This is a genomic window from Paenibacillus sp. MAHUQ-63, assembly GCF_028765165.1.
In the GTDB taxonomy this organism is placed as follows: domain Bacteria; phylum Bacillota; class Bacilli; order Paenibacillales; family NBRC-103111; genus Paenibacillus_E.
The window spans coordinates 1055924-1113594 of the sequence record NZ_JARADB010000003.1; the positions used below are offsets into that span (position 1 = coordinate 1055924).

Annotated in this window: 45 protein-coding genes (2 of these 45 running past the window's edge); 4 read left to right on the top strand and 41 right to left on the bottom strand. The window is 47.0% G+C overall.

What is annotated here, in order from left to right:
* The 6 genes from PUT07_RS20625 to PUT07_RS20650 form a co-directional block, all read right to left on the bottom strand.
* On the bottom strand, positions 1 to 752 hold the 5' portion of the coding sequence (locus tag PUT07_RS20625; protein WP_274470283.1) for an ABC transporter permease. 151 nt of this gene lie to the left of the window's left edge; the window shows 752 of its 903 coding nt (coding positions 1-752); its start codon is at positions 750 to 752; its stop codon lies beyond the left edge, outside the window.
* 66 nt (positions 753 to 818) lie between these two features.
* Entirely contained in the window at positions 819 to 2549 is a 1731-nt protein-coding gene (locus tag PUT07_RS20630) for an extracellular solute-binding protein (RefSeq protein ID WP_274470284.1), read from the bottom strand.
* A gap of 281 nt (positions 2550 to 2830) precedes the next feature.
* Entirely contained in the window at positions 2831 to 3046 is a 216-nt protein-coding gene (locus tag PUT07_RS20635; protein ID WP_274470285.1) for a hypothetical protein, read from the bottom strand.
* Positions 3047 to 3100: 54 nt separating this feature from the next.
* Complete coding sequence (locus PUT07_RS20640; protein WP_274470286.1) at positions 3101 to 3499, bottom strand: sugar phosphate isomerase/epimerase family protein; 399 nt, start codon at positions 3497 to 3499, stop codon at positions 3101 to 3103.
* A gap of 27 nt (positions 3500 to 3526) precedes the next feature.
* Positions 3527 to 3778 carry a hypothetical protein gene (locus tag PUT07_RS20645; RefSeq protein WP_274470909.1) on the bottom strand — a complete coding sequence of 84 codons (252 nt, stop codon included), beginning with the start codon at positions 3776 to 3778 and terminating at the stop codon, positions 3527 to 3529.
* Between the two features lie 112 nt (positions 3779 to 3890).
* Positions 3891 to 4436, bottom strand: a complete 546-nt coding sequence (locus tag PUT07_RS20650; protein ID WP_274470910.1) for a TetR/AcrR family transcriptional regulator — start codon at positions 4434 to 4436, stop codon at positions 3891 to 3893.
* Between the two features lie 216 nt (positions 4437 to 4652).
* On the opposite strand from PUT07_RS20650, the gene PUT07_RS20655 reads away from it, so the two are divergent.
* Positions 4653 to 5639, top strand: coding sequence for an alpha/beta hydrolase (locus tag PUT07_RS20655; RefSeq protein WP_274470287.1), 987 nt, complete (start codon positions 4653 to 4655; stop codon positions 5637 to 5639).
* A gap of 440 nt (positions 5640 to 6079) precedes the next feature.
* On the opposite strand, the gene PUT07_RS20660 is transcribed toward PUT07_RS20655, so the two are convergent.
* The 11 genes from PUT07_RS20660 to PUT07_RS20710 all read right to left on the bottom strand — a co-directional run bounded on the left by PUT07_RS20660 (position 6080) and on the right by PUT07_RS20710 (position 19085).
* Positions 6080 to 7042 carry a carbohydrate kinase family protein gene (locus PUT07_RS20660; RefSeq protein ID WP_274470288.1) on the bottom strand — a complete coding sequence of 321 codons (963 nt, stop codon included), beginning with the start codon at positions 7040 to 7042 and terminating at the stop codon, positions 6080 to 6082.
* Between the two features lie 65 nt (positions 7043 to 7107).
* A complete protein-coding gene (locus PUT07_RS20665; RefSeq protein ID WP_274470290.1) occupies positions 7108 to 8730 on the bottom strand; it encodes a response regulator in 1623 nt (540 codons plus the stop codon).
* A gap of 22 nt (positions 8731 to 8752) precedes the next feature.
* Positions 8753 to 10213 carry a glycoside hydrolase family 32 protein gene (locus tag PUT07_RS20670; RefSeq protein ID WP_274470291.1) on the bottom strand — a complete coding sequence of 487 codons (1461 nt, stop codon included), beginning with the start codon at positions 10211 to 10213 and terminating at the stop codon, positions 8753 to 8755.
* Positions 10214 to 10378: 165 nt separating this feature from the next.
* Complete coding sequence (locus tag PUT07_RS20675; protein ID WP_274470292.1) at positions 10379 to 11209, bottom strand: carbohydrate ABC transporter permease; 831 nt, start codon at positions 11207 to 11209, stop codon at positions 10379 to 10381.
* 21 nt (positions 11210 to 11230) lie between these two features.
* Positions 11231 to 12157, bottom strand: coding sequence for a carbohydrate ABC transporter permease (locus PUT07_RS20680; RefSeq protein WP_274470293.1), 927 nt, complete (start codon positions 12155 to 12157; stop codon positions 11231 to 11233).
* Positions 12158 to 12285: 128 nt separating this feature from the next.
* Positions 12286 to 13602, bottom strand: a complete 1317-nt coding sequence (locus PUT07_RS20685) for an ABC transporter substrate-binding protein (RefSeq protein WP_274470294.1) — start codon at positions 13600 to 13602, stop codon at positions 12286 to 12288.
* A 176-nt stretch (positions 13603 to 13778) separates the two neighbouring features.
* Positions 13779 to 15602: a cache domain-containing sensor histidine kinase gene (locus PUT07_RS20690; protein ID WP_274470295.1), complete on the bottom strand. Its 1824-nt coding sequence runs from the start codon at positions 15600 to 15602 to the stop codon at positions 13779 to 13781.
* A gap of 613 nt (positions 15603 to 16215) precedes the next feature.
* A complete protein-coding gene (locus tag PUT07_RS20695; RefSeq protein ID WP_274470296.1) occupies positions 16216 to 16767 on the bottom strand; it encodes a D-glycero-alpha-D-manno-heptose-1,7-bisphosphate 7-phosphatase in 552 nt (183 codons plus the stop codon).
* A complete protein-coding gene (locus PUT07_RS20700; RefSeq protein WP_274470298.1) occupies positions 16764 to 17468 on the bottom strand; it encodes a nucleotidyltransferase family protein in 705 nt (234 codons plus the stop codon). The genes PUT07_RS20695 and PUT07_RS20700 overlap by 4 nt, the downstream gene beginning before the upstream one ends.
* Before the next feature lie 4 nt (positions 17469 to 17472).
* Positions 17473 to 18057 (bottom strand): D-sedoheptulose-7-phosphate isomerase, encoded by a 585-nt coding sequence (locus PUT07_RS20705; protein ID WP_274470299.1) that lies wholly within the window; start codon positions 18055 to 18057, stop codon positions 17473 to 17475.
* Positions 18058 to 18059: 2 nt separating this feature from the next.
* Positions 18060 to 19085 (bottom strand): GHMP family kinase ATP-binding protein, encoded by a 1026-nt coding sequence (locus PUT07_RS20710; protein ID WP_274470300.1) that lies wholly within the window; start codon positions 19083 to 19085, stop codon positions 18060 to 18062.
* A gap of 205 nt (positions 19086 to 19290) precedes the next feature.
* On the opposite strand from PUT07_RS20710, the gene PUT07_RS20715 reads away from it, so the two are divergent.
* Positions 19291 to 21441, top strand: coding sequence for a glycosyltransferase (locus tag PUT07_RS20715; protein WP_274470301.1), 2151 nt, complete (start codon positions 19291 to 19293; stop codon positions 21439 to 21441).
* 99 nt (positions 21442 to 21540) lie between these two features.
* Here PUT07_RS20715 and PUT07_RS20720 read toward each other — a convergent pair whose 3' ends face one another.
* From PUT07_RS20720 to garD, 5 genes are all read right to left on the bottom strand, one after another.
* On the bottom strand, positions 21541 to 22581 hold the full coding sequence (locus tag PUT07_RS20720; RefSeq protein ID WP_274470302.1) for a glycosyltransferase: 1041 nt from the start codon (positions 22579 to 22581) through the stop codon (positions 21541 to 21543).
* A gap of 242 nt (positions 22582 to 22823) precedes the next feature.
* Positions 22824 to 24140, bottom strand: coding sequence for a MerR family transcriptional regulator (locus PUT07_RS20725; RefSeq protein WP_274470304.1), 1317 nt, complete (start codon positions 24138 to 24140; stop codon positions 22824 to 22826).
* A 362-nt stretch (positions 24141 to 24502) separates the two neighbouring features.
* Positions 24503 to 25384, bottom strand: a complete 882-nt coding sequence (gene garR / locus PUT07_RS20730; protein ID WP_274470305.1) for a 2-hydroxy-3-oxopropionate reductase — start codon at positions 25382 to 25384, stop codon at positions 24503 to 24505.
* Positions 25385 to 25407: 23 nt separating this feature from the next.
* Positions 25408 to 26298 carry a 4-hydroxy-tetrahydrodipicolinate synthase gene (dapA, locus tag PUT07_RS20735; RefSeq protein WP_274470306.1) on the bottom strand — a complete coding sequence of 297 codons (891 nt, stop codon included), beginning with the start codon at positions 26296 to 26298 and terminating at the stop codon, positions 25408 to 25410.
* Between the two features lie 28 nt (positions 26299 to 26326).
* Entirely contained in the window at positions 26327 to 27862 is a 1536-nt protein-coding gene (garD, locus tag PUT07_RS20740; protein ID WP_274470307.1) for a galactarate dehydratase, read from the bottom strand.
* A gap of 128 nt (positions 27863 to 27990) precedes the next feature.
* Here garD and PUT07_RS20745 point away from each other — a divergent pair, with 128 nt between their 5' ends.
* Positions 27991 to 28911: a LysR family transcriptional regulator gene (locus PUT07_RS20745; protein ID WP_274470308.1), complete on the top strand. Its 921-nt coding sequence runs from the start codon at positions 27991 to 27993 to the stop codon at positions 28909 to 28911.
* 60 nt (positions 28912 to 28971) lie between these two features.
* Here PUT07_RS20745 and PUT07_RS20750 read toward each other — a convergent pair whose 3' ends face one another.
* From PUT07_RS20750 to PUT07_RS20805, 12 genes are all read right to left on the bottom strand, one after another.
* Complete coding sequence (locus tag PUT07_RS20750; protein ID WP_274470310.1) at positions 28972 to 30078, bottom strand: glycoside hydrolase family 88/105 protein; 1107 nt, start codon at positions 30076 to 30078, stop codon at positions 28972 to 28974.
* 34 nt (positions 30079 to 30112) lie between these two features.
* Positions 30113 to 32326 (bottom strand): helix-turn-helix domain-containing protein, encoded by a 2214-nt coding sequence (locus PUT07_RS20755; protein WP_274470311.1) that lies wholly within the window; start codon positions 32324 to 32326, stop codon positions 30113 to 30115.
* Between the two features lie 115 nt (positions 32327 to 32441).
* A complete protein-coding gene (locus PUT07_RS20760) occupies positions 32442 to 33962 on the bottom strand; it encodes an extracellular solute-binding protein (RefSeq protein WP_274470313.1) in 1521 nt (506 codons plus the stop codon).
* A gap of 60 nt (positions 33963 to 34022) precedes the next feature.
* A complete protein-coding gene (locus PUT07_RS20765) occupies positions 34023 to 34904 on the bottom strand; it encodes a carbohydrate ABC transporter permease (RefSeq protein WP_274470315.1) in 882 nt (293 codons plus the stop codon).
* Between the two features lie 39 nt (positions 34905 to 34943).
* Positions 34944 to 35891: an ABC transporter permease gene (locus PUT07_RS20770; protein ID WP_274470912.1), complete on the bottom strand. Its 948-nt coding sequence runs from the start codon at positions 35889 to 35891 to the stop codon at positions 34944 to 34946.
* 409 nt (positions 35892 to 36300) lie between these two features.
* Entirely contained in the window at positions 36301 to 37770 is a 1470-nt protein-coding gene (locus PUT07_RS20775) for a DUF5605 domain-containing protein (protein WP_274470316.1), read from the bottom strand.
* Between the two features lie 27 nt (positions 37771 to 37797).
* Positions 37798 to 38640, bottom strand: a complete 843-nt coding sequence (locus PUT07_RS20780) for a carbohydrate ABC transporter permease (protein WP_274470318.1) — start codon at positions 38638 to 38640, stop codon at positions 37798 to 37800.
* A gap of 1 nt (position 38641) precedes the next feature.
* A complete protein-coding gene (locus PUT07_RS20785) occupies positions 38642 to 39568 on the bottom strand; it encodes a carbohydrate ABC transporter permease (protein WP_379240383.1) in 927 nt (308 codons plus the stop codon).
* 109 nt (positions 39569 to 39677) lie between these two features.
* Positions 39678 to 40994: an ABC transporter substrate-binding protein gene (locus PUT07_RS20790; RefSeq protein WP_274470320.1), complete on the bottom strand. Its 1317-nt coding sequence runs from the start codon at positions 40992 to 40994 to the stop codon at positions 39678 to 39680.
* Between the two features lie 550 nt (positions 40995 to 41544).
* Positions 41545 to 43065, bottom strand: coding sequence for an extracellular solute-binding protein (locus PUT07_RS20795; RefSeq protein ID WP_274470322.1), 1521 nt, complete (start codon positions 43063 to 43065; stop codon positions 41545 to 41547).
* Positions 43066 to 43134: 69 nt separating this feature from the next.
* The gene (locus tag PUT07_RS20800) at positions 43135 to 45435 is read right to left on the bottom strand and encodes a helix-turn-helix domain-containing protein (protein WP_274470323.1); all 2301 of its coding nucleotides are present in this window, start codon (positions 45433 to 45435) and stop codon (positions 43135 to 43137) included.
* Between the two features lie 310 nt (positions 45436 to 45745).
* A complete protein-coding gene (locus PUT07_RS20805) occupies positions 45746 to 46567 on the bottom strand; it encodes an alpha/beta fold hydrolase (protein WP_274470324.1) in 822 nt (273 codons plus the stop codon).
* 147 nt (positions 46568 to 46714) lie between these two features.
* Here PUT07_RS20805 and PUT07_RS20810 point away from each other — a divergent pair, with 147 nt between their 5' ends.
* Complete coding sequence (locus PUT07_RS20810) at positions 46715 to 47194, top strand: Lrp/AsnC family transcriptional regulator (protein WP_274470325.1); 480 nt, start codon at positions 46715 to 46717, stop codon at positions 47192 to 47194.
* A gap of 522 nt (positions 47195 to 47716) precedes the next feature.
* Here the strand turns inward: PUT07_RS20810 and PUT07_RS20815 are convergent.
* The 7 genes from PUT07_RS20815 to PUT07_RS20845 all read right to left on the bottom strand — a co-directional run.
* Complete coding sequence (locus tag PUT07_RS20815; protein ID WP_274470326.1) at positions 47717 to 49252, bottom strand: response regulator transcription factor; 1536 nt, start codon at positions 49250 to 49252, stop codon at positions 47717 to 47719.
* Complete coding sequence (locus PUT07_RS20820) at positions 49242 to 51089, bottom strand: cache domain-containing sensor histidine kinase (protein ID WP_274470327.1); 1848 nt, start codon at positions 51087 to 51089, stop codon at positions 49242 to 49244. Before PUT07_RS20820 ends, PUT07_RS20815 begins: the two co-directional genes overlap by 11 nt.
* Before the next feature lie 99 nt (positions 51090 to 51188).
* Positions 51189 to 52304, bottom strand: coding sequence for a glycoside hydrolase family 88/105 protein (locus PUT07_RS20825; RefSeq protein WP_274470328.1), 1116 nt, complete (start codon positions 52302 to 52304; stop codon positions 51189 to 51191).
* A gap of 104 nt (positions 52305 to 52408) precedes the next feature.
* Complete coding sequence (locus tag PUT07_RS20830; protein ID WP_274470329.1) at positions 52409 to 54049, bottom strand: extracellular solute-binding protein; 1641 nt, start codon at positions 54047 to 54049, stop codon at positions 52409 to 52411.
* Between the two features lie 41 nt (positions 54050 to 54090).
* A complete protein-coding gene (locus PUT07_RS20835; RefSeq protein WP_274470331.1) occupies positions 54091 to 54963 on the bottom strand; it encodes a carbohydrate ABC transporter permease in 873 nt (290 codons plus the stop codon).
* Between the two features lie 19 nt (positions 54964 to 54982).
* Positions 54983 to 55939 carry an ABC transporter permease gene (locus PUT07_RS20840; protein ID WP_274470333.1) on the bottom strand — a complete coding sequence of 319 codons (957 nt, stop codon included), beginning with the start codon at positions 55937 to 55939 and terminating at the stop codon, positions 54983 to 54985.
* 271 nt (positions 55940 to 56210) lie between these two features.
* On the bottom strand, positions 56211 to 57671 hold the end of the coding sequence (locus tag PUT07_RS20845) for a family 43 glycosylhydrolase (protein ID WP_274470335.1). Its footprint extends 3162 nt past the window's final position; only the last 1461 of its 4623 coding nucleotides appear in the window; its start codon lies beyond the right edge, outside the window — the gene reads right to left on this strand; its stop codon occupies positions 56211 to 56213.

A 57671-nucleotide genomic window follows, 5' to 3' on the forward strand; every position in this document is an offset into this window, starting at 1 on the left:
ATATCGCCGCTTTGGTACACTTGCGGACTATACAAGTTAAACACTTGATCGAATCCCGCATTCAGCAGCTGCCCAAGGCTTAGAACAGATAACAGAACGATGACCATGCGCATGCCGGGAAGGGTAATATGCCAAATCTTATGCCAACGGTTAGCACCATCAATCGTAGCAGATTCGTATAAGCCAGGATCTATGCCGGTTATAGCCGCTAAATAAACGATGGTTCCATAGCCAAAGTTTTTCCAGATATCGGATGACACCAGCGTAAATGGAAACCAATGATTGTCCCCAAGGAAAAATATTCTCTTAAGTCCGAGTGCATCCAGCAGTTGGTTAACAATACCGCTGGAGGGAGATAAAATATCGATGAGTATACCGCCAAGAACGACCCACGAGAGGAAATAAGGTAAATAAATTGTCGTTTGTACACTTCTTTTGATGACTTCATTCTTCAATTCGTTGAGAAGAATGGCAAAGATAATCGGTACGATTAAGCCTAGAATAAGCTTAAGACTCGAAATAAAAAGGGTATTCCACAAAACCTGATTAAAGCTAGGCAGGTTCATGACATAGTTGAAATTATCCAAACCGATCCACCGCTGATTACCGAAAAGACCTTTGGCAGGAATGAACTTCTGAAAAGCAATAATAATTCCTGCCATGGGGACATAGGAGAATAGAATAATCAGTACCAGTCCCGGTAATATCATTAGATGCAACGGAAGCTCTCTCCATATTTTCCTGGTTCCCATAACCATCCTCCATCCGTTGAAGCAAAATAAGCAGAGGAAGGAAGATCACTCCTCCTCTGCCCAATGCTACTTCTTCGTTTTCACATACCAGTCATTTACTTCTTTCGTAATCTGATCTCCGCCTAATTTGGCCCAATCTTTCACAAATTTGTCAAATTCATCGACAGATCCGCCCATAATGATTTTGGTGTACGTTTCATTCATTAACTTTTCCAAAGTTGACTTACGTTCAACCATTGTAGGTGTAGGTGCTCCGACAAATTTATCCATCAGGAACTGATTGTTTTTATCGTACTGATCAACGATCCCCTCGGAGCCTTCCGGACCGTAAATCCGCTCCCAACCCCATAATGCGAATCCTTCCTTCGTTGCTGACTTATAGGCATCCAGTTTACTTTGAATGGTTTTGGCTTCCCCTTTCAAAGAGGAGAAATCTCCAGCTTTACGGGCTGCATCGATCGCTCTAAATGCTTCTACGTTCTTTTTAACCGGAGCTGGTGTGACCGGAGACAGCTGCCACACGCTTTCCGCTTCCGGAGGTGCGTAATATTTGTCAAACTCCGCCGTTGCGCCGAAGTTTTTCTCCAGATGAAGATTAAACAATTTGATGACTGCTTCAGGATGCTTGAACCCCTTTTTAACCGCGAAGAATTTGGTCGTACTGAATTTCAGAGGAACCTTCGGCGTATCGCCGGATTCTGAAACAATCGGAAATGCGCGCCATTGTGAATTAGGCTCATTGTTCTTGTTTAATTGCAATGGCCAGATGGAATTCCACTGTTCGCCGTATTCCATCCCAATCTTTCCGGAGGCGATTTGCTCGGATACTTTGCCTCCATCCTTGGTACCGAACTCTTGGTCCAATTCACCGTTTTTGAACATGATCTGAAGCGATTGAAGCGCTTTCTTGACTTCTGGCTGAATGCCTCCATAAACCAGCTTACCGGATGCATCCGTCAACCACATATTCGGATACGCCTTGTAGCCGGCCATGAATCCTTCCAATCCCATGGCTCCGCCCCATAAGGTTTTGGTTAAACCGAGCCCAAATGTATCTTTTTTTCCATTGCCATCCGGATCGTTTTCTGCAAATGCTTTGGATATCGCCTGCACATCAGCCATTGTTTTCGGAGGCTGTAAGCCTACTTTCTGCAGCCAATCCGTACGAATCCAAATAAACATCGCGCGTTCGAGTGAAGAATCGACCTGTGGGATCGCCATCAATTTGCCGTCAATGGTAACTGCATCGAATGGACTGCTGCCCTCCTGCGATAAAATTTGTTTGGTTAACGGAGAAGCGTACTTCTCGTACAAGGCCGTCATATCTTCAATTTGTTCAGAGTCAGCTAATTGCTTCAATTGCGTTGCATTGACAGGAATAACGTCAGGCAAATCACCGGAAGCTAACGTTACATTTAACTTTTGTACATATTGCTCCGAGGTATCGTTCCCCTTGACGACCCAACTGTTTTTAATATTGATGCCCAACTGATCCTTATATAAACGACTCCAGCGGTTATCCTCGAACGTTTCACCTTTAAGCACACCTAGTACATTATTTTCTACAACATCACTGAGATTACGCACGAAAGATACATCGATTGGCGGATCATACTTGCCAAGTGGGTCCGCATTTGTAGCTTTCACATCGCTTGTCCCCGCCGTGCTTACCGCATCTTTTGCAGCCTCTTTCTGTCCGGCCGCCGGTTCATCCTGGTTACTGCATGCAGCTAAGAAAGTAGAAATGACTAAGAACGAAATGGATAACGCTTTCACTTTATGCTTTCTTTGTTTCATGAACATCCCCCAGTTCCTGGTTTTATAATCCCTCACAGCGATGCTGCTGTGTTATGTACTCATTATAAAATCCATAAAAGAAGCCAGCAATGTGCAACTCTTTACTTTACTTACCTGTTGTTGTCATTTTGTAAGCGCAAACATAGCGTAATTTCTCTCCGAAAATACACCAACCCGCTTCGCCTGTTACGAAAATCGTTGAAAAGGAATGAAATCCTTCATAGAACAAAAAAAAGTGCCGCCGTCAGGCATGCTCTTCCAGTCTTGTTACACAATCAAAACTAAGTGTTGAAACCGTTACATAGTCCCTTCGCATATGCCAAGCCTAAATCATGCTCGATCGAAGGCACATACTCCAGACCGACGTAGTCCGTATATCCTGCAGAGCGCAGCTCTGCAAACACGTCTTCATACGCTATATCACCGATTTGCAGTTCATGGCGACCAGGGTATCCGGCAGCATGAATATGTCCGATATCCGGGAGCCGCTCCAGCATCGTCGGAATGTGATAGAAAGTGACCGGGATGATCGATTCGTGTATTCAGCGGCTTCAGCACCAGGGTAATGCCTGCATCTTCCACGATAGGTGCGGCCAGCGCAAGCCAGCTACAATATGTTCAAGCTGGCTCTCACGCTCCACACCCGGCTGCTCAGCACCTGCTGTCGTGATTAGCGTGGAACATCCCAAGCGCTTTGAGATCTGGGCCGCATCCTTGATCCCTTCCACATAGGCTCGGTGAGCCTCCTTGGATACAAGCGTACCGCCATTCGTGCAGAATGCTGAGAGTGTGAGCGAGCGGCTTTTCATTTCAGCTTCAAGCCTGCCGATGTCCTTCGTTTTCCAATTCCAGAACTCAAAGGCCCCGATCCCATTGGCTTGAACTACCTGCAATGCATCCCCTAGATCCCATCCTTTGAATAGCGAATCCATACATACCGAAAGCTTCATACGTTCTCCTTTCTGAACAGATGGCCTCTAAACAACCTCAATGACCGACTGAGCCGAATACATTCCCTCAGAGGATGCCGACAACACTACACGTCCTGTTTCCCCCGTCAATCGGATGACCGTGCTGACACAGCCTCGGTACATATGCATCCAATTCGTGTCGTAAGACTCACTTGAACAAAGATCTCCATTATCTACCGCGATAATTTCCGCCGGCCCGGCAACATGGAAAATGACCTTTGAGCTATCGCGAAATACAGGTGTGCCCTCCGAGTCTATGGCTCGAACCGTGAATAGTTTCTGATAACCTGCTCTATAGGCTTAATTCATTAAGACAGAATGAAAATAATATTTCAATTTGATTACATCTTTAAACTAACGTTCTGTTAGCTTACAAATTCCTCTCAAACAATAACCCGAGATGTTCAGCTAAGACATGATGCGGGATCGGCTTATTATTAGTAAACCACCACTCCACAACCCCGACGAATGCGGATGCTACAAACCTCACAATTAACTCATCTTTTAATCCCTGGTTTTTCCCTTCGGCGACGTCTACCTCTTGCTTAAATTGTTCGATAAGAAAGTCAAGGAACCTTGTGCGAAAGAAAGGAGCTCCTTTACTCGCTAGCATGAACGAAAAGAAAGAATAATTCCGTTCGAAATATTCGGTCCATAGCGGTGAGCCGCTAAAATAGTCTAGATCTGCTCCCATTATGCAAATTTCGCGGAGCTCATTGATATGCGACTCAACAAGCTTATCTAGTAAATCATATTTGTCTAAATAATGAAGGTAAATGGTCCCCCTACTCACATTGGCCCTGTCGGATATGTCTCGAATCGTAATCTCGTCGAAATTCTTTTCAGACATCAAATCTATAACCGCGTTTTTGATTGCTTCCTGCGTTTTACCTATTCTTCGATCCACTTTAGACATCAAATTCACCTGACTTTCAAGAAATAATAAACAATGTTCAAACCTTTGTTCACTAATTAACAAATTGCGTTGATCTAACAATTGTGGTTCTTCCGTACCTGAATATAATTATATACATGTTCGAAAATGTATCAATATACATTAATGAACAAGTGTCAATTTATAAAAAAGGGGGACGCTGCCATTGGGCGCACACCACTATGGAGTTTACGCTGAGTGATAATTCGCAAGATCAAACAAAATAAATTGGAGGAATTAAAAATGCAAAATTATATGAAAATGGACGTCACCTTCGAGAGTGCTGGAGTAAAGATCGCCGGCCATCTATACACCCCAAAAGGAGTAGCTGGCGGTCCACGCCCTGCGATCGTCGTCGGCCATCCCGGGACCGCCGTAAAGGAGCAGAGCGCTGGACTCTACGCCAAACGGCTTGCCGAACAAGGCCTCATTACACTTACCTTTGATGCAGCCTATCAGGGAGAAAGCGGAGGCGTGCCAAGGGGGTTGGAGGATCCCGCCCATAGAGTGGAGGACTTCAAAGCCGCCGTCTCGTTCCTTAGTACACGCAACGAGGTCGACCCGGAGCGCATCGGCGCGCTTGGCATCTGCGCCTCCGGCGGTTACGTTATTCCGGCTACGGTTACCGATCACCGCATTAAGGCCGTTGCCACTGTTAGCGCGGCAGACATCCATCTTCAATTCCGTAAAGGAAGTGACGGCAAGCAGGACCCTGCCGTTTTCAGGAGCATGCTCGATGCTGCGGCGCAGGCTCGTACTTCGGAAGCCCGCGGAGAAGGAATCGGCGTGTTTCCGATCTTCCCTGAGACCGAAGACCAAGCTCGCGCAATAGGTGATTTGCACGCCTTCGAGGGATGGGAATACTACTGCACCGACCGTGCGCAGCACCCACGCTCGGCTAAGTTCTTTACCTGGAACAGTATAGACCGAATCGCCTATTTTGAAGCGTTCCGGTTCATTGACCAGATATCTCCTCGTCCGCTCCTCATGATCGCCGGAAATCAAGCGGTCACGTCGTGGATGACGACCGAAGCCATCGCGAACGCAAAAGAGCCAAAGGAACTGTTCTGGATAGATGGCACCACCCATGTCGATACTTACGACAAAGACCAGTACGTAACGATTTCGGTTTCGAAGCTCGCGGAGTTTTTTCGTACAAATCTCTCCCAATCCAGCTTGGTTTAAGACAGATTTGTCTCGGAACAGTGATGAAGTGTTTAATGCAGAAGGCATTACGATCATGGGGTTAGGAATGGATTGAACACGAGAATCGTGACGCTAACGGACATACCGGAATGCATGTCCTACCCTCTAGCATAACTAGCGTGAGAGGCTTCCCGGTGGAAACAGACCGAGTAATCCTATCAATTCGTAGCTGAAGGGGAGCCTCTCGATCGTTTCAATGAAACAAGGGACAGTTGCCTGTGTCGGCGATCTGTCCCTTGTTTTTGCACTATCGTTCAACGTTAGCTCAATGATTTGTGATCTGTACCATCTCATGAATTGAAAAGCCGCTCACAGCGACGGCTGTTGATCGGCTTAGCATATTTCAATACGTGTTAACCCGCTAGAATTCCTGCGAATGATCTAATTCAATCTTCCATAGGTTTCCTTCGACAGCTTTTCTATTCTCCGTTCCTAAACTGGACAACTTCATCCAAGGCGGGCAAAGAAGGAATCGCTCCACGCCTTGTCGTGGTCAAAGCTGCCGCCGCATTAGCGAAGGCAAGCATGTTCTTCATATCCACTTCCGCAAGACTGCGAATATCGCCAGAAGCTAGGCTCAGCTGGTACAGCAGCGCCCCGATGAACGAATCACCTGCTCCGGTTGTATCCACCGCTTTAACAGCATGTCCCGATACGGACACACTGCCGACTGCTGTGAACCACGATGCGCCCTTCGAACCGCGTGTAAACAGCACGCTTGTTACATCACCCCTAAATAAAGAGGCAATCGCTTGTGTTTCATCCTCAATCCCCGTAATAAATGTTAATTCCTCATCGCTGATCTTAATCAAATGACTGCGAGGGATGAACTCCAGAATTGTCCGGCGGCACTCTTCCGGGCTGTTCCATAAAGGTAGCCTAACATTAGGGTCAAAGCTAATGAACCCATCCTTGCTCTTTACTGCTTCAATGGCGCGAATGTGCGCATATTTGACCGGTGCTTCAATCAAATCCACGGAACAGTAATGAAGCATGCTACCGCTGTCGAAACTGCAGGCATCGATATCGATCTCATCCAATAGCATGTCCGCGCTCGGCTTGCGGTAGAAGGAGAAGTCACGGCTGCCGTCAGCCTGCAGGCTGACAAAGGCAAGAGCGGTATTCGCTTGAGACGTTCGCGACAAATAGCGCGTGTCTACACCCACCTGGTTCATAGTATCAACCAGAAAATCACCGAAGGCATCCTCCCCCAGCTTCCCGATAAAAAAGCTTCGCCCCCCCAGTTTGGCCACGGTGCAGGCTACATTGGCCGGAGCGCCTCCCGCCGCTTTGCCGAAGCTGCTAACCTCTTTGAGCGCTACGCCTGTTTCAGCAGGAATAAAATCGATCAGCGCTTCGCCTATCGTATACATCGTTCTCATGATATTCCTCCTCGTTCTCTTGCAATCACAAGCTACGTCCATGATAAAAAAGACTGCAAAACATATCAAAAGTTTGACATGTGCTGCAAATGATTGTTTCTGCGATATTCATCAGGCGTTATCCCGAACTTGTTTTTAAACACCCTATAAAAATATTTATCATCCTTAAATCCGGTGCGCGGGGCGATCTCGTACACTCTCAAATCACTATTTTGCAGCAGTTCTAGCGCCTTCTTCATCCGGAACTCGGATAAATATTTGCTAAAAGTTGTCCCCAAATGCTGTTTGAACATGAGCGTCAAATAGTTCGGGCTAAAGAACAAACTTGCCGCTACTGTATCTAGAGACAAATCTTCCATATAATGCGCCTCCACATATTGTAGACACGCCTCTACGACAGACTCATGCTTCCTAGATCGGCTCTTCTGAATCATATCCATCCAATTTAGCAGCAGGTTCATGAAGCCTTCTTTGCATATTTCGTAATTGCCGCTTACAAAAAGTTGGCTTTCGGCTCCCATCACAATGTCCTTGTAGTCCTGTTCAGAGACAAAATCCCTCATGACTACGGCAACACTGGATATCATCCGCTGGACGATCCTAATCCACTGCTCCGGTTGAGGAAGCCCGCCCTGGAGTATCCCGGTGAACCATTCATCCACCTGATTCATCAGCTGTCCAATTAACCCTTTTCGGATCGATTCCTTGAACAACTCTTCTTCTTTGCCAAAATTATAGTGTACGGAGCGAATAAGCCGGCTGATCTCCGAATACGGAAAAACCGTCCTATCATGCAGAAAATAACGAAAAGAAGCAGCCGTCAGCGCCTCTTCGCATGATTGCTTTGCTTCTTCGAATACATGGCTGCACATCTGACCGACACCAATGGTGAGGGAGATGCCGAATTGCTGCGAGCCTTGGAATGCGAACTCCTTCAACACGCTTTCCAATTCTGCCATGTTGCATGCCGATAGATTGGGAAAGGTTAGCACCGTGAGCAGCAGTCTCTTATCCTCTCGGGAGTAGAAGGATACGGACGCCCCACTGTTTACAACTGCGGACTCCATTTGCTCAAGCAGTGCGCTTTTCATGCAACTTCCACTGTCCCATGACGTTGCTGGAATCCCGTCTCCTTCAATTTTGGCCGTCACAACAATACCCTGAGCTTCAAGTGAAAATTGTCTGCGAATTTCCGCCCCCTTCGTTTCAGACACACCTTCCGTTATCCAATCGTTCAGAAGCTGTTCCCAATAAACCGACAACGTCTGATCCAGTTGCTGTTTAATTTGTTCTTTTTCAAGTTGATTCGTTTTCTCTCTTGTAATACTGCCCTCAGCTTTGTCCAGAATGTGGGTGATGCTCTTTTCTTTAATCGGCTTGACCAAGTAATCGAAAGCACCCAACCGAATGGCCTTCTGCGCGTATTCGAAATGCCGGTAGCCGCTAAGAATGATAACCTTAACCGGATGGGCGGACGCATTCATCTGCTCAATCATCTCCAACCCATCCAGTACCGGCATTTTAATATCCGTAAACACGATATCGATTGGATTCGTGCGAATGACTTCCAAAGCGTCTTTCCCGTTCTTGGCTTCCAGCACATGACAATGAGGTCTAGCTTCCCTGATCATCTTGGCCAGCACTCTGCGTTGTATGGCCTCATCATCTACAACCAATATGTTCTGCATACAAGCCACCTGCCCTTTGTGCCTATTTGCTCGCCACTGGTGACAGTGAAAGTGAGACGAGCTTTACCGTTCCCTGAACCGCGTACACTTCAACGCCGCTCTGACCTTCTGCCGGAAAGACCAGATCCGTAATGACAGTTGCGCCTCCACCGGCGAACACCTCAACAGAGCAAGCATCCACCCATACAATCAGCTTGATTCTACCATGCCTCGGCAATACCTGCACCACATGTCTGCCGGGGAAATCGGCATGAAAACCAGTATTTCCCGACCGGGACCGATCCACGAAGACCTCCCGTTTTGCCGGAACGTATCCCACAACGGTTTCGTACGATTCCGACGCGCGGATCTTGAATCCGAATTCCGAGGCCGTTTGCAGTTCAAATTCCGCTTCCAATTCATAAAAAGACATGGAAACCGCAGATAGCAGATTGGTTCCCGGCTCTATCTCTATGTTCTGCCACGTATAAGCTTCTTCTTTCAACCGCTGCAGCTCGGCGACCGGCTTTTGAATCAACACTACTTGATTCCCGCTGCTAGCCAGTTCGAGCGTTCGAGGCAAGGTCATCGTGCTGCGCCATCCTTCTGTCGGTGTCAGATTGGCGTACTTCCAGTTGCTCATCCAACCGATATAAATGCGGCGTCCGTCCTGTCCGGGAATGTCCGACCAGCTGACTCCAGCGTAGTTGTCCCGGCCGGCATCCAACCATTGCACCGCCCCCGGCTCAGCATCGTTCTTGAAGGCAGTACCGTCGAATTCTCCGACAAAATACTGCGTTCTGGAACCTTCGGCATATTCTGGGGAATTGCCGATGCTGACGAACATGATCCACTTCGTTATGGATGGGTCGCCATCCACCGGCAGCTCGAATAAGTCGGGACATTCCCATACGCCGCTATGATCCCCCTCTCCCTCTCCGAACTGACTGGCAAAGCTCCAATCCTTCAGGTTGGGAGAATGGTAGATGCTTACCGTCTGCCCGGAGGCGAGAACCATGATCCAGCGGCTTGTCGGCCTGTGCCAGAACACCTTCGGATCGCGAAAATCCGGGAATCGCGAATCGGCAAGCACGGGATTACCGCTGTACTTACTCCAGGTTCTCCCGGAATCCGTGCTGTATGCCAAGCTTTGACGTTCCCGTGCCAGCTCGCTGCCCGGCTCTTTATCATGATGGGTGAAAATCGCGACTAGCCCCGGCGTTCCCCCGAAGAACCCTGTCGTATCGTGCCAATCCACCACCGCGCTTCCGGAAAATATTTGACCATGCTCATCCGGTTCCAATGCGATCGGCAGATGCTCCCAAGAAACTAAGTCCTTGCTAACGGCATGCCCCCAATGCATGGGTCCCCATGTCATTCCGTGGGGATGATACTGGTAGAACAAGTGGTACTCTCCCTCAAAATAAACAAGACCGTTCGGATCGTTCATCCAGTTGTGCTGCGGAGTAAAATGAAACCTGGGTCTATATAAATCTGTAGACATATGCTTCCCTCAATTCTTTCTAAATTAAGCCGTTACCCGGCTTCGGCGGCATCACATCAACGCCCAAGCGCGTTTCTTGTTAACTCAATAGAGCTCTCTCATTTAGGGGGTGGGAAAAGGCTGGTCGTAACTTGCGAAACGATACTCTTACATCAACGCGGCAAGTTATCCTTTAATTCCGGTGCTGGTGATCCCCTGTACATAGTACTTTTGGAGAAGCAAAAAAATGAGGACAATGGGCAAGGTGGTGAACGTAAGCGTCGCCATGATTTGTCCGTAGAAAATAGGCGGGAGTGTAAAGAACGTTTGGATGCCGAGCTGTATGTTCCTCAAGGATTCGCCTGTGGTCACGAGAATAGGCCACATAAAATCCCCCCAATGGGAAATAAAGTCCAGAATGAAAACCGTAGTAAAGACGGGTCCCGAGAGCGGAACGACAATTTTCAGAAACGTCTTCAAAGGCGAGGAGCCATCCATCGCCGCCGATTCCAGCAGTTCGTTCGGGATATCCATAAAAAACTGGCGAAACATGAAAATGCTAAAGCAGTTCGCAATGAACGGAACGATGAGCGCCATCCAGGTGTTCACCCAGCTCAAGCCGTTGACAACGAAGTAGAGCGGCATCACAATACTTTCAAACGGGACGATCATCAGCGCAATAATGGCAGTAAGAACAACGCTTTTCCCTTTAAAATTGAGCTTGGCCAGCGCATATCCGCAGAGCGAATTTACCCCTAAGCCGCTTATGCCGATAACCGTGACATAGAACAAACTGTTAAATAAATATTTCATCATAGGAATCCGGTTGAAAGCTTTTATATAGTTATCAAATGTTATATTCGTAGGAAGTAAAGACTTGATCGAGCCTAGATCCGCGAAAATTTGATTTTCCGGTTTGAGTGATGAAACGACCATCCAGAGCAGGGGAATAATAAAGAGCAGCGACACGATACTATTAGCTGCGTAGATGAAAATTTTAATCTTGCGATCAGCCATGAGCTCATCTCCTTCCGAATATCATCTGTCTTTCAAAAATTTCTTCATAGAAAAAGAAATCACGACTACAATCAGGAAGAAAATCACGGATACGGCCGATGCATAACCCGCATTCCTGAATTGGAACCCTTGCTGGTAAATGAGCAGCGCAAGCGTTCTGGTCGAATTCTCCGGTCCGCCGTTCGTCATCACATAAGGTTGCGTGAACAGCTTCACCGCTTGAATCGTCGTAATCGTCAGAACGAATACAATGACATTGTACAAGCTTGGAATCGTAATGAATTTGAGCTGTTGGAACTTATTCGCGCCATCCATGGCGGAGGCTTCATACAAATCTTTCGGAATACTCTGAAGGCCCGCAAGAAAAATCATCATCTGATATCCCGCAGCTTGCCATACAGACATGATAATGATGGCATTCATCGCCTGATCCGCGCTTCGCAAGAAGGGCTGCTTCGGTATGCCGAACAGATGCAAGGTGGAATTGATCAATCCCTCATTCGGGTTATACAGGGAAATCCACAAAATAGCGATGACCGTCATGGAGGTAATAACCGGGCTGAAGTAAGCAATTCGAAATACATTTCGCAGCTTAAGTTGATTGTTGACTAACAAGGCCAGCAGCAGCGCTACCGCTGATTGGATAGGAACGACGACGACCGTGAAATACATCGTGTTATACAACGATTTATAAAAGAGCTTATCCTTAAAAAGGATCATGTAATTATCCAAACCGCTAAATTTAATCTGATCTGGCCGCAATAAGTTGAATTTGGTGAATCCGAACACCACCGCCAGCAAAAAAGGCAGCAGCAGGAACGCAATCAGCAGAACCACGGCAGGCAGAATAAAGGTTACCCCCGTGATAGACTCTCTTCGCTTCTGAAGACCGATGGATGTCACTTTAGACTTTGTGCTTGTATGAATTTGTGTACGAATGTTCTGCATGGATCACTCATCACTCCTTTCCGGTAAATCCAAGAACTTCCAATACCTTTCAAATGACCGCGTGGAACGGCAACAGGATAATAATCGAGCATATCCTGATGCCGCTTTCCGCGTTATCCTGCCTAGGATTAGTTGTTAAAGTTCCGCTTATATTCTTCATCATAAGAAGAAGCTACGTTATCCAACGATTTCTTCACATCGGCTCCCATCATAATGTCTGTTAACGCTTCAGCGAACTTTTGCGTCAGCACTGGATAGGCCGGCGTTACAGGTCTTGCATGGGATACCGTCGTCACCTGCTCCTTAATGATCCGCAGAGGAAGATCGTTATATTCCGGCAGACTGTCATAAGCCGATTTCCTGCTGGCCGGCATGCTGATAGCCTTGGCCAGCTGCGCGGAGCTGTCTTTATTCGTCATCCACTTCACCACTTCCGCCGCTTCCTTCGGATGCTTGCTGTCGGTAGATACGCCGATAGCCCAACTGCCTGATGGAGAAGTTACGATGCCGTCAGCTTTCCGAGGGAAATAGGTAATCCCCCATTCCAAATTCGGATAATTCTTGAAGCCTGGAATGTTCCACGGTCCGCCCAACTTGGTCGCTGCCTTGCCTTCTTCGAACTCGGTAGGCTTCGGATCGATGTTAAACAATTTTTCTTTGGCCAGCTTTTGCAGGAAGTTAGCAGCTGCGAGTCCCTTATCGCTGTTCACCCATCCCACCGCTGTTGTGCCTTCTTTATTCACAATGTCCGTTCCTGCTGAAATCCACATTTGCTCGAAAGCGTACGTCATCCATTCGCCTTTGTCATTAATCATGTTCGTGCCGAATACATCGTTCTGCGCTGTCTTCTTCATCACGTCGTACCACTGATCCCAAGTCCAGGCATCCTTGATATTCGTGGGAGGTTCAATGCCGTACTGCTTCATAATCTTCTTGTTGTAGAACAAAACAACAGAAGATTCGGCTAGGCCAGCGGCATAAAATTTATCTTTATAGGTCCCCTGCTGAATGATGGACGGAACGAAGTCGTTCAGATCGTCCTTGGTATAATAGTCATCCAGAGGGATGACGATCTGAGACGCTGCATAGTTCGCGACATTCGGACCGTCCATGGAAAGCACGTCCGGAAGTGTATGAGAAGCTACAGCCGCATTAATTTTATCTTCATAGGCAAATGAGTTGCCTCTTGTAATCGGCTCCATTTTCAGCTTGATTTTCCCTTGGTATGCCTTATTGAACTCATCCACTCGTCTCACGTAGAAATCGTCTTCCGGTCCGCTCGCCTGCGGTCTCCAGTAGGAAATTTCCACTTCCTTTTGGGCACCCTGGCCATTGTTCCCGGCAGTCTCGCTTGCGTTCGTCGGTCCATCTGCGGAACATCCCGCAAGCAGGGAGACAGTGAGTAAACCAGTGACGGTTAGCAGCCCTTTTTTTCCTTCTTTCATTTAAACCCCTCCATGAACGTAATCTTGTTTACGCTTTCATCATATCGTGATCATTCATTCGATCCTACTCTAAAAAACGTAAAAAGGTGGACTTTTGTACCGAAAACCCTTACATTAATGATTTTCATTTTGAAAAAATCCACCGTCGTAACGGTGGAAGGTCTATTTTCCTATCATTATGAGGTAATTGGTAGAGGTAAAGTAATGGTTATTCTAGTACCTTTATTACCTTGAGATTCGATTCTTACACCGTACTGAGTGCCATAGATGAGCTTAACCCGCTTGTTCACATTAGCAATACCGATCGATTTGCTCATGCTGACGGGATCGTCCAGGGTCGCCAGCACGTTCATAAGCGTATCCGGATCCATGCCTTTCCCGTTGTCTTCAATGGTAAACACTCTGGTTGTATCTTCAATCCGCCCGCTTACCCGGATCCACCCGCCTGTTTCCTTATCCTCCAAAGCATGGATCAGTGCATTCTCCATGAAGGGCTGCAAGAAAAATTTGGGCACCGTGTAACGGTATAAGTCCGGATCGATCTGATAATCGATTTGAAATTTATCTTCAAACCGCTGCCTCATAATATAATCGTAGTTTTGCAAATATTTCACATCTTCGCTGAAAGCCACTTCACCTGACTTTTTAGCCGTATATTCCAGCATCTCTGATAGCTCCACCAGCATATTGCTGATCACTGTCTGCTTATTTTCGATCGCTAAATAATTGATAATGTTGAGCGTATTATAAAGAAAATGCGGATTGAATTGGAAATTAAGAGCCTTCAACTCAGCCTCCATCTCCTTTAGATGAGTCTCATAATTCTCCTCGATCAATACCTGGATCTTATCATTCATTTGATTAAATTTATGGATGATGAGATTGACTTCGCTAGTGCCGTAAGTTTCAATCCTCGTATTGAAATTCCCTTCCCCAATCTGTTTAATTCCCCACATCAACTTCTTAAGCGGCATGGTAATTCGGCTTGAAAAGAATGAGGCTAGGAAAATAGATAAGCCGATAACCAATAGGGTGGAGTAAAGCGTATAACTGAACATATTGGGCATCGTTTTTAATAGATTGTCATACGGGATAAATACAGCAGACAACCAGCCTGTTGTCGCAATCACATCAAAACAGACGACCATCTTTTTCCCATCGACTTGTATAAATTCGGTACCGCTCTTTCTCGCGATGGCACTGTTGATCCATGCCTGGCTAACAAGCCCAGAATCGGCACGATTAGACGTTGAAACGACCTCTTGGTTTTTAGTCATGACGTAGTAATAAGAATCCTTCACAACGAGACTTTCCTTAAAAGCTCTGCTAATCATGGATTCCTGAAAATTAACGAGAAGAATCGGCCTTTCTGCAGCTTTATCCATAGACCGCAGCAAGTTATTAGAGACATGCGATAAGTTAATCAGCCTGGTGGCTGTAAATACATACTGGTCCTTCGTGCTGGATACCGCAGAGGAGGCGTAAAATTTTTCAAGTAAATTATACGTTGGTACCCATAAAGTGCGATCTATGGAGCTCATCCCAATCTGGTAAATATCAGAAGCGGAGAAATCTTTTTTCGGGATCCAGAAATTGGGATTCCCTCCAAATGTGTAATTTTTCGTTGCCAAATTGACCGAATATACATCTTCCGATGTTGGAAAATATTTCTGCAGGACCCTGGTTACTTTTCTATCGTTTTCATAATCGAGATATTTCTTTTGCAAATCGGTCGTGTTAAACAATTCGAATAGATCTTCATCCAGATGCATGTTGATCGCGCTCTGCTCGACGCTCGCAAACTTCGCATCCAAGGATTGATTGCTGCTTTTCACTAATCCCAAATAAGTTCCGCTTGCATTCTTTAAAATAACTTCCGAACTCTTCACATAATAACCTACGCCCAAAACAGTCATTGAAACGACGATCAGTGCGATGTAAGATGCAGTTAATCGTACTCTCAAACTTAAATTTGCGTACAACATTCTGGCTGATTTCATTTCACGCACTCCTTGCTTCGTTATCCATCTTCCTATCTTGGACTATAGTCAAAATAACTCCGCCCCGCAACCACTTATATCAATATTGGTATATAAAATTTAAAAGTAGCGACGATACTTTTTGACATTGTGGACACGAAGCAACGTAAAATTCCCTATATATAAACAAAAAAGAGCTGCCGTCAGGCAAGCACTTCCAGTCTTGTACATAAAATCCAACATTCCCCTTGAATGTTCCCCTTATTTGGATCATTGCCAATAAGCTGCAAAATAAGATAATTAAGAGCATCATGACGACGATTAGCTTATGCTTAATCTTCATATCCTTGAAGGATATCGGGCGAAATCGGTCAGTAAGCACGGTGCCAACTCCTTTAGGTTGAGTACAAAGAGACACTGACCACAATATCGTCAGTGCCTCCTCTTAGATTATCCCATTATGAAACCAAATCCTATAGAAAAATTCGGTTAATTGGATGTAATAATCAGACCTATTTCTAATGTAACCATGTTCTTGTCACCCGACAGCACAATAATAATACAAGCTGCCGAATTACTCGGCAGCCTGATGATGTAACGGTCCTTTCATGGCGTATTCATGATGAAAATGTTTTTATTTGCATTTTTCAAAAAAATGCTCAGCGACTTCTCCTATATGCCTTACAGTAAACGTAGCCTTAGTAGTCGAACTTCCATCACAGCCGCGAATCAAGATTGTGGTCCCGATTCCCGCCCGCAAACCCGCTTCGATGTCACTCTCTTTATCACCGATTAACACCGATGAGGCTAGATCCAGCTGGAACTCCCGCATTGCTTGTAAAATCATCCCCGGATTCGGCTTTCGACAGAATGCGTCTTGTTTGTATTCTCCGATGCCGTGTACCGGATGATAGGGACAAAAATATACTTTGGCCATCCGGATACCATGCGCCTCGAATTGCTTCACCATCCATGCCGTTAACTCCCAAAAGTCCTTCTCCGTGTAATATCCCCGCCCAATACCTGCTTGATTGGTCACAATGATGAGCAAAAACCCCGCTCGCTGAAAACGTAAAAGGTTCTCGAAGATACCCTCGTTAAACTCGAAATCCTCTACTTTGTAAACATACGATTTGTCAATGTTAATTACACCATCTCTATCGAGCAATAGCGCTTTCGGCCTCATGCGTTTCCACCTGCGGTGACAAGCTCGGATTTTGCTCGTTCATAGTCTTCCGGAATACCGATATCGATAAAATATCCTTCACTCGGGAAGCCATACATGTTAAGCTTCTGTACTCCGGGATTTTCTAGAAATTGTTCAAATGAGAATTTGCCAGAGAGCTTGAATGGATCCCATAAATCGGTACGAGCTACGTATACACCACCATTAATCAAGCCGGATTCACACATCCGTTTCTCTTGAAAGCTATAAACCCGATAGTCCGAACTTACGATAACGGTACCGTACCGGTCAAACCGCTTCATTGGTTTAAGTGAAAGCGTCAAGTCGGCAGCGCGGTCTTGATGATACTGTACCAGCTGCCGGATATCGACTTGGAACATCGTGTCTCCGTTTAATAACAGCACCTGCTCGCCGGAGATCTGATCCATCGCCTTCTTAAGGGCCCCTCCGGTTCCTAGCGGTTCTTCTTCCACCGAATATGCGATTCTTATTTCTCCGCAGCGGTGGCCGAAATAGGAACTTATGATTTCATGTTTGTAGCCTACCGCGAGTACCACACTGCGAACCCCTTGCATCTCCAATCGTTCAATAATGTAACGAAGAAACGGTTTGCCCCCTACGGGAGCCATCGGTTTTGGTACATCCCAGATAACCTCACGCAAACGAGTCCCGAGTCCGCCAGCTAAAATGACTGCTTCCATATGCTTAAAATCCTTTGCCAAATATGGATTCTTCGACTATTGCACATAAAATATGGCCAATCAGAATGTGCGCTTCTTGGATTCTGGGGGTTTCTAGGGATGGGATACGAATACATATATCGCATAGAGCTGCCATGCTGCCTCCAGTTTCACCGGTTAAACCAATGGTCGTGATCCCCATAGTTCGGGACATTTCTAAACCTCTCAAAACATTGGGAGAGTTGCCGGATGTGGAAATGCCAATAAATAAGTCTCCTGTTTGGCCGAGAGCTTGAATTTGTCGTGCAAACAACTGTTCATATCCGTAGTCGTTTCCGATTGCAGTAAGCACGGAGGTATCCGTTGTAAGTGCGATGCACGGCAGGCCAGGACGATCGAAATAAAAACGGCTGACAAATTCGCCAGCAATATGCTGAGCATCTGCTGCACTTCCTCCATTGCCGCCGATTATGATTTTATTTCCCTTTCGGTAAACCTCAATCATTTTTCTAGCTGCCTGTTCTATTAAACTCAATAAAGCACTATCTTTAGCAATCGCTCTTTTAATCTCAATCGACTGTAATATATGGCTCCTCATATATGCCTTCAAATTTATGCCCTCCATCCTTGCGTTCCGTTCTTTGTAAAATGGACTTGAAACACTTTACCCCCTAATTCGTTCAGTCGATGAACGACCTGTATGCGTTTGACGGGATCCACGATGAACATCATAAATCCGCCTCCTCCGGCTCCGGATACCTTGCCTGCATAGGCACCGGCTGTAATAGCCGAATTGTATATGAAGTCAATCCGATCGTTCGTTATAGAGGCGGCCATCTTTTTTTTGGCATTCCATGATTTCTCCAGGTGCTCGGCAAACTTTTTAATTTCACCTTTTAATATACATTCCTTTATGGCATAAGCCTCCGCTTTCAATTCATGGGTCGCTTCCAGGGCCGATTGGTTCTTCTCCAGTGTATTGCGCACTTGTTCGTCAATGATCACGGCAGATTCTCTTGATGCTCCTGTGTAATATAAAATCATCGAACTTTCCAATTCACTTATTATCCAGTTTTTCACCCGAAGCGGATTCACAATAACCCGATTATTCTCGTGAAACTCAATAAAGTTGAAGCCGCCGAAGGTGGCCGCATATTGATCCTGCCTTCCTCCGGCCCAACCGACATCAATACGTTCGATTTCATAGGCAAGCTGAGCAATTTCATATTCCCCGAGCGGCAGATTAAGCCATTCCACGAAGGCTTTCAGCATGGCAACCACCATCGTGGATGATGAACCTAGACCGGATCCTGCGGGAGCGTCAGAATAGGTTGTCATCCGAAAAGAGAGCGGCTTGTCTTGCATAAACTGTTTGACAATCCGGTTATACACGCCTTTATGCAAGCTTAGACAACCATCCAACTCCAGCTCCCGACGAGCGTCCGAATGGAACTCTTCTTTGAGATCCGAAGCGACGAAAGTAAGCTTACCGTCATCGTTGGCCTCAATCGTACAATAGGCGTACAAATCAATCGTCACATTCAGTACGCATCCTCCGAATAAGTCGCAATAAGGGGAGACGTCTGTTCCTCCTCCGGCTAGCCCCAATCTTAAAGGAGCTTTAGATCTAATGATCATGTGATTCCTCCGTTCATTTATTGTCCAATCTGCTTATACCAATTCAGCATATGTGCGGATAAGACAACTTGTATGGACGCATGGTAAAGGCGGGAAATTTTCCACCCTCCTTGCTATTTGGAAATAAACGTTTGTCCCATTCACACCTTTTACAGAGGGAATAGTATAGGTATGTGATAATGAAATACGTCCAGGAGGTGTTTTGGTGAAACTAGCGGCTAGGAGAAAGAAGAGAAAGACAGCTATGTCTGCACTCGTACGTAAGCTTCGCACACGCAAACAAACAGCGGCTGGCCGGGGGCTGTTGCTCAAACGTGGAAAATCCGCACGTGCCCGTTGGAAAAAACGGTCAGCTGGGAAAGTTGGGAAGCTTAATAAACGCAAACGGATCCGGCGCTTGAAACGTAGTCGGATTCGTAAAGGATTACCACACATTAATAAGCTGTTGGTACCGGTCTGGGACCAGCCATTGGTCAGCATTATTATTCCTGTTTACAACAAATGGGATTTTACCTATCCATGCTTGGTGTCCATCGTTGAGAACACCCGCGGAATCCCTTACGAGATCATCGTGGTGGATGATATTTCAGACGACTTAACAGTTCATATCAGACAATTCGTCAAACATGTCACTGTCATCCGTAATAAGGTGAAGAGGGGATTTCTTCATAACTGCAATCATGGGGCAGAGATCTCCAGAGGAAAGTATGTATTATTTTTAAATAACGATACCCAAGTGACTCCCGGTTGGTTGGAGCATCTGCTGTCTTTACCTGAAAATGACCCAAATATCGGAATCGTAGGCTCTAAGTTGATCTATCCGGACGGAAGACTTCAGGAAGCCGGAGGTATCGTCTTTAAAAACGGGTTTGCAAGGAATTACGGTCGTCTAGATAACCCGAACAAACATGAGTACAACTATGTCAAGGAAGTGGATTATATCTCCGGGGCATCGCTAATGATTCGTAAGGACTTATGGAATCAAATGGGCGGTTTTGACGTGCTTTTCGCACCTGCTTACTCAGAGGATGTGGACATTGCCTTCCAAGCAAGACAACTCGGATACAAGGTCGTTTTCCAACCCAAATCTGTTGTCGTGCACTACGAGGGAATATCCCACGGCACAGACCTCAACTCAGGAATTAAAAAATATCAGGTGATTAACCAACAGAAATTTAGAGAAAAATGGGCGGAAGTACTCGAGCGGGATCATCTTGCCGACGGTGAACACCTCTTTTGGGCAAGGGAACGCTCGAAGGATAAGAAAACCATTTTGGTCATTGACTACGGTGTTCCAAGTTTCGACCAAGATGCGGGCAGCCGAACGACGTTTATGTATCTGAAACTGCTTGTGGATATGGGCTTAAATGTAAAGTTTATTCCAGACAACTTCACCAAACTGGAACCCTATGGCTCTGAACTCGAACAGCTCGGTATCGAGATCATCTACGGAACACAGGATCGCGGATATTACGAGTATTGGATCGTTAAGCACAAGGATTACATTGATTATATCCTGTTGAACCGGCCTAATATTTCACATAAATATATCGATCTAATCAAAGCCCACACCCGCGCTAAAATCCTGTACTATGGCCATGACTTGCATTACGTCCGTGAGCTGAAGCGGTTCGGACTGGACAAAAACCGCGGGTTGCTTCAAGAGTCAGAGTACATCAGAAGACTGGAGTTCGACTTGTTCACCAAAGCAGATACCATCCTGACCTGCAGTGACTCGGAAAAACGAATTATCGATGGGAACTTTCCAAATAAAAGTACCCTATGGCTTCCGGCATATTACTTTGACCAAACGGTTCCGAAAATAAAGGCATGGAATGAACGCTCCGGTCTGCTCTTTGTTGGCGGCTTCAAACATACTCCTAACGCTGACGGTATTTTATGGTTTTGCCGTGATATCCTGCCTATCGTGCAGCAATCCATTCCTGATATCCAATTGTTCATCGTCGGGTCCCATCCTACGCAGGAGGTACTAGGATTACAATCGGATCGGATTATTGTCAAAGGATTTGTATCCGACCATGAGCTTAAAGAGCTGTATGGAAACATTAAAATTGCCGTTATTCCTCTTCGCTATGGAGCAGGCGTGAAAGGTAAAACGATAGAAGCAATGTGCCATCAGACACCGTTAGTTACTACTAGTACGGGGATCGAAGGACTGCAGAATATCAGGCAATCGATTGAACCCAAGAACACTCCTCAGGAATTCGCCGAAGAAATCATCCGGTTATACCACAATAACAGTCTATTAGAGCACAAAGCCGAACAATGTAAACAGTACGTGGAGACTTACTACTCCAGATCAAGAGCCTTGGAATGTATAAAGTTAGCTTTATAGCTCCGGGTAAAATCAAAAAAAGTGACTGAAGGTTTCGACTTTCAGTCACTTTTTTTTTTACAATTGAATGTAATTTGAATGGCCTGGAGAGAGGTTTTCTCATCGCTTCGAACCGTTCATATTTCCTTTCTCTTTCTTTTCAGCAAAATATCTTTTCATAATTGCTGGATGTTTCCCGGTAAAAGGCTTCGTCAAAATGTCATATTCGATCCGATTCGTCGGTTTCCCTAAGAATTGATCGACATCCCGACGACGGTTATCGTTTGCTTTAACCCAGGAAGCGAAAGCATAATGGTAATGGTAGACTGGAATTTGCTCGGCCTTATTGGGAATTTCCCACATGTAACGTCCGAACAGCTGCAATTTGCAGTGATTTTTCGCATCGTCGTATCGAATACCAATATGATTGCGCCACATGAGGTATTTATTGACAGACCAGTGATTGTCATTCGCTGCATTTATTCTTATTGTTTTAGGATTCATCCAGAATTGTACCCACGGAAATGAGATCGCATCCGATTCTTTCTGGGCCATCAGACGAGGCAAGGCATCACGGAAGCCGTCATCCATCATCTCATCGGCATCGATCGCCATAATCCAATCTCCAACAGCTTGGTCGACAAGGAAATTCCTTACAACTGACTCGTTCCAATCATCGGAGTAGGGCAACCCCGTCTGCTTCATATGGAACAGCCGAATATTCGCGCGCTTTTCCCAATCATTGATTATTCTTATACTGGCGTCAGTGCTACCTACATCTAAGATAAGAATTTCATCCGCGTAGGAAGCAACACTTTCTAGAAACAGCGGAAGGAACTTTTCCTCATTCAATATCGGCGTGATGACCGTAAGTCTTGGCTTCGTCTCTAATAAAGTAGCTTGCGGAACATCCACAGGTTCATAAACTAACGGCACGTCTATAGGGGCAGGTAGAGGCTGCTTCGCTGGAGGTGTGTGTCGTATAGTTGTTCTTCTTCCCCTACGTTTCCTTACTTTTCGCAGCAGACGCTTGCGGAATTTTATTGTTCTCCGCGTTCGTTTCATTTTGATCCCATTTTTCCTGCGGATTCTCTTACGCAGCTTTTGTTTCCGATTCGTTTTAACGGCCTTTTTAGCTACCTGCTGGAGAATTTTTTTCATTGAGGACCTCCTTCGTGGTATGGTTGAAACGATTCGGGAATCACGTGCTTTTTACTTTGCCATTCCTGTAATCCAAGTTAGTATATTCAACCCTCCCTGCCTATGAATGGACGAATAACTACACTTAAGTTATTGCCGGCCCAAACCAGCACTTGAGACCGAGTCAGCCTGAGACAGCAAAAGCACAAATAATAGTGCCTTCCAGTTGCTGGAAAGCACTATTAATTATGCCTGATGGAGGATTAATTCGTGACCTGAAAGCCTAAAAATTTAGCAATTCTGTCGAGTACTTGTTGCTGTGTTGTCAGTTTTAAAAGGATATCGTCATATTTTTTGTTTAGTGCTTCTTCTTTTTTAGTCATATTACTTTTGAGCTTCTGTTCTAACTCCTCATTTACGATTTGGGTGAGCAAATGGAGCGCATCACGCATTTCAGAAACTTCTTCAGCAATTCCGTCCGTGCATTTGGTTTGTAAGTCTGCTGTTTGAATTAAGCTGCGCAGCTCGGTTACTTTGTCAGATAAGGCGTCATTTCGTTGGATCAGTGATTCTGAAACAGCTTTCATCTCACTACGGAGCTTCTGTTCCAACGCTTCATTCACCTTATTACTGTGAGACTGAATCACATTACGCAGTTCCTTTACACCCTGCATAACGTTTTCAGATTGTTGGTCAAGTAATTCCTTTGTGGCGATAAGTATTTCAGCCTTAAGCTCTTGCTCCGAAACTTTTATCTTCTGTTGAATGGTTTGGATCGTGTTGTGCAATCCCTTTACTTCTAATGAGGCATCCTCCAATTGAGTGTTCAGTAAATCAATTGTTGCAATAACCTCGCTTGTTATGTCCTGTTGGAACAGCTCAGCTACCTTTCTATCGAGAACCTGGAATACGCTGCTCAATCCCGCCACTTCCTCAAAATGGGCATTATAACGTTTGCGCAGCTCCCATACATCCTTGGAAACAGCTTCGTATTGTTGACTAAGCAGCTCCTTTACTGACGTAAGTATAACACCTTTCAGATCTTCCTCTGATACCTCTGTAACCTCCCCAGGTGATAAAGCACTAACGCCTGAAACAGATGATATACTCACCTTTTGATTCCGATCGTCGATAGCATCCTTTACTTTCTCGGGCGTTTTATTCGTTTCCGTTTTTTGTCTAAGGTGCTGTACCAATTGTCGCAGGTTCATTGTTTCTTTACTTAACTCCGAGATGGAATTGTTGGCAGGAAGAGGTATTGGGGAGTCTGGAACAGATGGGTTTGTCGGCAGCAAGGATTTTGTTTCCGGTGGCGAAGATTTCCTTTCCTTATTCAGTGTGGTAACAGCCTTCTCGCGCATTTCTTGTAAGTCCTCTTTAATTAGCTTTACTGACTTATTAGCTTCCTTCATTTTAGAAATGAATTGAAACATTTCAATAGCTTCTTCCGAGTACTTTAGGGCTCCGCCCGCCGTTATGATCGGAAGAAATTCGCGAAATTGATTGGACCATTCCACTACAGTTGCCCGTGTTTTTCCAATTTTACTGGCGATCTCGTTGACTTTGTATGTTCTTTTCATGGTTATCTATTGTCATCCTTTCTTTTATGTTCATAAGGCTAGGCAATAGCTGTAACATTGTATTCAGGACATTGGATTTATGACAATGAAAAAAGGGCAGTTCCTCCCCTCATGCGATCCCACCATCAATAGTAATATAATGATTAGTGATGCCCCTTCAGCCCTCCACCATTATTCTGCAAACCAAAAACCGGAACCCCTACGGAGTCCCGGCCCTCACTACCCTACCTCGCTCAACTTCCCATCCCGACGCCGATAGCAATTCTCCTCCGGCATCGCTCACAAGCGCTTCGACCGTTCCTTCACCGGGTGCTTCAATAATCAGCAAGGCTTGTCTCCATCCTGTTCAACAACTCTGAACATCATCTGCTCACTTCTACCTTCGCAAGCTTCTCGTAATATCGAATGAGGCTTCCGTGATCACAATCGCCCAATCCGTCTACCTTGAGTGCCTGCATCATCTCCATAACGGAAGCAGTGAGCGGCAGTGGAACGCCGACCTCATGAGAGGTCTCGAGAACGTTGAGCAGGTCCTTTATATGAAGATTGATCCGGAATCCTGGGTCGAATTGGCGGTCCATCACCAGCGGAGCTTTGGCATCCAGCACCGTACTGCCGGCAAGTCCCCCTCGGATCGCCTGATAAACCAACTCCGGCTGAACACCGACTTTGCTCGCTAGGACGAATGCCTCGGACATCGCTGCGATGCCCAGAGCCACGATAATTTGATTCGCCAGCTTCGTTACGTTGCCCGCCCCAATATCGCCGGTGCGCACCACAGAGGCAGCCATCGCTTTCATAATCTCATAACATTGGTCGAAAATCTCCTGCTTGCCCCCCGCCATGACCGACAGTGTCCCTTCAATCGCCTTGGGCTCTCCGCCGCTGACGGGTGCATCCAGCATTTCTATTCCCTTCTCGCCTAGTCGCTGTGCAATCTCTTGACTCGTCAGAGGAGCAATCGAGCTCATATCAATCAGGACGGTGCCGGGCTTGGCCCCTTCGATAATACCGTTCGGGCCTAATGCCACTTCCTTCACCTGTGGAGAATTCGGCAGCATCGTGATCACCACATCCGATTGCTCCGCTACGGCCTTAGGCGAATCAGCCGACATTGCACCCAATGCGACGAGCTCCGCCGCACCCTTGTTCGTTGCCAGAACGACCAGCTCATAACCGGCTTTTACTAAATTTAGGCTCATCGGCTTCCCCATAATACCGAGTCCAATAAATCCGACCTTCATCGAAAGTTCCTCCTATCTCCCGTCTAGATGGCTCCCATTTCCGTCAAAATAGCTCTGAGTTTCTTGCGGTTCTCTTCGGTAGCAGCCGTATTCGGCAGAATCGAGCTGCCTACCTCCAGGCCAAGCAAATTCATTGCTTCCTTCGTGACGACCGGGAAGCTGGCCAGATTGAACGCCATCCGCAGCGGAGCCAGCTTGAACTGAGCTTCGCGCGCCGCCGGCAAATCGCCGGACATAAACTTATTATAAATATCCACCACAAGGTCCGGTACGATATTGGCCGTGGAAGCAACGCAGCCGACGGCACCGTACGCCAGAGAGCCAAGGATCATCACGTCACGGCCAGCCATAACCTTGAAGCCTTTCTCTCTGGTCCTGCGAATGTACTCGGCAGTTAACGTCATATCGCCGCTGCTATCCTTCACCCCGACGATATTCGGAATATCGGCCAGCCGTTCCATCAATCGAACGGTAATATTGTTACCTACCCGATCCGGGTTATTGTAGAGAAGCACAGGGAGCGAGGTTGCGTCCGCAATGGTTCGGAAATGCCGATAGAGCTCATCCTCGTTCGGCGTCAGAAACATCGGAGGCAGAATGGTGATCGCTTGTACCCCCGAATCCTCTCCCATTCGCGCCAGTTTGACGCATTCCTTGGTCGTGATGGCACCGATCCCCATGTACACAGGCACTCGGCCTCCCGCTTGATCAAGGGTTACACGAACCGCCAGCTCCTGCTGTTCATGATCAAGACCATAGAACTCCCCATTGCTGCCCAGCGATAAAATGCCATGAACTCCGCCCTTGATTACATGCTCTACAACCCGGCGCAAGCCTTGCACCTCCACGCATTCTTCCGCATCCACCGGAGTAACGATGGGCGGTATGACCCCGCGAATCCAACCTGTATCCATGACAACACTCCTCCTCTAATGATTATGATCAGGTGACGGGTCCCGGGTTAAATAAAGCGAGGTCATTGTGCAGTCCCCAATGGTCTGCCCAGGTTCGCTTCTTCCCGCTCGCGACATCCAGAATGAGATGGAACAGCTCCCAGCCCACTTCTTCGATGGTCGCCTCACCGGTCGCAATGGTTCCCGCATTCAGATCGATCAGATCATGCCATTGCTCGGCTAACGCGGTTCTCGTCGACACTTTGATGACCGGAGCGGCGGCCAATCCATAAGGAGTGCCTCTTCCCGTAGTAAACACCTGTACATTGATGCCGGAAGCAAGCTGCAATGTGCCGCATACGAAATCGCTGGCAGGCGTCGCTGCGAACAGCAGCCCCTTCTGGGTTGCTCTTTCGCCAGGAGACAGGACACCGGCAATCGGACTCGTACCCGATTTGACGATAGATCCGAGCGACTTCTCGACGATGTTGACTAAGCCGCCTCTTTTATTCCCGGGTGTCGTATTCGCGCTGCGATCCGCGCTGCCGCGCTGCAAGTAATCATCATACCAATCCATCTCACGGATTAAAGCCCGCCCGACATCCTCATTAACTGCGCGAGGTGTTAACAAGTGAATGGCGTCCCTGACCTCCGTCACTTCCGAGAACAACACCGTAGCTCCGGCACGTACAAGTAAATCAGCGGCGTATCCGACAGCCGGATTCGCTGTAACTCCCGAGAATGCATCGCTTCCCCCGCATTGCAAGCCAACCACCAGCGAGGATGCCGGACAAGTCATGCGCTCCCGGCGGTTCAATCGGTCAAGGCGCTCCTCCGCCATCGCCATGATCGATCTGACCATTGGCATAAACCCGTGGCTCTCCTGCAGGGTTACGATCTGATCGGAGGCGCCTCCTGGCGCTATCCGTTCGGGAAGCAGCTTTTCACATCCCAGCCCGACGACCATGAGTTCACCGCCGAAGTTCGGATTTTGCGCGAGATTTTGAATTGTGCGTATCGGAATGATGGCGTCAGGCGCGTTAATCGCCACTCCGCAGCCGTAGGTATGGGTCAGTGCGATCACATCTTCGACGTTCGGAAAGCGGGGAAGCAGCTCTTCTTTAATTTGCCTTACTGCGAAGTTCAACACACCGGCTACGCACTGCACACTCGTCGTGATGCCTAGAATATTTTTGGTCCCAACACTTCCATCCTCGTTCAAGTACCCCTCAAACGTATAACCATCCAACGGAGGAATAGTTTCCGGTAAGTTGCCTGCTAAAGGGAGCTCCGCCAATTGAGGAGGAGTCGGCATTCTCACCAATGACTCGTCGATCCGGCTCCCCCTCGTTATCCCTTTCATCGCATACCCGATGACCTCTCCATAACGGATGATAGCCTCATCCGGATTTAGATCAGCAAGAGCCACCTTATGCCCCTGCGGAACATCTTGCAGGAGCTCGAGGCCGCAGGGAAATACCGTTCCTTCCCGCAGTCCTCCTGCATTGGCAACAATCGCCATATTATCTTTCGGATTCACCTGGATGTACAGCGGCTTTTCGCTTTCAACACGTTGAACAGTCACATGGATAACCCCCTCGCATAAGCACTTGTTCCTGAATTGAACTTATAGTAATCTAGAACTATCGAAAAGTAAAAGTGATTAAAATTCGTTTTCTCTAAATAAATTTAAGAGTTAGGGAGGGATCGTACATGGAGTTGAAGCAGCTGGAGTACATGATCCAAATTGCCGAAGACAACAACATTACCAGGGCTGCGGAGAAACTGTTCATTACGCAATCCGCTCTAAATCAGCAGCTCCTGAAGCTTGAGAATGAGCTGGGTACGCAGCTCTTCGTACGTTCCAGAAATAATTGGCATCTGACTCAGGCCGGTGCCATCTATGTTGAGAACGCCAAGCGTATCCTACTGATCAAGAAAGAGACCTACAACAAAATCAATGACCTGCTTGCGATCAAGGAAGGAACCCTGAAGATCGGTTTAACTCCGGAAAGAGGTACCGACATGTTTGCAGCCATTTATCCGGGTTTTTATAATAAATATCCCAAAGTACGGATCGAGCCCCTTGAAATGACCGTCAAAGAGCAGCAACAGGCCATATCCCTAAGTCATTTGGACATCGGCTTTGTCACGCTTCAGCAGGCTCAAAAAACGAAAGATGCGTATATCCCGATCTGTTCTGAGGAGATCATCTTATGTATTCCCGGTACCCACCCACTCGCGCATTTGGGAGGCCGCCTCGGGGAGCCGCTTCCTGAAATCAGCCTTAAGCTCTTTATCGAGGATTCATTCGCCGTCATGCGGAGAGGTTCCACATTAAGGGAAATTTATGACGATCTCTTGGCCGAAGAGGATATTTCTCCTCCCATATTATTGGAAACCCGAAGCTGTCAAACTTTATTAGAAATGGTCGCCGAGGGCATCTGTTGTTCAGTCCTTCCAATCAGTTATGCCGGCTCCCGGCCGAATGTCTCCTACTTCTCCCTACGTCAGCATCCGGTGTGGGAAATTGCCGCAAGCTATAAAAGAGACAGCTATCTGAATCAAGCGGCGAAAGAATTAATCGCGCTTTGTAAAGATTATTGGGAGCGAAAGATGAGCGGGTTGAAATGAAAAGAGCGGACTGCAATAAATAACCGCCCTACCACGAATTGTGTAAGGCGGTTTCATGTATTACAGCTCCGAGAGCAGAACCTCGGTATAGGCCATAAGCAGTGGCGCAACGCCATGTCCATTATTACTCACAATGATTTCATTCTCTGTGTAATACTTGAAGCTTCCATCGCGCACCTTACCGGTATCAGGGTTTGTGCCAAGCCCCGCACTTCTGCAGATCCCGCCAAGCAGCACTTCACCATTCTCCTCGCGGAGATATCGCTGGGTTGTGCCATGAAATGCAGATTTGCCGCAATCGGCGTACTCTTCAGCAAGATAGCCAAGGCGTGAACCTTTCAGCATGGCATATGCAAGCATCAAAGTTCCGCTGGATTCCAAATAATTCCCCGGGCGATCCCCCATATCGACAACCTGATACCACATCCCCCCGCTATGCTGGTAAGGCAGCATACCGTCTAATGTTTCATGCAAAATCAATTTCAATGGCTCACTATCAACCTGTACATCTTCCAGAAGTTCAAGCACATCAACCAATGCCATCACAAACCAGCCTACGGCGCGACCCCACACGTTCGGAGACATCCCTGTCGTTTTGTCGCACCAAAACATCTCTCTGCTCTCGTCGTAAGCATGATAGTACAAGCGGTTCTCTTCGTTAAAAATAAACTTCCTAACGTTCATAAACTGATGCATAGTATCCGAATAATTCTTATTTTCCTCAAACTCCTTGATGTACTGTACATAAAACGGTTGCCCCATGTAAAGTCCATCCAGCCAAATTTGGTGAGGATAATTTTCTTTATGCCAGAAGCTGCCTGACTTTGTTCTTGGATATGTCTTCAGTTGATCATAAATCAAGTCAAGCACTTGCTTATATTTGGGATCTTTCTCTTTCTTGTATAAGTCAAAGAGAATGGTCGCCGGTCTAACCTGATCAATACTATAATAACGCACATCAATGGCAGGGATGCTGCCCTTCTCATCATATAGGCGATCGATGAAATTTTTGACAAACAGATAATATTCTTCTTTCCCGGTTTGCTTATAGCTGTCCATATACGATTTGAGAATGCAATTCTCTATATAATGCCACCGCAAGGAAAACCATTTCCCTTCACCCTCTAAATATTGGTCTCTTATTTGATCCAGCATTTGATAGTTCATATACGACACCTCTCCCAACATGATAATGATTCATTTAGCTGTCTCGATATTGCCCAGGTGTCATTCCGGTCAGCTTTCGAAATGTCCGGATGAAGCCAGTCGAATTGGTATAAGTAAGACGCTCTGCAATTTCCGAGATCTTCATATCCGTCTCTTTCAGCCACTTTTTTGCCATGTTAACCCGATAATTCGTTAAGTAGTCAATAAAAGTAACACCTGTTTCCTTCTTGAAAACACGGCTTACATAAACAGGATGATATTTGAGCTGCGCGGCACACGATTCAAGGGAAATGTCCTGTTCATATCCGTTATGGATCATTTCGACCATTTGATGCGCGAGATTGATATATTGCGAATCCGCGCGCCCTTTGAAGAAAGCAAGAGCGGGTGGCAGCATTTCCGTCTTAAACCATAACGTAATCTCTTCTACCGTGTTTAGTTTCATGAAAGTCTGGAGCACCGACTTGGTGTTGATTAAGCTTTCTAACATTCCGCCCTGCTGCTGGACATGACTATGAATCTCCGAGATCAGCTCAACCATCACGAATTGGAAATCGTTAAATCGGATCTCTCTTTCCATGATCGACGCAATATATTGATCAAAGTGTTCGAAGGCGGCGGTTGCATCACCTGTTTTTAATGCGTTGACCAAATAATCCTTCAAGTAATTCAGGGATGCTGCCAGATGTTTGCTGTTCTCTTGAACCGACTCGATATCATCATAATGAATGATGATATCACTCCCGAGACGGATCCTTCTCTTCAGCGCTTCTAAAGCCTCTGTATGCGCATTCGTGGCATCCGAATATCTCGTAAAGACCCGGCTAATCCCGATACTCACCTTCAGCTGAAGCAGCTCGTGAACCTTGGACTTAATTTCCTCTGCAGCCTGATGAAAACTCCGTTGAAGTTCTTGCGGGTCTTCCGAATCACCCGTAAGCAGAGATACCTGCGACTGATCCAGCAATAAGGATCCCAGCAACCGATTGGCCGGTAAAAGCTCGCTGACGATGTTTTGGATAGCAAATAGCAGCAGTTCCTTATCGCTTTCCATATATCTCGTATCCTGAAGAGAATCGATCTGCAGCGCAATCACACCCAGAGGTCTCCCTTTTTCCGCGAAGCCATAGGTATCACACTTGAAAGCAAATTCGCTCTCCGTAACCTGACCCATGAACAGCTTCAATAGGATGAACTCTTTCATCTGTCCCATTTGACCTTGAAGCTGCTGTTGAAATTGCTTCCTTGTTCGGAAAAGCGTATTAAATCTTTCTTCGATATAAGCAAATTCATCTTTCCTGCGGGATTCTGCGGTTTCACCGCCGAATTGTTCCATCGTTTGAAACAACCGGCGGATCGGAGAATACATCCGTCTGCTCCCGTAGAAGGCAGCAGCTGAAATCACGATAAAGACAATAAGGCAGACATTTATTGTAACGAATGCAATTTTCTTGGATTCCATTGTTACTTGGTCAATGGAAACAACGGAAACATAGGTCCAATTATTCGAAGATACCCGATAATTCACAGCCGTAGCTTTCCCTTCGAAGTACCCGTTTGCATCCTTCACTGTTTTCAATGGCGCCATTACCGCATCTGTATGGAAGCTCGCTCCTTCATGACTCAAGAAAGGAGTGTGCTCTTCGTTCAGGACATAGATATCTCCCAGCTGCTTCGTTTGGGCTAACCCTTTTTCCAGTTCCGTCTTCGACATCTCAATAATCAACAGAGCCTTCGGGGATGTGGAGGGTGCGATCATCGGAAGTTTTACAACCAACCGAATGCCATGTTCATCAGCAAGCCAGAATAAATTTTTGGGATTCCTTGCATAATCTTTCAATAGCTCTTTATCTGAATATTCCTCCGTGCCAGTAAAACCTAGATTACCAATCATCCAGTCATTATCCAGATTAAGGAGATGGGTGTCCGCTACTGCGGATAAAGAGTGCAAGTTATATAAACCTTTGGCAAGGTCTGTAATTGTCTGGAAATCATCCTGATTCAAATCCTTGTACAGATTGTCCGATATCAGCGGTGAATTTATATATTGCACGGCACCCATTTCCACATTCTTCAAAACTTGCTCAATTCTCATCTGGTTCTGCAGCAAAATCTGGGCGTTACTTTCTCTAACCTTCTGCTCAATGTCCTTCGAAGAAATATGATAAGAAATCATTCCGATTGTTGTGACTGGAATAGCTACCAGCACCATGGCGAATAGGATCATGCGATATAAATAGGTGGGCAAATGAATTCCTCACTTCTGTTTACTTTCGTTTCAACGACCCTAGTATACCAAACCAGCCGCCCGACTGTTAATAATCGGACGGCGACTGAATCATTACTTCTTGGTGTATGGAACCTTATTTCTTCTGTTTGGCGTATTCGGCCGTGTACTCAGCGATTACCTTCTCGCCGCCTGCTTTCAACCATTTATCAACCTCTGTCTGCCAGCCGGCGTCATCGATTTTCCCCATAATGTATTTGGTTTGGGCATCGCGAATCATGTTATCCAGCTCCACGCCTTTCTCCGTGTATGTCTTGGAATAATACGTCAAAGCTACGTTCGGCACGGCATTTTTCAGATTGTCTTGCGCTATTTTCGAACCTTTTGCCTGTAGCTCGGATTGCTTCAAAGGTATACCTTTACCTGCTGTTTCAAACGAAGGCAAGCTGTCACGGTATGGTTTAACTTCAAGGTTGAACAACGTCAAATCTTTAAATTGACCTTTGCCGTCCTCTGTCTTAGTGAAGTGTTTACCTTCAATTCCCCTCGTCAACAACGTTGACATTTCAGCATCAAGCAGCTTATCGAAGAAGCCTAACAACAGCTTCAACTCCGCTTCTGTTTTCACACTTGATTTGGGGAACAGGAAGAAGCCGTTGTTTCCAGACTCAGCGGGCACCTTAAGTCCGGATGGGCCTTCAAATGGCACGACATCGACAACTGCCGTTGGGGTAGACTTCAGTACGTTGTCCGAAGAAAGCTGTGCAGCCGTTGCTACCGTGTTAACACGGATGCCCACTTTACCCGCATTCCATTTATTATCGGAATCAGCCGATTGCACGATGGAGAAATCCTGATTAATTAATTTCTCAGCATACATACGTTTTAATAACTTCAACGAATCCATATATGGCTTTGTCATAAATTCAGCTACGATTTTACCATTCTCAACCCCCCACTTATTAGGTGCTCCATTCGGAACGGAAAGCCGAGTCATAAAGCTGGCGCTCGTGGCTGGATCGTTATAGTTTTTATCTAGAAATAAGCCGTAAGTATCCGCTTGGCCGTTCTTATCCGGATCTTTTTCTGCAACTGCTTTAGCCATATTGTACCAATCATCCAGGGTAACGGGAGGCTTTAGGCCAAGCGCACTAAACCAGTCTTTGCGATAAATGATTCCGGCACGCCCAATATCACGGTATAACGGAAGCCCATACAGTTTGCCGTCCACTTTGATGTTGTCGTAATACATCGGGCTAAGTTCCGATAAATTTTTGTAATCCTTCAATAACGGACCAATTTCCCAGAACAAGCCGGACTGGATGGCATTCAGCGTGGAAGCGTTAGCTTTCACTTTAAAAGCTTTGGGCATTTCGTTAGAAGCAATCATGATGTTCTTCTTGTCTTCAAAAGCAGCATCCGGAATCCATTGAATATCGATTTTGGCATTCGTATATTTCTCTATCGCCTGCTCAATATCGCTGCCTTTTTTAGGCGCCTCTCCGACTTGCGGCGTAGCGATGGTCACTGTTAGAGGCGTTTTATCCGCCGCCGCTTTGTCCTCTTGCTTCGGATCTGTGCTGTTACCGCATCCTGCAAGAGTTCCTGTTGTCAACGCGATGGAGCAAAGTAAAGCCATATACCCTTTTCCAATCATCCTTAACCCTCCCTAATTATGAATCATATGGTATATTCGCAAAGACAAACCTTTTATAGGTTATCCCTTTACCGAGCCTAAGAAAACGCCTTTCGCGAAATGCTTCTGCAAGAATGGATAGACGAGAACGATCGGGATTGTCGCAACCACAATCGACGCCATACGAATCGTTTGAGGCAAATAATCCGTTGGATCGGACTGCGAGGCCGAATCTCCGATTTTATCCTGAGACATGAGCACAATTTGCCTTAGCACCACCTGTACGGGCCATTTCTCAGAATCGTTGATATAAATGACCGCGTGGAAGAACGTATTCCAATGTCCTACCGCGTAAAACAGTCCGAATGTCGCCATCGCCGGCATCGATAAGGGCAGAACAATTCTGAACAACGTACCGATATCATTGCAGCCGTCAATTCTCGCAGCATCTTCCAACCCATCCGGAATCTGCTGAAAGAAGTTTTTCAGAACAACTAAGTTAAACGCACTGATGGCTGTTGGAATCATAAGAGACCAATAGGAATTGATCAGTCCAACTGATTTAACGACGAAGTAAGTCGGGATCATACCGCCGCTGAAAAGCATCGTAATGAGAATCAATAGCATGAACGCTCTACGGCCGCGCAAGGTGGCCCGAGCCAATGGATACGCTGTGAATGAAGTCAGTATCAAATTGATCAATGTTCCTAAAACGGTTACATAAATCGATACTCCAATACTTCTAATCATCGTGTCCGTTGAAAAGATGTATTTATACGCGCTAAGCGTAAATTCAGTAGGGATCAGCAGCAGCCCGCCTTTGACAACCTCGGATGGTGCTGCGAACGAAACCGAAACAATATAGACAAATGGAATAATAGTGATTAAAGAAACGAGAGTCAATAGCGCATAGTTAACCCAATCGAACATTTTATTGCTGAATGTCTTGTCATTCGTTGGCATTGTTGATCTCAACCTCCTAAGAGCTACCCATAACTATAGTTAGTACACGCCTTCTTCGCCGAATTTCTTCGCCAATCGATTCGCACCTAGCACAAGTACGAGCCCAACCAACGATTTGAACAAACCAACTGCAGCACTGTAACTATACTGAGCCTGTGTTAAACCCTTCATATACACATAGGTATCGAACACTTCGCCGACTTCCCGGTTCATAGAGTTCAACATTAGAAAGATATGCTCAAAACCTGTATCCAGGAAGCTTCCCAATCTTAGAATAAACAGGATCACAATCGTGCTGCGGATAGCAGGAATCGTGATGTGCCAGAGCTGACGCCACCGGCCGGCCCCATCCATCCGAGCGGCTTCATATAATTGCAAATCTACCCCGGATAAAGCGGCCAAAAAGATAATCGTCCCCCAGCCTGCCTCTTTCCAGATCGACTGACCGATGATCATCGGTCTGAACCATTCCTCGCTTAGCATAAACGGAATTTTCTCAAACCCAAAGTGCACAAGCAATTCATTCGCGACGCCGCCCTCTGTCGTAAATAGCACATAAAATATACCGACCGCGACGACCCACGATATGAAATGCGGCAAATAGAGCAATGTTTGGACAACTCGTTTGAACACTTCTCTTCTCGCTTCATTAATCATGAGGGCTAGTAGGATCGGAAGCGGAAAAAAGAAGACTAAATTATAAATGGCTAGCAGTAAAGTATTTCGAAAAAGCGACCAGAATTGGGGCTCCAGAAAAAACCGCTCAAAATGTTTAAAGCCGACCCAGGGACTGTTTATAAATCCGGTAAAAGGCTTGTAGTCCTGAAACGCCATGACGAGACCAAGCATGGGTACATATTTAAATACGACAAAATACAAGATCCCAGGAAACAAAAGTACATACATCCATCGATCTCTTAAGAGATCCCGTACAAGCTGTGATCGTTTCAACGAGCTAACTTGAGCTCTTTGTATCTGTGCTTCCAAAGGTTGCGTCACTCGACTTCCTCCTGACTGAAAAGTGATTGGTTTCTATCTCGATGATACGTTATCAATCTCGTTACAGGCTATCGTACTCATTTAACTTCTTTATTCGAAACATGAAAACCCTTACATGACGCGGATTTCAGCGGGAGGTAATTCCCTTTATTCGTACAACTGGGCTAATTTTCTCGCGAATAACGGGAGAAATTCCAGTTACGCTTTGCGGCTGACCAAGCAAGCTCGGCTCCCTCAACGAGAGAGCCACGCCGCCCCACGCCGCAGATCAAGAAAAAACCGTCAGGGAATATCGCCCTGACGGTCCGCTCTTATGCTTCTTCTCAAAATGTTCTTTAATCATCCGTACGGCCTCGTCCTTGCAGCCCTTCATCGCCGTTGATGGCCGTTAAATAAGTTACACTCGAGTTATCCTTACTGCTATATAGGTCTTACCAGGAAGCGCGATCTCGGTCTTTCCGGAAAAGACTCCTTCCAGCCTCGTTACGCTCATCTCCCACGTATCCATCCATTCAATCATAAACTGGCCATCTTCAGGCAAATCGATGACTCGATGGGCCGGCCGATGAATCCCAAAATAGTACAAATAATAGTGTCCATCTATACCGATTGTGGGTACATCACGCACCGGTAACGGTCTAAGGTCAACCGGCGCTTGTTCGAGGACGCTGCGCAAAAAGGCAATTCGTGACGGGCTGTCCCCATACAGCTTTCCGCCTTTAGCCCACCAGATGATCATCTCAGGGTGCACATACGTTTCCCCGTGGGTAACATAGCCCCCGCGGGCTACCCCGTCCCAGCACCTTCGCACCATCTCTTCGGCGGTCAAGTTGCCCCAACGATGCTGCACGTTGCCTTCATAACAGCATTCGTCAACAATGACGGGCTTGCGGTAGAGCTTACTCCACTCTTGGGTGAACGACAAATCCCAGTGCTGAATGCTGCAGTGCGTCACCCACGGTTTGCCGTGATCGTACATGATGATGCTGGATGGATCATACATCCGCGTTCCGTTATGTATCGACCGCAAATGCTGGTAAGGGTCTTCCTCCTGCAAAATACGGAACAGCCGGTCCCAATCATCCATCTGTTTCTCGCGCATGAAATCGTACTCGTTGGCGAGGGACCACCAGACGTTACGGAATGAAGCCAACCTCGCTACGACATAACGCAGATAATAAGCATCGGTCTCCGCATCAAGCGAATCAAAGCCCCATCGTCCCTTGTCGTAAGGGTGAAACAGAATGAGATCCGCTTCGATGCCGAGCTTTTGCAAGGAGGTCAAATGACGCTCCAGCTTGTGAAAAAAAGCGGGCTCGAAGCGCGTGTGGTCGAAGTTTTCCTTGCTGTCGCCGACAAAAGGAAACACGTCCGGCTCCGTTGCATTGTAGCTGTAATTCTTCGGAAACACACACATGCGGATTTTATTGAACGGCGATTGCGCAAGCGTCTCGAGAGTTTCCTGCTGCAATTCATTCGTCTGATGGATCCAAGCATAACTGGTCGTACCGAAAGGCAGATAACGCTCGCCGTCTTCGTAAACGAAATGAAATTCATCGCGCACCCGCACTGGACCATGATTCCCCTTTGCCGGCGGTGTGCAGACAAAACTTCCAACCTTTCCGTTCAACTCTGCAGCATCGCTTTCCGTTTCAAATGCCCACTCTCCGATCGTATCCGGCATAAAGCGGATGCGATAAACACCTTCACCGTCGTAAAATCCCTGAATTCGTACCGATCTGTTTTTGTGGCGGAAGATCGCCTGCAGCTGGTTATCCTTGAACGGATTGCCGTTCTCAGGCCCACGGAGCGATAGCTCGTATATCCCCCAACGTTCCACACTCTCTTGCAGTTGTCCTACTAACAAATGTAACCCCTCCTAGATAATGATGTTCTAACCTTTTACGCCTGAAGTCGCGATGCCATCGACGAAATATCGCTGCATCGAGAAGAAAATAATCAAACAAGGCAGCAGCGACAGGGCTGACATGGCAAACAGCGAACCGAAAGAAGATTCGCCTGTCGAATCCATGAACAATCTGAGGCCGAGCGGGACCGTGAACAGTTCGGAGGAACTGAGATAGAGCATATGACTAAAGAAGTCGTCCCACGACCCAATGAATGTGAAGAGCGCAGTGGTGATAAGCGCCGGTTTGGCTAGAGGCATAATGATGCGCCAGAAGATCTGAATTTGACCGCAGCCATCTATGGTCGCAGACTCATCAAGCTCCCGTGGTAAGCCACGCACAAACTGTACCATCAAAAAAATGAAGAAGGCCTCGGTGGCGAGAAATTTGGGCACGATCAGAGGAAGATACGTATCGACCCAATCCAGCTTTTTGAACAAAATGTATTGGGGAATAATCGTGACATGATGCGGAAGCATAATTGTGACCAGCATGAGCGCGAACCAAAGTTTTTTCAACGTGAAATTGAGCCTTCCGAAAGCATAAGCGGCAAATGCGCAAGATAGGAGATTACCTATGACAGACAGAATAGCCACGAGGAAAGAGTTGAAGAAAAATACGCTGAATTTATTGCCGCCTATGCCATTCCAGCCTTTGATGTAGTTGTCAAAAGTTACTTCGGACGGCCAAATGCGCAAATCCGTAAAAATGACGTTTTCCGGCTTGAACGAGCTGCTTATCAACCAGCCGATGGGGTAGAGCATGAGTACTGCAAACGCCACAATAAAAATATGAATGATCAGCTTTTGCAAATTAAGGCGCTGTGCCATCTCATTTCCCCCCATCCTGATAGTTGACCCAGTACTTGGACGAACCGAAAGTCAATGCGGTAAAAATAGCGATAATCACAAGGAGCAGCCACGCCATTGCAGATGCGTATCCCATTTCATAGAAAGAAAAGCCCTTCAGGTACAAATACAGTGTATAAAAAAGTGTTGAATCGATTGGACCGCCTGTGCCGGCGCTTATGATGAAAGAAGATGTAAACGCCTGGAACGCGCCGATAATCCCCATAACCAGATTGAAGAAAATAACCGGTGTAAGCAAGGGGATCGTGATTTTCAAAAACTGCTGCACGATCGGCGCTCCATCTACCTGCGCTGCTTCGTATAGTTCTGTTGGGATTTGCTTAAGGCCCGCCAGAAAAATAATCATCGATGAACCGAACTGCCAAGCAGCTAATGCGACGATCGAGTACAGCGCAAATTTCGGGTTGGCGATCCAGTCCGGCGCCTGCCAGCCGAATACGTCGAGCAGGAAGGCATTCACTATACCGTTGCCTCCGAAAATTTTGCGCCAAAGAACCGCAATTGCTACACTTCCTCCGAGAAGTGAAGGGATATAGTAGACGGTTCTGTAAAATCCAACGCCTCGCAAGCCCTTGTTCAGCAGCAGCGCGACTAACAGGGCGAATGCCAATCGGACAGGTACCGAGGTAAGTACGTAGGTGAAGGTTACCCCTAGTGATTTGACCAGCCGAGGATCGTCGATGAACATTTTCTCATAGTTATCCAAGCCAATCCACTTCGCAGGAGACAATACGTCATAGGAAGTAAAAGAAAGATATACCGAGCTGATCATCGGGCCTACGGTAAGCGCAAAAAAACCGACGAGCCACGGAAGCAAAAACAAGTACGGGACGGCGTTCTTCTCCCACATTTTTCTTAGATAAGACTTTTTAACCTGGCCGGCAACCATTGGGGTTTGTTCTAATGCAGTTTGTTTCAAAGTGCCGCCTCCATTCCATCCAAATTTGTGAATAAGCTAGCCAGCGGCAAGCAATACGCCGGCTAGTCGGATACTCAGCTTACTTCATTTTAGCAGCCGATTTGGAAGCGGAGTCCACAACTGCCTGAGCTGCTTTTTCAACCGTTGTTTGCCCGAATGCCAGCTTCTGAGATTGAATCGTTAACTCGCTTTGCCATTCCGCAATATTGGGCAGTTCTCTATCCATTTCGCGGCTGTTTTTGACAGCAAGGTCGATATAATCGTACATTCTCTTATCCGTTTCATTACTTTTTTCCTTTAACGCAGTACGCACCTTAGAAGATCCCGGAACCCCGCGCTCACTCCCCAAAATGAGGGTAGCATCCGGATCCGTTACCATGAAGTCGATAAACATAGCCGCTTCCTTCGGATGCTTCGATTTGGCGTTAATGGACATAAACTGGCTTGGCTGCAGCCATAAGCCTTTGGCCGTTCCGCCAGACGGCAGCAACGCGATGCCGATTTCGTCCTTCATTGCTTTCTGGTAGGCGGTTAACTGGTTGGACCAAATAACTTTCATTGCCGCTTTACCCTCGACGAATCGGGAGTTGTCAGGGGATTCCTTGTAGCCGGCAGTCTGCTCGCCGTTCGGCATGATGCCGCCCTTGCGGAATTGATCCCACATCGTGAAGTATTCAACCACTTGCTCTTTTGTGAAATGGATTTTCCCGTCATCCTTGTACACGGCGCCGCCTCTCTGGCGTGCATAGTAATTCACCATGTGCGTGGAATCGGAGCCGTCAACAAAACCGAAAATGCCCAGCTTATCCTTCACTTGCTTGCCGTATGCAGCGAACTCGTCCCAAGTCCAGCTGTCCTTCGGAGCTTCGATTCCCGCTCCATTCAGAAGCGTTTTATTGTATATAACACCAAGCGCGTTAGAGCCCAGACTTACCGCGTATAGCTTACTATCCATTTTGCCGGAATCAATAATGCTCTGGTCGAAGCTGTCCAGCTTCAACTCTTTGCCGTAGTAGGAACTTATATCAAGAAATGCCCCGCGCTTGACATAGTCGGGGTAGTTATTCCCTACCTGAATCAAATCGGCCGCGTTGCCGCCGGCGAGTACCGTGTTCAGCTTATCCCAATAACCGTCGCTCATGTATTCCGGCTTGATCGATATGTTGGGATACTTCTTTTGGAACAAATCAATGACTTTTAGCGTCGCATCATGGCGCACCTGCGAACCCCACCACATCATCCGAAGCTCCACTTTTTCCCCGGATACCGCAGGCACTTCTCCACCCGGCGTAGTCGATGTCGTTTCCGTTTGTTTGCTTCCACCGCTGCAAGCGGCTGTAAACATCATGAAAGCTGCCATGGTACTAACCCATACACTCTTCTTTGTCAAAATCACAATCATCTGCCTCCTCATAAACTCGTTTAGTAAACTTTAGTTAATGAAAGCGTTGTCATTTATGACTTTAGATTTCAAGATACCTCTTGTTTTTGGTCCTTGTCCAAATTGGCTCAACCACGTAAAACATGCCACCTCCCTACTGTTTACAGGTCGATATTATCATCAATAAGAAAGTGTAGTCAATAGAAAATGTTTAGAACAATTTACTAAACAAAATAATAAACACACAATACCGTAAAGTGATACACCTATAATTTGTTTATTTAGCCTTTGATTCCTGCGAATAACTCATAAATAGTTTAGAATTGTTTAGTTACCTTTTAGTTCCATGATGTGATGTTCACCGCCTCAATGCCGTTTTCAATTACAAATCTCACAATACCGCCAATGCACGATTACGTACATGCTCCTACCCGAAGCAGTTTACGATAATCATTAGCGAACATAGCGGATAATCATGAGCGAAGGTGCCTTCTGTTGGAAGATATTGCAATAAAAATAGCCAGGCATGAGCAGCTCATGCTTGGCTATTTTTATGTAACTAAATTTACTTGTGATGATATTTGTAATACTCTACTGTGAATTCTTCCATGATCCGGTCACCGCCTTGCTGCTTCCATTCTTCTTTCGCTGCCTGCCATCCTTTCTCATCGATATCACCCATGATGAACTTGACCCTGGCATCGTCTATAATTTTAGTTACTGTTTTGCCGCGCTCCGTGAAGGTATTCGAGATCAGCGGTGTCGTAGGATCCGCCACACCATAGGGCACATTGTCCTTAAGCATTTGCTCCACTGTTTTCGCTAATGGCGTTCCATTATTCGTAACAGGCAGCGACATACCGAGATGACGTACCGGGTAGACCTCTTTATTCGCCCTGGTCGGGTCGATTGTCTTCATGCCATCCCGTACGGTGTAATGACTCCCTTCTATGCCATAATTAAACATCGTGATCATCTCGTCACTGTTCAATTCATTTAGAAACGCCAGTACTCTCTTCAAATCAGCTTCTGTTTTAACCGCATTTTTGGAAATCATATACATGCCGTTAATGCCGCTGCCGGCTTGAACACGGATTCCCTTCTGTCCTTGGATGCGTGTAATGACACCGACCTTGGCGTTTGGATTAGCTTGCAACAAATCTGTGTTCAGATAGGGCAGCGTAAAGTTTTCAAGTGCCGAAGAACGGATGCCCACTCTGCCTTTAACGAATTCATCTTCGGGTTTTGTATTGGGCGACGAGGCGAAGTCCTGGTTGATGATTTTCTCATCGTATAATCTTCTCAAGAACTTAAGATTGTCCAGGTATTCCTGAGTCATAAAGGAGGGAACCATCTTACCATCGATCAACCCCCAACCGTTCGGCGCGCCTCTCATAATTTCAAACGGGTATACACCGTTAAACAGCCCGGAACCGGCCCCTGTTGTTGAAGTGGCGAAACCATAGGTGTCCTGCTTGCCGTTCCCGTCCGGGTCCCCTGTCGTGAAAGCTTTCAGCATCTCATACAGCTCGTCCATGGTCGTCGGCTCCTTAAGACCGAGCTTCTCTAACCAATCTTGACGGTAGAACAATCCGTACCGTGCCGTATAACGCGGGCGGTAAATCCCATACGTTTTGCCATCGATCGAAGAATTGTACAGCAATTTTCCATCTAGATGACTCAGATTGGAGTAATCCTGCAGATAAGGAGTCAGGTCCCAGAACAAATTAGAGCGGACAGCATTAATAATCACAGGGCTTTTCGTATCTATGACCAGAGTGACCATCGGTAATTGATCCGATGCAATGGTCACGTTAAGCTTTTCGCTATAATTTAGGCCGACCCATGTAATATCGAGCTTGGTATTCGTTCTTTTCTCTAATTCATGCACAAGCACGTTATCTTCCTTCGGCGGCTCAGCGGACTCGAACCATGTCATCATTGAAAGATGAAACGGCTTGCTTGCATCTTGCGCTGAGTCAGATGTAGTGGCAACATTCCCGCAGCCGGTCGCTACACACGTGATTATGATACAAATAAGAACCAGCGCAATTGCGGGTTTCCCTGCTTTTGGATAAAGATTCATCCTTCCTCCTCCTAGGTAACCCGTTCTTGATCGAACGCCTCCGTACCTAAAATTTCGTCGTTCACCGAATCACTTTTGAAAAGGTTTGTTTTCTCTTTGATGAAGACGATCTTCCTCCCGATATTTCCCAGGAGTCGTCCCTTCCGTCTTGCGGAATGAGCGGATAAAATTTTGCGGGTTCTTGTAGCCCAGCCTCTCGGCAACTTCGGTAATCGTCATATCCGTTTCGGTCAGCATTTGCTTGGCCATTTCAAGGCGATACGCGTTCAAATAATCACTGAAGGTGATACCGATGTGTTTGCGAAATACTTGCCTTAAATAATCCGGGCTGAAGTTCATGATTGAAGCGCATGACTCAAGTGTTAAATCCGTATGGTATTGTTCATGGATGATTTGCTTAAGGGTCTCGGAAATGCTATTAAACTGGCGCTTGCGCTTAGTTTCCAATTCCTGAATCAATGGCTCCACCAACTCTTGACAGAAAAACGCTTCAATTTCTTGAGGCGATTTCAGCTCAAAAAATTGATCGACTGCCGGCTTCTCCTGTGAAGAAGCTCTTCCGCTAATATCAAGTTCATGCTGCTGTGCGAACTTTAACAGCTCCAGCAGTACACCGACCAACGTCAATTGACACTCCCTGTAGCTGTAATCTTGCACCAGCATCACTTCCGTCACCAGTGCATGCACGAGCTCTTGCGCCTTCTGTTGGTCTGCCAAGCGGATGGCCTCTAAGAGTTGATTCTCCATATCTTTGGGAAAGATATATGTCGGTGACGCCGTTGTCCTCAAATCTTCAATATGCAGGACGACCCCGCTTCCTGCGCGGATCCGGTAATCGAGCGCTTCCAGACCTTCATGATAAGCGGTAGGCGCATCCTTTAAATCACTGAACACTCGGCTAACCCCGACGCTGGAATCCAGCTCCAGATAGAGCTTTACCGCTTCCTGAATGGATTTGGCATATTCTCGGCCTTCGTTCGCCAGGTCGAGAGAATCCCTCATGGAGGAATTGGCTAGAACAAGCACCACGGAGCGATTGAGCAGCACCGGATTCAGGCGGCGTTCTACCGGCACAACCTCGGCGATCATATTTTGAATTGCGAATAAGATCAGATCGTAATCTTTGGACTCGAATCTAGTGCCTGTCAGAGTATCAATTTGGACGGTGAGTGCAAGGAATTGATCATATTCCGCCAAACCAAATGATTGGAGCTTTTCTTCAATCTCCTGCCGGCTTAATGTGCCCTCCAACAACTGAATAATAAAATATTCGTTCAACTGCGTGGACTGCACGCGTAATTGATTTGTAATTTGCGATTGTGTCTGCACCATATTCAGAATCTGTTTGCTCATATGCTCCACCTCGTTGAGACTGCCGCTTGGCCCCCCATGCTCATCCTGCTTACTTAGCAGCTTATACATTTTGCCGATAGGTGAGTACATGCGTCTAGAGCCTATGATCGAAATGAGCAGCGTAAGAATAAACACAGCGGTGCAAGTTGCTATCGTTATTTTCGCAATGACACCTGTTCCTGCCGTAATATCGCTCGTCGGTACGACTGAAACATAGATCCACCCATTATAAGTCGACTTGGAATAGGTCACTCCGTACTTCTCATCACTGCTGTAAAAAAAACCGTTCAACTGCCCCGAAGATTCCGCCGAGGAGATCGGTGCTTTCGATGCCGCGATAACTTGAGCAATGGAATCATCAGCAGGCGTCAGAAGTTGAAACTTCTCATTCAATATGGCGATGCTGCCCAGTTCATTTTTACGTGTGATGAGTCTTGTAAGTTCATTTAATGATATATCGGCTGCAAGAAAGCCCTTGGGGTTACTGGAAAGTAACGGCAGTTTTTTGACAATACGCAAGCTTCCGACCGCCCCTGGTTCCGCTTTCAAAATAGACCAGCCGCTATTCTGAAAGGAGCTGAATTCCTGTTTTAATTGATCCCTCTTCGAGGTTTCATCTAAAGAAACGATTCCCCCTTGAGCGATATACCAGTTTTCTCGAATATTCACCATTTCAATTCTTCGAATTCTCGTTTCGTACGATTGCAGATTATTCATCTCATTCGTTATTGACTTGACCTCATTATATTTATTGATGGTAAAGGATATATCCATTGACTGAATAACCAATTCCGAGACAGCAAACTGAGTAAGAGCGCTATCGACCGATTTGATCAACTGCTCCGTCTGCATTTGCGTTTGCTCGAGAATCGTCTTGCTGCCCAGGTTCATTTTTTCTTTGACAAGCCCAGAGCTCTTATAATAAGAAACCACACCTAGAAATACGATAGGAATCGTCATGATTAACAAATTGTGCAATAAGATTTTGGTTAAATAACTGGAAAATCGAATTGGCATATGTATCTCCTACGGGAAGAATGTATACGTTTATTCATAGCATAAATATACAAACTAAGTCCACCCGCGATTGCTCTTTTGAGTTCTATAAATCGTTAGCACTATGTATGAGATTAAAGAAAAACGGCTCACTTCCAATTAAAAAATGGAAATAAGTCGTCTATATAATACACTGTTATGGGACCTTGTAAACCTCTAAAATCGATATGAAACGGCACACGAACTGCTTTATCTCCGTTAATGAAGCGATTAAACGATCCTCCCGATTATTTCAATGAAACAGGACTGCATCGGCAATCGGCTCCCTGTTTTATTTTACTTGCAGGAACTCGAGCACGGCACTGAGGAATGCGGTTTGATGCTCAACATTTGATAGATGAACTGTGGGCAATATGAGCAATCTCGCATCAGGTACGGTCTTGGCGATTAATTCACTATGTTCGGGAAGCGTCACCGTATCATTCTGCCCTGCGATAACCAAGGTCGGACTGCTGATTAGCGCGGCAGTCTGGCGCATATCCATGTCGCGGATAGCAGCCCAGCTTCCTGCAATTCCCTGTGGACGAGTAGCAAGCACCATCTCGCGAAACGAAGTTACGAGCGAGGTCTCCGACACCAGCATATGCGAAGGGAACCAGTTCTTCATGAACATATCGGCGAATTCAGGAAGTTTCCCAGGCTTCAGGACTGAGGTGATCAAGTCCTCCCATTGCTCGGCTGGCCCTAGGTAAGAGGAAGTATTGCTTAGAATGAGCCGGTCAATCCGCTCCGGAGCGTATATACCTAGCCATTGAGCAACGGCGCCGCCAAGCGAAAGCCCGAGGAAATGCACTCGTTCGATTTGCAGCGCGTCGAGCAGCTCGATTACATCTTGTCCCAATCTGTCCAACGAATACGGACCGTCAGGCGTATCCGAGTCTCCATGTCCCCGATAGTCATAACGAAGAACGCGGAAATTCTTTGAAAGCTCACGGATTTGTCCATCCCACATGTTCATTGAGGTCGCGATGGAGTTCGCAAGCACGAGTACTGGCTTGTCGACCAATCCATCAATCCGATAAGCAACCCGAACTCCATCTCCGGTCGTAAAATAGTTTAACCCCTCCGTGCTGCTCGTTTTAGTTATTGTCATTGTTCTCAGTCTCCCTTTTGGTTTATAGTGACATTTTATGGGATCTGCTCTACAATTTAAATAAGAAGATTAAGGAGTTTGGGGCTTAAAACCTCATTTCTATAGGTGTTTCGAATTCAAACTTTATAAAACTGAGGTGATCTGTTTATGGACCACATCGATTTAAAGATACTGTCCATTCTTCATGATAATGCCAGAATTACGGTTTCAGAGATGAGTCGAATGATTGCCATGTCGCAACCGGCTGTAACCGAAAGGCTTCGGAAATTGGAGGAACGGGAGGTCATAACGGGTTATCGTGCGGAGATTTCCCCTTCCAAGCTAGGTAAGTATACAACAGCATTTGTACTGTTCAAGTCAAATAACTGCAAGGAATTCGAAACCTTCAGCGAAGCGGCCCCTGAAATCGTCGATTTCTATAGAACCAGTGGAGAGTATAATTACTTGTTGAAGGTTGTAACAGAAACAGGCGAAACGTTGGAAACCTTCCTTGAAGCTTGCAACACATTTGGGTTTTCAACGACCCTTGTCGTTCTTTCAACTCGATTCGAGGATAAAAGCCTTGTGGCAAGCCCTGAAGCATCAAACGTCATTCCATTGATTCAGTCAGGAGAAAAACGAGATTAAACGATGATTTGGAGACTGAACTTGTTTGACATGTTAGATTCGTTTAATTGTACAAACTCGCATCTTTTATTTCTTCTGGCTGTATTTTCATCTTACGTCATCATTCCTCATTCTTTTTACTTCTTCAAATTCTAAGTCCTCGAATTGCTATTTTCTTTCCTTTGTGCTCTTTTAATATGGGTTTTAGAACTGAGATTGCTCTTTTCTGACAATTCGTTACTTTTTCAACGGCAATCTGTCCTTTTGCTCAATTTATCTTGAGTCTTACCAAATAAGGTGGACACCGATTCATGATTCAACCAGCTTCGAATTAGATATAGCGTTTCTATAGGAATCTTAAGTTTAATAAAAAAACAAGGAGCAGTTCAGTTGAACTGCTCCTTGTTCATTGAACTCTCGTTCCCCGATAGTTCAATCTCAATTACTCTTGACGACATTGTTATCAATTTCAAAATCAAAAACACACCGCCTATTGGGAACGAGTGTGTTTTTTGATTGGTGGTGTGAATGACTTCATTTTAGTCACTGGCCGGCCATCTGCTTGCGGTATTCCTTGGGGGAGACTCCCGCTATTTTGTTGAACATATGTGTGAAATAATTAGAATCGTTGAATCCGGTGGCCTCAGAAATTTCGAATATTCTCATTTCTGTGCTTTTCAGCAGAAGCTTCGCTTTCTGTACGCGCAAGTTCTGGACATAGACGGTTACACTTTCACCGGTTTCCTTTTTAAACAGATTGCTGAAATAGCTGGGGTTCAGATGGACATGGGCTGCAACCTCAGCCAAGCCGCATACTCCCATATATGATTCTTCAATAAACCGAATGGCCTGCTTGACCGGATTATTATTCTTGCTAGCAAGCCAGTTATTGTGGGACTGCAGGAATTCATGGATGTATCCCTTCAGCCATTCTGCAATTTCCTCCGGCGTCGCACATTTGTAGACAGAATCCCACTCTATAGGGCGAACGGCCATTTGCCATTCGGGAAACTGGACCTGCACCAGCCGGAGAATGGCAGCAGCCAGCAGCAGCGCTTCGATCTTTGCGGTTTGCGGGGGTAAACAGCTAATCCGGACGGCTTGCCCCTGCATCTCCCGGCTTAGCAGACTGTTATCCTCCGACATTAGCCAGGTTACAATTTCCTTCTCCTTCTCGTATAGCGCTGTCTGGTTGAGCAGTGAATCATTGGCAGAACCGTGATCCCTATCCCCTTCCCGGCAATACCGCCTGTAGCCCTGATGTAATTCCTCCGTACTAGCGCACAGCCCTTGACCGATGCATTCAAGAGCCAACCTCAGATAATGATGGACCGAATCGGCGAGTAACTGCAGCCATGAGGAGGATGTATCCGGCCGGGATGCACTCAGGTCCACCAATAAAGCCCACTCCGAAGCGTTCAAGGGAAACAACCGAAAGCCGCCAGGAAACCATTTATTCAAGTGCTCCCCGGCTATATTGGCGAAAGCAAACTGCAAAAGTGGCACATCCTGGTCTGAATAATGCTTATCCGGTGGGAAATAGGTAGGAATACGGAGAAAATGCAGCTCGCATTGCTTCATCCGTTTCAGCAGAGCCTCCACCTCTTCACCGTTGCAGGGCATACCCATGATCGCCGAGCGTAGCTCGCTGTCTTCATGCTGGCGCTTCCAGCCCTCCACCAAGAGCTGGGACTGGCTTTCTTCAATCAACTGCACATAAATCCGGTCGAGTACGCTTAAGATATCCGTTTCCACACAAGGCTTCGTGATAAAGTCCAGCACCCCGAACTTGACGGCGGACTGGGCATATGAGAAATCCTTGAATCCGGTTACAATCACAATTTTCGTTAGCCAACCGCGGCTTCTGATTTCCTCTGCCAGCCGCAGACCATCGATATGGGGCATCCGGATATCGGTCAACAAGAGATCCGGGACACATTTCTCCATCATTAACAAGGCGTCCCGGCCATTTCCCGCTTCCCCCGTCACCACCCACTCGGCAGACCGCTTGCCCACCAGCCTCCGCAGCCCCTTACGGAAGTTAGGCTGGTCCTCTGCAATAAACATCTTACCCTTCATCCGTTCCCTCCTCATGACTCCCCAGTGTCCCGGACTTAATAGGAAGCGTCATGTGAACAACCGTTCCTTTTCCTTTACTGCTGGTAATTTCCACTCCATAAGCGGGTCCGTATACCAGTTGAATGCGCCGCAACACACTTTTGTAGCCGATTCCCGTCTTATTGCCGTCCGGCAGATCAGCCTCCGCTTCTGTCAGAATTCTCTGGGTTTCTTTATCCATGCCACATCCATTATCGGCTACCTCGATATGCAGCGCCTCATGAAATAGGAACGCTTTAATCCGCAGCACTCGGTCACTCTCCATATCACGGAAAGCGTGCACAAAAACATTTTCCACCACCGGCAGCAAGAGGGATCGCATCATCCGCAGATTCAGCAGAGACTCCTCAGCTTGAATAATGGTTTCAATCTCGCCGGTGAACAGCTCTGTCTGGATCTTGATGTAATTGCGGATCTGATGCAGCTCTTCGCCAAGAGTCGTATCCGTCTGAACAGATTTAAGGGAATACTTCAACATCTCCGAGATGGCGTTGATCAGAAGCGCCGCCTCCTCTTGGTCGTCGCTGTACAGCTTCCAATACAGCTCGTTGAACAGGTTGTGCAGATAATGAGGGTTCAGCTGTGCCTGGATGGCCTTCAGCTCCGATTCCCTCTGGCTGATTTGCGCCAAATATACCTTATTGATCAGCTCGCTCACTTGCTCCGCCATGCTGTTGAAGCTGTCCCCGATGTAGCCCAACTCATCGCCGGAATCCACTCTGACCCGGACCGTGAAATCGCCGGAACGCAGCAATCGCAGTCCCTGCATCAGATGGGCCAGCGGAGTCAGGAGCGTCCGGGTGGAAATCGTAATAAGCAGTGCACTCAGCAGGATCACGCCGATTCCGGCAAATGCCAATACCTGAATGATGTCTTTATTTTTCCTCTGTATCTCTTGCAAGGAAGCCCCTCCATATAGGGTAAATCCTGCCGGAATCAGCTCGTGGCGGACAAACAGATAGGAGATGCCATTCATTTTGACATAACGGGGATAACTTGCTTCAGTCAGTTGCAGGAGTTGCTCCATCTCGCTCTGGTCGGTATTGGAGTAGAGTATACCGCCCATAGGCTCCAGCAGCAACACCTTGCCTGTACCGTTCTCCGTAAGATCCCGCAGCACCTTGGATACCAGGCTTTCCTCCATCACCAATACCATGGTGCCATACGGGATCAGCTTCTCATTAAGCATCCGTCTAGCAGCAACCAGAACCGTTCTGCGTCCGTCGGGATCAATGGTGCTGGCCGCCTCGGCCCGGCCCCAGACCATATTCCCCCGATGGGGCTTCAGCTTTTCCATCATCCTGTTCAAGTCATCCGTTCCCGGCTCTCCCGACGCACCGACTTTAGAGAGAACCGTCATTTCCCCATTTTCATTGTATAAGAACACGGAACGGATAGACGGAGCATCCACCAGCAGCATATTCAACTGCTCTTCCACATACTTACGGTTCTTGAATTGGGTGTAAGAATCGCTTACCGGAACGGTGTTCTCCTTAAGGAACAGTTCGATGTTCGGATTCAGGATAATGGATTGGGATACCCGGTTGATTTCCTGGAAGGACACCTCCAGTCGGGCCAAAGCCTGTTCGTTGGCGATGGAGAACTGCCTGCTGATTTCCCCCTCCATTAACTGGATATTTGACCGGTAAACCATCCAGCCTGCCAAGGCAAAGGCAAGAGTTACCATACACGAGAGCAGCACGATCAGTTTGATCTTAAAGCTGCCCTTAATTTTTCCGGCTATATTCCCCGGCCAGCTTGTGGGATGCAGTCGGCTCCCCTCCCCCTTGAATTTCATATTGTATTATAAAACGCTTCCTTCCAAGCAAACAAGGTTTTCATTTTACCTGTCTACGTAGGAAGAAAGCGCGTCACGCTCCGGTCCGGTTTACCCGTATTATGTTAAAGCTTCATATAAGGCAATAAGAGCAAGGGACTGCCCGTATGCCATCGGCATGATGGTAATATTTTTATAATGATCTTTATCCATTCCCATACCGGTTCCAGCCGACACATTCAGCACGGTTCCATCCCCGCTGATATTTTGACAAACTGCCTGGATGGCCTTGTCTGCAACAGCCTGATAGGAGGAATCCAGAATACCGGCTTTTATGCCTTTTAAGATACCCGCAGCAATTGCGGCCGATCCGGATACCTCTTCATAGCTGGTTGTGTCTTGCAGGACTGTGTTCCAGAGACCGGAAGCGGCCTGGAGCGGAACGAGAGCATTGATCTGAGCTTTATACGTATCAACCAGAAATTGACGGACGCCCGGGTTAATCGTATCCTGACAAGTGTCCAGGTAATCCACAAGGCCGTAGGTGAACCAGGAATTGCCACGGCACCAGAAGATACTGCCGAAATTATCATTGCGCTCGAAACTCCAGCCGTGGAAGAACAGTCCGGTATGTTTGTCGAACAAGTACTTAATATGGAGCAGAATCTGGTGTACGGCTTCTTGCTCCCACTCCGGCCGATTGAACTTTCGCCCAGCCTGGTTTAGAAACAGAACCGCCATAAAGAGCGTATCAATCCATAACTGCCCATTATGCAAGTGGATTCCATCCCGGTTACCAATGGCAGTGACTGTATGCTGGAAGCCGCCCTCTTTGGTTTTGGGCAGCTCATGAACGAGCCAATCCGCGTGATCCCGGCATAGTTTTTCCAGCTGGTTGGAAGGCTCATATTGATCCAGGAGCAGAACCAGAGCCAAATAAGGGGCGGTCGTATTAATGTTTTTTGACGGCAGTCCCACCTCCAAATTGCGGGAATACCAGTTCTGAAAAAACGCCATATACCGGTGATCATTGTAATACTTCTGCAGCTTGTACAGACCATAAAGACCAACACCTTGTGGCCAGTCCCATTCTTCAATTCCGAAATCCCGTTGGACAATTCCTTTCCTTGTATCGGCCTGGACCACGGTTTTATCCTTTTCATAGTCGCTACCGCCCAGATTCATAAGCTTGTCCACTACCAGTTCGATTTTTTGAAGCAGCATCTCATTTGTCATGATTCATATACTCCTTCTCATTTAAAATGTTCCGAAAGCAAACTTGGCCCAGCCTTTGCCGAACCAAGTCCGCATTCACCCTACTATTCTTGGCCCTTCAACCCTTACTTGTGTTGGGAGCGGACCATCTCCAGGATATCCTTACCCAGGAAGGCTCTGTCCTTATTTTCTTTGTACCAGGTATTCATGAATTCCTCAATCTGTTTGCCGCCGCCTCTCTCCCAGGCAGCTTTGGCATCTGCAACGGCCTGCTCAGGGGTATATTTGACCCCGCCGATAATGCCTTTGGTATAGATGTCCTTCATTTCCTTGTCGACATTGGTATTGATCACAACCAAATCGCTCGGCAGGTTAGGCATATGTTCGTAGTGACTTAGCGCGGGATACTGGGCCTCGGGATTAAGCAGAAACTCGTCAGCTTTCTTCAACATTTCTAGACCTGCCTTCTGAATAGGATCACTCACGTCGAACGCAGTGGTGGAAATCAGAAGCGGATTCTCGGGGATCGAGTAGAACATGGTGTAGTCCATGGCCCAGTCCAGTTCCTTGGCATTCTTCGCAGGATCAATGACCTTAGGAAAGCCGTCCGCACCTTTTTTCCAATGTTCTCCCTCCACTCCTTTTTTCAGAATCAGACCGTTCTCCGGCTTGATCATGAAATTAATATATTCCATTGCCGCCTTGGGATTTTTGGCATCAGCATTGATCACCGTGGTCATCTGAACCGGATTGACCACATGATGAACGAATTGCCCCATGGGAGACTTAGGCTGCGCCATCGGCGCAATCTCCGCCTCCGGAACAACCTTGCGGAGCGTTTGGAGGTCCGTTACCGTACTTTCAAACCAGTTGCTTACAACAGGAGGGAGATAAACGCCTATTTTTCCGTTCAGATAATCCTGCTTGGCTTTGGCCCCATTCTTGTCCGCCAGGTAATCCTTATCGATAAGCCCTTCCTCAAATAACCTTTTCTTGAATTTAAGAGACTCCAGCGTATTTTCCCAAGTCCTGATAATTTTGTCATCATTGGAGATTTTCCAGCCGTACGAGCCGAACATGGAATCCACCATGCCGTCCGAGGTGTAGCTCATGTTGGTTCCATAAGTATCCTTCTTGCCGTTGCCGTCAGGGTCCTGCTCAACGAATGCTTTCAGAACGACAAGCAATTCGTCGGTGGTCTTCGGAACCTCCAGCTTCAGCTTTTTCAGCCAATCCATCCGGATAAAGGCTACACTCTGCAGATGGGGCTCGTTAATTTTACCGATCTCGTAAAGCTTGCCGTCCGGCTTGGTGCCTATTTTGCGAAGCTGCGGGTACTTTTCCAGCAGCTTCTGGTATTCAGGCGCATATTGCAAGTAATCGTCCAGAGGCATCAATTGCTTCTGCTGGTACAGGGAATTCCGGAACCCCGTATCAAAATCATTGACAATATCCGGCGCACTGCCCGATGCGAACAGCACATTCAGCTTCTTGACTGACTCCGCCCGGGCCACTGGCACATACTTAGCCGTAACGGGAGAATGTTCATTGATCCACTTGGTCCAGCGATTCTCCTCAACCGTCCCCTCCGCTGCGGGAATATTGCCCCTGTCATAGTTGGAAACGGTAATTGTCGCTTTCCCTTCTGCTTGTCCCTTTGTCCCCTCTTCCTTTTGACTGCAACCAACTGCCCCTGCTGCCATAACCGCCGACAGTCCCAGTGCCAACGTGATCTTCATTCTTGGTGCTGATGTTTGTCTAACCATGTGGAATCCCCCTCAATCTATGATTGATTTCGTTATTGCCGCTAACCTTTGATAGAGCCAAGCATAATACCTTTGACAAAATACTTCTGCAGGAACGGGTATACCACCAGCATGGGCACAACCATAACCATAACCCCAACTGCTTTCAGCTTTTCGGATACCATTTCCTGCTGCTGCATCATATCCATGGCCGACATATTAAAGTTCCCCTGAATTTGCAGCATCCCCTGAACGATAACAGTAAGATTTTGCAAATTCGTCTTACTGATATAAAGAATAACGCTCATGAACATGTTCCAGTAGCCCACCCCGTAGAATAACGTCAGCGTAGCCAGCATGGGAAGAGACAAGGGCAATATGATGCGCAGCAGCAGCTGGACCTCGCCGCAGCCGTCAATCTGGGCGGAATCCACCACTTCTCCCGGGGTGCTCTCAAAATAGCTTTTCATAATCAGCATATTATAGGTGCTAATCAGCCCGCCAAGCCAGAGAGACCAGTACGTATTGGTTAAATGTAGGCTATTCATGACCAGATAAGTCGGGATCATGCCTCCGCTAAAGAGCATAGTGAACAATGCGGCGGTTGTGATCGGCTTGCGAGCATAGAGGTAACGACGGGATAAGGGATAAGCCGTCAGCACTGTGGCCAGCATGCTCAAGGCCGTTCCGCATAACGTAATGATCACGCTGTTGGTAAAGGCGCGCAAGGCCGGTGTATTCTCAAAAAAGTATCTGTAAACGGTGAAATCAAGCCCCACCGGCCAGAACCAAACCCGACCCAAGTCAACCGCATGCCCCGAGCTTACGGAGAGCGCAATCAGATGCAGGAAAGGTAGGATGCAGGTGAGCGAAATAATGATCAATACTACGTGAATAAAGCTTACAAAAATTTTTCCGCCTGTAGATTCCCTCAAGAGGAATTCCCTCCTTTCTTCAGAATAATCCCTGATCAAATTTACGGGCCAATGCATTGGCAGACAGCACAAGCACCAGGCCGACAAAGGATTCAAACAAGCCCATGGCTGTAGTCAGGCCAAACTGCGCCTGCTGCAGTCCCACTTTGTACACATAGGTGCTGATGACTTCCGCATTCTGCAAGACAGTGGGATTCTGCAAATTGTAAACCTGGTCAAACCCTACTTCCATCAGACGGCCCATCCCAAGAATCAGCAGTAGGATAATCGTAGAGCGGATGCCCGGCAGGGTGATATGCCAAATTTGCCTAAGCTTTCCTGCACCGTCAAGCCCTGCGGATTCATACAAGCTGGGGTCAATGCCGGAGAGAGCCGCGAGATAGATAATAGCTCCGAAGCCCATCTCCTTCCACATGCCGGAGCCGATAAAGATGGCGATCCATGAGTTTGAGCGGTACAGGAAAGGCACCGGTTCCATCCCCCATTGACCCAGCAGCTTGTTGATGGTGCCGCCGTCGATGGAGAACAAGGTCAGGATAATGCCTGCAACGATAACCCAGGACAAAAAATGAGGCAAATAAATAATGGTTTGAATCCAGCGCTTCAGCCAACTCTTCCGGACCTCATTCAAGGCAATGGCGATAATAATCGGCGCAGGGAACCCGAAGATCAGGTTCAGAACGCTCAGGGTAAGGGTATTCCAGATAATTTGCAGCGTAACGCGGGACTGAAATAAAATCTCGAAATATTTCAACCCCACCCATGGACTTGACCATATGCCATCGTGAAAATTGTAGTTCTTAAAAGCGATCACAAGACCGCCCATAGGGAAGTAACGGAATATCAGATAATAAAGCACTCCAGGTATAAGCATGACAAGTAGCGGAATATTTTGCCGAAACCGCTTTGTCTGGTAAAAAACCTCTTTGGCTGCCGGTGCTCTATCCGTTCCTACGGCAGCAGGTGTTGTTTTCATGGCTCCCCCTTCTTTCCTGCTGAAAGTGTTTGTTGGATGATATGCTTATAATGTACCGCGGTTCGTCTATTCCGAGCCTTAAGAATCTTTAGGTCTTTCTGTGCGATTTTTGTTTCTCCTTCCAACGAGCAGAAGTCTCCCCGAAATGGGCAGCATCCTCATTCGTAATCCCTCTTTGCAGAACAGCACTAAATCTGCGGCAAAAAAAACAAGAAGCCGAGCGGATCTTCCTGCTTGGCTCCTTGGTTTTTACCTGTTGTCCACTCAACTTTTAGTTGCTGCGCCAAGCTATAAAGCGCGTGAGCATGGCGGATACTTCCGCCCGGGAGACGACACTTGTAGGCTCCAGAAGGTTTCCTGGTTTGCCGTTAAGAATACCTGCCGATACAGCCCAATCGATGGCATCATTTGCCCAGGCGGACACTTCGCCGCTGTCCGCAAAGCTCTGGCTATTGCCGCTTGCAACCGGCTTTCCGGCGTAACGGTACAGGACAGTAACCAGTTGTTCGCGTGTAATGGAAGCTTCAGGGCTACTGCCATCGCTGATCCTGGATGTTGTAGCCCAGTCTTTCGCCTTGCTGTACCAATTTTCACCGCCTTCGGTCTCAACGCCATGCAAACGGGCCAGCACGGTATATAACATGGCGCGACTCAAGGATACATCGGGAGCAAAGACACCTTGCTCCGTTCCGAGCAGCCATCCACGGCTTGCTACGAAGGCAATCGCCTCCGCAGCCAAGTGGCTATTGGGCACATCCTGGAAAACAATCCTATTATCGATCAGTTTCACCGTCATATTGCCCTTGGCTGTAAAGCTCAATCCGGCTTTGGTGACAACCGTTCCGATCACTTCCTTTGTTCCGTTATCCCGAACCTTATAAGCCACCGTGGAAACAGAAGCATTCTTGAACGGAATTGTGACCCGCGCTTGTGCTACGCCTTCTGGCAGATGGACAGTCGCAGTTACTCCCCCAAGAGAAGTCTTGTCAGTTTCAACCTTGACTCCCTGCGGATCCGTGGTGACAGAGCGGCTGCTTCCATCGGGCTTGCTCACGGTCTCACGCTTGCTTCCATTCTGCTTGGTGACGACTTCGGTAATTGTACCATTACGTTCTTTCGTTACAACTTCACGGTCGCCGTTCGGCCAGACCGTAGTCTCCGTCACCGTACCGGTTGTCTGATCGGTGATGCTGGTCGTCGTGCTGCCATCCCCGTTTGTGACCCCAGTAGACGGCGTAGTTGGGACGACCGGATTGCTGCCGCCAATTTGGAGATCTCCGCCGCTTTCACCGCTGTCGTTATCATATACACCCACAGTTACCACACAAGAAGCTGTGAAGCCGCCGTCTTCAGTAGTTACCGTAATAATGGCTTTACCAGAGGTACGAACCGTCACAAGACCGTGTTCATTCACGGTAGCTACAATCGGATTGGAAGTGGTCCAGATCAAGGTTTTGTCCGCTGCATCAGCGGGCTCCACATTTGCGGTAAGCTGGACAGTCGAATCCCCATGGTTGGTATACAGATGAGCGGTGGTCTGATTCAGGCTCACCCCGGTGACATGCACCGGCTGAGTAAAGACCGTAATGGTCAAGACCACATGAGGACTGGCTTTATGGGTAGCAGTCTCAGAGTAACGAACCCAATACGTCCCGGGTGAGAGATTTGCGATGGAATCCCCTTCGGCACTTAACCAGGTGCTCCCATTGTCGGAGGACCATTCCATGGAGGA

Coding starts and splice junctions, on each gene's coding strand:
- PUT07_RS20630 (WP_274470284.1), bottom strand. CDS start 2,549: ATGAAACAAAGAAAGCATAAAGTGAAAGCGTTATCCATTTCGTTCTTA.
- PUT07_RS20635 (WP_274470285.1), bottom strand. CDS start 3,046: ATGCTGGAGCGGCTCCCGGATATCGGACATATTCATGCTGCCGGATAC.
- PUT07_RS20640 (WP_274470286.1), bottom strand. CDS start 3,499: ATGAAGCTTTCGGTATGTATGGATTCGCTATTCAAAGGATGGGATCTA.
- PUT07_RS20650 (WP_274470910.1), bottom strand. CDS start 4,436: ATGTCTAAAGTGGATCGAAGAATAGGTAAAACGCAGGAAGCAATCAAA.
- PUT07_RS20660 (WP_274470288.1), bottom strand. CDS start 7,042: ATGAGAACGATGTATACGATAGGCGAAGCGCTGATCGATTTTATTCCT.
- PUT07_RS20665 (WP_274470290.1), bottom strand. CDS start 8,730: ATGCAGAACATATTGGTTGTAGATGATGAGGCCATACAACGCAGAGTG.
- PUT07_RS20670 (WP_274470291.1), bottom strand. CDS start 10,213: ATGTCTACAGATTTATATAGACCCAGGTTTCATTTTACTCCGCAGCAC.
- PUT07_RS20675 (WP_274470292.1), bottom strand. CDS start 11,209: ATGGCTGATCGCAAGATTAAAATTTTCATCTACGCAGCTAATAGTATC.
- PUT07_RS20680 (WP_274470293.1), bottom strand. CDS start 12,157: ATGCAGAACATTCGTACACAAATTCATACAAGCACAAAGTCTAAAGTG.
- PUT07_RS20685 (WP_274470294.1), bottom strand. CDS start 13,602: ATGAAAGAAGGAAAAAAAGGGCTGCTAACCGTCACTGGTTTACTCACT.
- PUT07_RS20690 (WP_274470295.1), bottom strand. CDS start 15,602: ATGAAATCAGCCAGAATGTTGTACGCAAATTTAAGTTTGAGAGTACGA.
- PUT07_RS20695 (WP_274470296.1), bottom strand. CDS start 16,767: ATGAGGCCGAAAGCGCTATTGCTCGATAGAGATGGTGTAATTAACATT.
- PUT07_RS20700 (WP_274470298.1), bottom strand. CDS start 17,468: ATGGAAGCAGTCATTTTAGCTGGCGGACTCGGGACTCGTTTGCGTGAG.
- PUT07_RS20710 (WP_274470300.1), bottom strand. CDS start 19,085: ATGATCATTAGATCTAAAGCTCCTTTAAGATTGGGGCTAGCCGGAGGA.
- PUT07_RS20720 (WP_274470302.1), bottom strand. CDS start 22,581: ATGAAAAAAATTCTCCAGCAGGTAGCTAAAAAGGCCGTTAAAACGAAT.
- PUT07_RS20725 (WP_274470304.1), bottom strand. CDS start 24,140: ATGAAAAGAACATACAAAGTCAACGAGATCGCCAGTAAAATTGGAAAA.
- garR (WP_274470305.1), bottom strand. CDS start 25,384: ATGAAGGTCGGATTTATTGGACTCGGTATTATGGGGAAGCCGATGAGC.
- dapA (WP_274470306.1), bottom strand. CDS start 26,298: ATGGATACAGGTTGGATTCGCGGGGTCATACCGCCCATCGTTACTCCG.
- PUT07_RS20745 (WP_274470308.1), top strand. CDS start 27,991: ATGGAGTTGAAGCAGCTGGAGTACATGATCCAAATTGCCGAAGACAAC.
- PUT07_RS20750 (WP_274470310.1), bottom strand. CDS start 30,078: ATGAACTATCAAATGCTGGATCAAATAAGAGACCAATATTTAGAGGGT.
- PUT07_RS20760 (WP_274470313.1), bottom strand. CDS start 33,962: ATGATTGGAAAAGGGTATATGGCTTTACTTTGCTCCATCGCGTTGACA.
- PUT07_RS20765 (WP_274470315.1), bottom strand. CDS start 34,904: ATGCCAACGAATGACAAGACATTCAGCAATAAAATGTTCGATTGGGTT.
- PUT07_RS20780 (WP_274470318.1), bottom strand. CDS start 38,640: ATGGCACAGCGCCTTAATTTGCAAAAGCTGATCATTCATATTTTTATT.
- PUT07_RS20785 (WP_379240383.1), bottom strand. CDS start 39,568: ATGGTTGCCGGCCAGGTTAAAAAGTCTTATCTAAGAAAAATGTGGGAG.
- PUT07_RS20795 (WP_274470322.1), bottom strand. CDS start 43,065: ATGAATCTTTATCCAAAAGCAGGGAAACCCGCAATTGCGCTGGTTCTT.
- PUT07_RS20800 (WP_274470323.1), bottom strand. CDS start 45,435: ATGCCAATTCGATTTTCCAGTTATTTAACCAAAATCTTATTGCACAAT.
- PUT07_RS20805 (WP_274470324.1), bottom strand. CDS start 46,567: ATGACAATAACTAAAACGAGCAGCACGGAGGGGTTAAACTATTTTACG.
- PUT07_RS20810 (WP_274470325.1), top strand. CDS start 46,715: ATGGACCACATCGATTTAAAGATACTGTCCATTCTTCATGATAATGCC.
- PUT07_RS20815 (WP_274470326.1), bottom strand. CDS start 49,252: ATGAAGGGTAAGATGTTTATTGCAGAGGACCAGCCTAACTTCCGTAAG.
- PUT07_RS20820 (WP_274470327.1), bottom strand. CDS start 51,089: ATGAAATTCAAGGGGGAGGGGAGCCGACTGCATCCCACAAGCTGGCCG.
- PUT07_RS20825 (WP_274470328.1), bottom strand. CDS start 52,304: ATGACAAATGAGATGCTGCTTCAAAAAATCGAACTGGTAGTGGACAAG.
- PUT07_RS20830 (WP_274470329.1), bottom strand. CDS start 54,049: ATGGTTAGACAAACATCAGCACCAAGAATGAAGATCACGTTGGCACTG.
- PUT07_RS20840 (WP_274470333.1), bottom strand. CDS start 55,939: ATGAAAACAACACCTGCTGCCGTAGGAACGGATAGAGCACCGGCAGCC.